Annotated in this window: 52 protein-coding genes and 1 riboswitch (2 of these 53 cut by a window edge); of the genes, 37 read left to right on the forward strand and 15 right to left on the reverse strand. The window is 71.9% G+C overall.

Translation table 11 applies throughout. From position 1 onward, the window contains the following. Positions 1-557, forward strand: partial view of a solute symporter family protein gene (locus N6H00_RS29355; RefSeq protein WP_268974836.1) — the 3' end only. Its footprint begins 1,042 nt before the window's first position; only the last 557 of its 1,599 coding nucleotides appear in the window; its start codon lies off the left edge, out of view; its stop codon occupies positions 555-557. A 26-nt stretch (positions 558-583) separates the two neighbouring features. Here the strand turns inward: N6H00_RS29355 and N6H00_RS29360 are convergent, their stop codons facing one another. The 3 genes from N6H00_RS29360 to N6H00_RS29370 all read right to left on the reverse strand — a co-directional run bounded on the left by N6H00_RS29360 (position 584) and on the right by N6H00_RS29370 (position 4,156). Then, positions 584-1,285, reverse strand: coding sequence for a response regulator (locus N6H00_RS29360; RefSeq protein WP_268974837.1), 702 nt, complete (start codon positions 1,283-1,285; stop codon positions 584-586). After that, a complete protein-coding gene (locus N6H00_RS29365; RefSeq protein ID WP_268974838.1) occupies positions 1,282-2,952 on the reverse strand; it encodes an ATP-binding protein in 1,671 nt (556 codons plus the stop codon). The genes N6H00_RS29360 and N6H00_RS29365 overlap by 4 nt, the downstream gene beginning before the upstream one ends. Before the next feature lie 226 nt (positions 2,953-3,178). Beyond that, positions 3,179-4,156: a sucrase ferredoxin gene (locus N6H00_RS29370; protein WP_268974839.1), complete on the reverse strand. Its 978-nt coding sequence runs from the start codon at positions 4,154-4,156 to the stop codon at positions 3,179-3,181. A 277-nt stretch (positions 4,157-4,433) separates the two neighbouring features. On the opposite strand from N6H00_RS29370, the gene N6H00_RS29375 reads away from it, so the two are divergent. Further along, positions 4,434-4,757: a tetratricopeptide repeat protein gene (locus N6H00_RS29375; protein ID WP_268974840.1), complete on the forward strand. Its 324-nt coding sequence runs from the start codon at positions 4,434-4,436 to the stop codon at positions 4,755-4,757. Positions 4,758-5,049: 292 nt separating this feature from the next. Here N6H00_RS29375 and N6H00_RS29380 read toward each other — a convergent pair whose 3' ends face one another. Beyond that, positions 5,050-7,503: a DNA gyrase/topoisomerase IV subunit A gene (locus N6H00_RS29380; RefSeq protein WP_268974841.1), complete on the reverse strand. Its 2,454-nt coding sequence runs from the start codon at positions 7,501-7,503 to the stop codon at positions 5,050-5,052. Positions 7,504-7,839: 336 nt separating this feature from the next. Here N6H00_RS29380 and N6H00_RS29385 point away from each other — a divergent pair, with 336 nt between their 5' ends. The 4 genes from N6H00_RS29385 to N6H00_RS29400 all read left to right on the forward strand — a co-directional run bounded on the left by N6H00_RS29385 (position 7,840) and on the right by N6H00_RS29400 (position 12,920). Continuing rightward, positions 7,840-9,216, forward strand: a complete 1,377-nt coding sequence (locus tag N6H00_RS29385) for a M16 family metallopeptidase (RefSeq protein WP_268974842.1) — start codon at positions 7,840-7,842, stop codon at positions 9,214-9,216. A 20-nt stretch (positions 9,217-9,236) separates the two neighbouring features. Then, the gene (locus tag N6H00_RS29390; protein ID WP_432280763.1) at positions 9,237-10,619 is read left to right on the forward strand and encodes a M16 family metallopeptidase; all 1,383 of its coding nucleotides are present in this window, start codon (positions 9,237-9,239) and stop codon (positions 10,617-10,619) included. Positions 10,620-10,928: 309 nt separating this feature from the next. Next, a riboswitch (cyclic di-AMP (ydaO/yuaA leader) is annotated at positions 10,929-11,092 on the forward strand. Positions 11,093-11,106: 14 nt separating this feature from the next. After that, complete coding sequence (locus tag N6H00_RS29395) at positions 11,107-11,901, forward strand: M23 family metallopeptidase (protein ID WP_268974844.1); 795 nt, start codon at positions 11,107-11,109, stop codon at positions 11,899-11,901. 263 nt (positions 11,902-12,164) lie between these two features. Beyond that, a complete protein-coding gene (locus N6H00_RS29400) occupies positions 12,165-12,920 on the forward strand; it encodes a GntR family transcriptional regulator (RefSeq protein WP_268974846.1) in 756 nt (251 codons plus the stop codon). A gap of 153 nt (positions 12,921-13,073) precedes the next feature. Here the strand turns inward: N6H00_RS29400 and N6H00_RS29405 are convergent, their stop codons facing one another. Then, positions 13,074-13,355, reverse strand: coding sequence for an HPr family phosphocarrier protein (locus N6H00_RS29405; RefSeq protein ID WP_030842668.1), 282 nt, complete (start codon positions 13,353-13,355; stop codon positions 13,074-13,076). A gap of 185 nt (positions 13,356-13,540) precedes the next feature. Between N6H00_RS29405 and N6H00_RS29410 the strand changes: the two genes are divergently transcribed. The 4 genes from N6H00_RS29410 to N6H00_RS29425 all read left to right on the forward strand — a co-directional run bounded on the left by N6H00_RS29410 (position 13,541) and on the right by N6H00_RS29425 (position 19,056). Beyond that, a complete protein-coding gene (locus N6H00_RS29410; RefSeq protein ID WP_268974847.1) occupies positions 13,541-16,420 on the forward strand; it encodes a bifunctional acetate--CoA ligase family protein/GNAT family N-acetyltransferase in 2,880 nt (959 codons plus the stop codon). An 83-nt stretch (positions 16,421-16,503) separates the two neighbouring features. Further along, the gene (locus N6H00_RS29415; protein ID WP_268974848.1) at positions 16,504-17,100 is read left to right on the forward strand and encodes a DUF5998 family protein; all 597 of its coding nucleotides are present in this window, start codon (positions 16,504-16,506) and stop codon (positions 17,098-17,100) included. Next, on the forward strand, positions 17,100-18,341 hold the full coding sequence (locus tag N6H00_RS29420) for an alkaline phosphatase family protein (protein ID WP_268974849.1): 1,242 nt from the start codon (positions 17,100-17,102) through the stop codon (positions 18,339-18,341). Before N6H00_RS29415 ends, N6H00_RS29420 begins: the two co-directional genes overlap by 1 nt. 46 nt (positions 18,342-18,387) lie before the next feature. Continuing rightward, on the forward strand, positions 18,388-19,056 hold the full coding sequence (locus N6H00_RS29425; protein WP_268974850.1) for a thymidine kinase: 669 nt from the start codon (positions 18,388-18,390) through the stop codon (positions 19,054-19,056). A 188-nt stretch (positions 19,057-19,244) separates the two neighbouring features. Here N6H00_RS29425 and N6H00_RS29430 read toward each other — a convergent pair whose 3' ends face one another. Then, positions 19,245-20,021, reverse strand: a complete 777-nt coding sequence (locus N6H00_RS29430; RefSeq protein ID WP_268974851.1) for a VOC family protein — start codon at positions 20,019-20,021, stop codon at positions 19,245-19,247. A gap of 289 nt (positions 20,022-20,310) precedes the next feature. Here N6H00_RS29430 and N6H00_RS29435 point away from each other — a divergent pair, with 289 nt between their 5' ends. After that, the gene (locus tag N6H00_RS29435; protein ID WP_268974852.1) at positions 20,311-21,147 is read left to right on the forward strand and encodes a sulfurtransferase; all 837 of its coding nucleotides are present in this window, start codon (positions 20,311-20,313) and stop codon (positions 21,145-21,147) included. Positions 21,148-21,238: 91 nt separating this feature from the next. Here the strand turns inward: N6H00_RS29435 and sepH are convergent, their stop codons facing one another. Next, on the reverse strand, positions 21,239-22,309 hold the full coding sequence (sepH, locus tag N6H00_RS29440) for a septation protein SepH (RefSeq protein WP_443073075.1): 1,071 nt from the start codon (positions 22,307-22,309) through the stop codon (positions 21,239-21,241). Positions 22,310-22,665: 356 nt separating this feature from the next. Between sepH and N6H00_RS29445 the strand changes: the two genes are divergently transcribed. After that, the gene (locus tag N6H00_RS29445) at positions 22,666-23,523 is read left to right on the forward strand and encodes a hypothetical protein (RefSeq protein ID WP_268974854.1); all 858 of its coding nucleotides are present in this window, start codon (positions 22,666-22,668) and stop codon (positions 23,521-23,523) included. Positions 23,524-23,527: 4 nt separating this feature from the next. Here the strand turns inward: N6H00_RS29445 and N6H00_RS29450 are convergent, their stop codons facing one another. Then, positions 23,528-24,844 (reverse strand): D-arabinono-1,4-lactone oxidase, encoded by a 1,317-nt coding sequence (locus tag N6H00_RS29450; protein ID WP_268974855.1) that lies wholly within the window; start codon positions 24,842-24,844, stop codon positions 23,528-23,530. Then, positions 24,807-26,054 carry an MFS transporter gene (locus N6H00_RS29455; protein WP_268974856.1) on the reverse strand — a complete coding sequence of 416 codons (1,248 nt, stop codon included), beginning with the start codon at positions 26,052-26,054 and terminating at the stop codon, positions 24,807-24,809. The genes N6H00_RS29450 and N6H00_RS29455 overlap by 38 nt, the downstream gene beginning before the upstream one ends. 119 nt (positions 26,055-26,173) lie before the next feature. On the opposite strand from N6H00_RS29455, the gene N6H00_RS29460 reads away from it, so the two are divergent. Beyond that, complete coding sequence (locus N6H00_RS29460) at positions 26,174-27,325, forward strand: ferrochelatase (RefSeq protein WP_268974857.1); 1,152 nt, start codon at positions 26,174-26,176, stop codon at positions 27,323-27,325. 68 nt (positions 27,326-27,393) lie between these two features. Next, a complete protein-coding gene (locus N6H00_RS29465) occupies positions 27,394-28,194 on the forward strand; it encodes an inositol monophosphatase family protein (protein ID WP_268974858.1) in 801 nt (266 codons plus the stop codon). Positions 28,195-28,356: 162 nt separating this feature from the next. On the opposite strand, the gene N6H00_RS29470 is transcribed toward N6H00_RS29465, so the two are convergent. Next, positions 28,357-28,530 (reverse strand): hypothetical protein, encoded by a 174-nt coding sequence (locus N6H00_RS29470; protein ID WP_020867951.1) that lies wholly within the window; start codon positions 28,528-28,530, stop codon positions 28,357-28,359. A gap of 381 nt (positions 28,531-28,911) precedes the next feature. On the opposite strand from N6H00_RS29470, the gene N6H00_RS29475 reads away from it, so the two are divergent. From N6H00_RS29475 to N6H00_RS29490, 4 genes are all read left to right on the forward strand, one after another. Continuing rightward, complete coding sequence (locus tag N6H00_RS29475) at positions 28,912-29,565, forward strand: response regulator transcription factor (RefSeq protein WP_268974859.1); 654 nt, start codon at positions 28,912-28,914, stop codon at positions 29,563-29,565. Between the two features lie 6 nt (positions 29,566-29,571). Then, positions 29,572-30,819: a sensor histidine kinase gene (locus tag N6H00_RS29480; protein ID WP_268974860.1), complete on the forward strand. Its 1,248-nt coding sequence runs from the start codon at positions 29,572-29,574 to the stop codon at positions 30,817-30,819. Positions 30,820-31,225: 406 nt separating this feature from the next. Further along, the gene (locus tag N6H00_RS29485; RefSeq protein WP_268974861.1) at positions 31,226-31,528 is read left to right on the forward strand and encodes a DUF4193 domain-containing protein; all 303 of its coding nucleotides are present in this window, start codon (positions 31,226-31,228) and stop codon (positions 31,526-31,528) included. Further along, entirely contained in the window at positions 31,447-32,250 is an 804-nt protein-coding gene (locus N6H00_RS29490; RefSeq protein WP_443073247.1) for a hypothetical protein, read from the forward strand. Before N6H00_RS29485 ends, N6H00_RS29490 begins: the two co-directional genes overlap by 82 nt. 18 nt (positions 32,251-32,268) lie before the next feature. Here the strand turns inward: N6H00_RS29490 and N6H00_RS29495 are convergent, their stop codons facing one another. Then, positions 32,269-32,715 carry a DUF3093 domain-containing protein gene (locus tag N6H00_RS29495; protein WP_268974862.1) on the reverse strand — a complete coding sequence of 149 codons (447 nt, stop codon included), beginning with the start codon at positions 32,713-32,715 and terminating at the stop codon, positions 32,269-32,271. Between the two features lie 59 nt (positions 32,716-32,774). Between N6H00_RS29495 and N6H00_RS29500 the strand changes: the two genes are divergently transcribed. The 8 genes from N6H00_RS29500 (at position 32,775) to N6H00_RS29535 (ending at position 40,710) form a co-directional block, all read left to right on the forward strand. Beyond that, positions 32,775-33,356: a PaaI family thioesterase gene (locus tag N6H00_RS29500; protein ID WP_268974863.1), complete on the forward strand. Its 582-nt coding sequence runs from the start codon at positions 32,775-32,777 to the stop codon at positions 33,354-33,356. Positions 33,357-33,450: 94 nt separating this feature from the next. Then, positions 33,451-33,978, forward strand: a complete 528-nt coding sequence (gene dut, locus N6H00_RS29505; RefSeq protein ID WP_268974864.1) for a dUTP diphosphatase — start codon at positions 33,451-33,453, stop codon at positions 33,976-33,978. A 1-nt stretch (position 33,979) separates the two neighbouring features. Continuing rightward, on the forward strand, positions 33,980-34,768 hold the full coding sequence (locus N6H00_RS29510) for a DUF3710 domain-containing protein (protein ID WP_268974865.1): 789 nt from the start codon (positions 33,980-33,982) through the stop codon (positions 34,766-34,768). Positions 34,769-35,011: 243 nt separating this feature from the next. Continuing rightward, positions 35,012-35,797 carry a hypothetical protein gene (locus tag N6H00_RS29515; RefSeq protein ID WP_268974866.1) on the forward strand — a complete coding sequence of 262 codons (786 nt, stop codon included), beginning with the start codon at positions 35,012-35,014 and terminating at the stop codon, positions 35,795-35,797. A 263-nt stretch (positions 35,798-36,060) separates the two neighbouring features. Next, positions 36,061-38,634, forward strand: coding sequence for a sensor histidine kinase (locus N6H00_RS29520; RefSeq protein WP_268974867.1), 2,574 nt, complete (start codon positions 36,061-36,063; stop codon positions 38,632-38,634). 86 nt (positions 38,635-38,720) lie between these two features. After that, entirely contained in the window at positions 38,721-39,404 is a 684-nt protein-coding gene (locus N6H00_RS29525; protein ID WP_268974868.1) for a response regulator, read from the forward strand. Positions 39,405-39,537: 133 nt separating this feature from the next. Further along, positions 39,538-39,888: an OB-fold nucleic acid binding domain-containing protein gene (locus N6H00_RS29530; protein ID WP_037962343.1), complete on the forward strand. Its 351-nt coding sequence runs from the start codon at positions 39,538-39,540 to the stop codon at positions 39,886-39,888. Positions 39,889-39,891: 3 nt separating this feature from the next. Then, positions 39,892-40,710 carry a DUF3159 domain-containing protein gene (locus N6H00_RS29535; RefSeq protein WP_268974869.1) on the forward strand — a complete coding sequence of 273 codons (819 nt, stop codon included), beginning with the start codon at positions 39,892-39,894 and terminating at the stop codon, positions 40,708-40,710. A gap of 63 nt (positions 40,711-40,773) precedes the next feature. Here N6H00_RS29535 and N6H00_RS29540 read toward each other — a convergent pair whose 3' ends face one another. Continuing rightward, a complete protein-coding gene (locus N6H00_RS29540; protein ID WP_030834322.1) occupies positions 40,774-41,451 on the reverse strand; it encodes a potassium channel family protein in 678 nt (225 codons plus the stop codon). Positions 41,452-41,563: 112 nt separating this feature from the next. Continuing rightward, positions 41,564-42,232 (reverse strand): potassium channel family protein, encoded by a 669-nt coding sequence (locus N6H00_RS29545; protein WP_268974870.1) that lies wholly within the window; start codon positions 42,230-42,232, stop codon positions 41,564-41,566. A gap of 639 nt (positions 42,233-42,871) precedes the next feature. Here N6H00_RS29545 and N6H00_RS29550 point away from each other — a divergent pair. The 6 genes from N6H00_RS29550 to N6H00_RS29575 all read left to right on the forward strand — a co-directional run bounded on the left by N6H00_RS29550 (position 42,872) and on the right by N6H00_RS29575 (position 50,545). Further along, positions 42,872-44,353 (forward strand): ATP-binding protein, encoded by a 1,482-nt coding sequence (locus tag N6H00_RS29550; RefSeq protein ID WP_268974871.1) that lies wholly within the window; start codon positions 42,872-42,874, stop codon positions 44,351-44,353. After that, positions 44,350-44,775 (forward strand): roadblock/LC7 domain-containing protein, encoded by a 426-nt coding sequence (locus tag N6H00_RS29555; protein ID WP_268974872.1) that lies wholly within the window; start codon positions 44,350-44,352, stop codon positions 44,773-44,775. Before N6H00_RS29550 ends, N6H00_RS29555 begins: the two co-directional genes overlap by 4 nt. Continuing rightward, the gene (locus N6H00_RS29560) at positions 44,772-45,128 is read left to right on the forward strand and encodes a DUF742 domain-containing protein (RefSeq protein ID WP_268974873.1); all 357 of its coding nucleotides are present in this window, start codon (positions 44,772-44,774) and stop codon (positions 45,126-45,128) included. Before N6H00_RS29555 ends, N6H00_RS29560 begins: the two co-directional genes overlap by 4 nt. Positions 45,129-45,308: 180 nt before the next feature. After that, on the forward strand, positions 45,309-46,769 hold the full coding sequence (locus tag N6H00_RS29565; protein ID WP_329618569.1) for a cytochrome P450: 1,461 nt from the start codon (positions 45,309-45,311) through the stop codon (positions 46,767-46,769). A 188-nt stretch (positions 46,770-46,957) separates the two neighbouring features. Beyond that, the gene (locus N6H00_RS29570) at positions 46,958-49,054 is read left to right on the forward strand and encodes an APC family permease (RefSeq protein ID WP_268974874.1); all 2,097 of its coding nucleotides are present in this window, start codon (positions 46,958-46,960) and stop codon (positions 49,052-49,054) included. A 147-nt stretch (positions 49,055-49,201) separates the two neighbouring features. Further along, complete coding sequence (locus N6H00_RS29575) at positions 49,202-50,545, forward strand: class I SAM-dependent RNA methyltransferase (RefSeq protein WP_268974875.1); 1,344 nt, start codon at positions 49,202-49,204, stop codon at positions 50,543-50,545. Between the two features lie 55 nt (positions 50,546-50,600). Here the strand turns inward: N6H00_RS29575 and N6H00_RS29580 are convergent, their stop codons facing one another. Then, complete coding sequence (locus N6H00_RS29580) at positions 50,601-50,786, reverse strand: DUF397 domain-containing protein (RefSeq protein ID WP_268974876.1); 186 nt, start codon at positions 50,784-50,786, stop codon at positions 50,601-50,603. Next, positions 50,783-51,661, reverse strand: coding sequence for a helix-turn-helix domain-containing protein (locus N6H00_RS29585; protein ID WP_268974877.1), 879 nt, complete (start codon positions 51,659-51,661; stop codon positions 50,783-50,785). The genes N6H00_RS29580 and N6H00_RS29585 overlap by 4 nt, the downstream gene beginning before the upstream one ends. 162 nt (positions 51,662-51,823) lie before the next feature. Between N6H00_RS29585 and N6H00_RS29590 the strand changes: the two genes are divergently transcribed. The 5 genes from N6H00_RS29590 to ectB all read left to right on the forward strand — a co-directional run. Continuing rightward, positions 51,824-52,270, forward strand: coding sequence for an ATP-binding protein (locus tag N6H00_RS29590; RefSeq protein ID WP_268974878.1), 447 nt, complete (start codon positions 51,824-51,826; stop codon positions 52,268-52,270). Positions 52,271-52,506: 236 nt separating this feature from the next. Beyond that, the gene (locus N6H00_RS29595) at positions 52,507-54,108 is read left to right on the forward strand and encodes a restriction endonuclease fold toxin-2 domain-containing protein (protein ID WP_268974879.1); all 1,602 of its coding nucleotides are present in this window, start codon (positions 52,507-52,509) and stop codon (positions 54,106-54,108) included. A 23-nt stretch (positions 54,109-54,131) separates the two neighbouring features. Further along, a complete protein-coding gene (locus N6H00_RS29600; protein WP_268974880.1) occupies positions 54,132-54,572 on the forward strand; it encodes a hypothetical protein in 441 nt (146 codons plus the stop codon). 159 nt (positions 54,573-54,731) lie between these two features. Then, positions 54,732-55,226 (forward strand): diaminobutyrate acetyltransferase, encoded by a 495-nt coding sequence (gene ectA / locus N6H00_RS29605; RefSeq protein ID WP_268974881.1) that lies wholly within the window; start codon positions 54,732-54,734, stop codon positions 55,224-55,226. An 80-nt stretch (positions 55,227-55,306) separates the two neighbouring features. After that, on the forward strand, positions 55,307-56,350 hold the 5' portion of the coding sequence (gene ectB / locus N6H00_RS29610; protein ID WP_268974882.1) for a diaminobutyrate--2-oxoglutarate transaminase. The gene runs 246 nt beyond the window's last position; only the first 1,044 of its 1,290 coding nucleotides appear in the window; it begins with the start codon at positions 55,307-55,309; its stop codon lies beyond the right edge, outside the window.

The following is a 56,350-nucleotide window of genomic DNA, read 5'->3' on the forward strand; positions in this document are numbered from 1 at the left end:
CCTTCGCCACCATCCTCGCCGTCGTCGCCGGGATCACCCTCGCCTCCTCCGCCTCGGTCGCCCATGACCTCTACGGCGCGCTGAGCCGGCGGGCGGACCGCACACCGCGCGGGGAGGTGGCGGTCGCGCGGATCGCCGCGGTGGGCATCGGGGCGGCCGCGATCGGGCTCGGGCTGCTCGCCGAGGACCTCAATGTGGCGTTCCTGGTGGGGCTCGCGTTCGCCGCCGCCGCCTCGGCGAACCTTCCGGTGCTGCTGTACTCGCTGTTCTGGCGGCGGTTCACCGCGCGCGGCGCGGTGTGGGCGGTGTACGGGGGGCTGCTCCCGGCGGTGGTGCTGGTGATGCTGTCCCCGGCGGTCTCCGGCAGCCCGGACGCGATCTGCTCCGGGGTGGACTTCCACCTCTTCCCGCTGCGGAACCCGGGCCTGGTCTCGGTGCCGCTCGGGTTCCTCGCCGGCTGGCTCGGGACGGTCACCTCACCCGCGCCCGCCCCCGGGCATGCCGCCAAGCACGCCGAGACGCAGGTGCGGGCCCTCACCGGGGCGGGCGCGGCCTGACGGGCGGACCGGGGGCAGGGCGGGGTTCAGACCCAGGCATAGCGGTGCTCAGGGCGGCCGGTCTCGCCGTATTTGAGGCTGAGCCGCACCCTGCCGGTGCGCTCCAGCAGCTTGAGATAGCGCTGTGCGGTCTGCCTGCTGAGCGAGGAACGCTCGGCCACCTCCTGTGCCGACAGCGGGCCCTCGGCGCCCCGCAGCACCTCCCGTACGAGGTCGGCGGTGAGCGCGGAGTGGCCCTTGGGCAGCTCGGTGGGACCGGCCGAGGCGCCGCCCAGGGCGCCGAAGATCCGGTCCACCTGGTCCTGCCCCGCCTCCCCGCCGTCCTCGAGCGCACGGCGCAGCGCCGCGTAACCCTCCAACTTGGCGCGCAGCCCCGCGAAGGTGAACGGTTTGACCAGGTATTGCAGCGCGCCATGGCGCATCGCCGCCTGGACGGTCGCGATATCGCGGGCCGCGGTCACCATGATCACGTCGGTGTGGTGGCCGAGCTGCCGCAGCCGCCGCACCAGCGCCAGCCCCGTCTCGTCCGGCAGATAGTGGTCGAGCAGCACCAGGTCGACGGGGGTGCCCGCCAGGAAGGCCAGCGCCTCGGCGGCGGTGTGCGCCTGCCCCGCGACGCGGAAACCGGTCACCTTCCCGACGTACGCCGCGTTGACCCGGGCCACCCGGACGTCGTCGTCCACGACCAGCACCTCCAGGGGCCCGTCCGGTCCGGTTCGATGGGTCATCGTGACTCTCCTGTCGCGGTCGGAGGCGTCCCGGCCGGCTGTTCGGCCAGCGCCTCGGGGAGGACGACGGTGAACTCCGCGCCCCCGCCCTCGCGGTCGGACACGCGTACGCTGCCACCTTGGCGTTCGGCGAGGCGGCGGACCAGCGCGAGCCCGATGCCGCGTTTCCCGTGCGCGGGCGGCTGCTTGGTCGACCAGCCCTCGGTGAAGACCACATCGCGCCGCTCGGCGGGGATCCCGGGGCCGGTGTCGGAGACCCGCAGCAGCACCGTGCGGTCGTCCGCGCCCAGTGCCACCTCGACCCGCGGCTCCGGCGAACCGGCCGCCGCGTCCACGGCGTTGTCGATGAGATTGCCGACGATCGTCACCAGCCCCGGTGGGTCCACCAGCCGGTTGGGCAGCAGGCTGTCCTCGGCGACGCACAGCGAGACCCCGCGCTCGGTGGCCACCGTGGCCTTGCCGACCAGCAGGGAGGCCAGCAGCGGATCCCGCACCCGCTCGGTGACCTGCTCGGCGGTGGCCCGGTGCACGCCGATCGCCTCGGTGATGAACTCCATCGCCTCGTCGTGCAGCTCGAGTTCGAGCAGGCCCAGGAGGGTGTGCATCCGGTTGGCGTGCTCATGGTCCTGCGCCCGCAGGGCGTCGATCAGCCCGCGGGTGCCGTCCAGTTCGCGGCCCAGCCGCTCCAGCTCGGTGCGGTCACGCAGGGTGGCCACCGCACCGCCGTCGTCCGTCGGCATCCGGTTGGCCACCAGCACCCGGCCGCCGCTGACGGTCAGCAGATCGGCGCCGGTGACCCGGCCGGCCAGCACATCGGTGGTGCGGCCCGGGGGCAGCACCGCCTCCAGCGGCTGCCCGGTGTCCTCGGCGCGCAGATCCAGCAGCCGCTGCGCCTCGTCGTTGAGCAGCCGGATACGGCCGTGGGCGTCGAGGGCGACGACGCCTTCCCGGATGCCGTGCAGCATCGCCTCGCGCTCGGCGAGCAGTGCGGAGATATCCGAGAAGGCCAGGTCATGGGTGCGTCGCTGGAGCCGGCGGGCGACCAGGAAGGCCGCCAGGGCGCCGACGGCGAGCGCGCCGCCCGCGTAGGCGAGCATCTCCGGGACGGCGGCGACGAGCCGGGCGCGCACGCTCTCGTAGGAGATGCCCACCGAGACGGCGCCCACGATGCGGCCGTTCCCGGTGCGCAGCGGGACCTTGCCGCGGGCCGACCGGCCGAGGGTGCCCTCGTCGATCTCCATGATCTCCCGGCCGCCGAGGGCGGCGGTGGGGTCGGTCGAGACGTGCTTCCCGATCTCGTCGGGGGAGGTGTGCGACCAGCGCACCCCGCGCCGGTCCATGATCACGACGTATTCGGCGCCGGTCGCGAGGCGGATGCGCTCCGCCTCGGTCTGCACCGGTCCGTCCGGGCTGGGCCGGGTGTGCTGGAGCGCCTCGGCCAGCCGGGGCTCGGCGGCCGTGGTCTGGGCGATGGCCAGGGCGCGGCGCATGGCCTGGTCGTCGAGGTGGTCGCTGAGCGGCGCGAGGAAGAGGCCGGTCGCGAGCACGGTGACCCCCGTGGCGATGGCCAGCTGCATCAGCAGGACCTGGGAGAAGACGCGTCGGGGCCAGCCGATGCGCCACCTGGTGGCCGTGGCTGCCGGCCCCGGCGGTATCGCGGCGCTCATGGCAACGAAGGGTAACCAAGGGCAGCCCGCGGGAGCCCCGGCAGGACCCCGGAGCGCGGGGCCGGGGAACGGTGGTCCGGGCCGAGGAGGTTGGTCCGGGGTGCTGTGGGTGTGGGGCCGGGAACGGCGGTCTGGGCGCCGCGCGCGGGCCTGGGGACGGCGGTTCGGGGCGCTACGGGCAGAGGCCGGTGAACGCGGGCCGGGCACTCCCGGGCGGGGCGCGGGCTCAGGGGTGGCCGGCGGCCATCGCCCGTACGCCGGAGGCGGGCCGCCGCCGGGCGGCCCGGATCCCGATGACCTCCATCCGGGCCGGGGATCCCAGCGGGAAGCCGCAGCTCTGCGGCCGCGGCGGCGTCTCGGCGACCTGTGCGACGCTCACCCGCCAGGCCCGGCCGTCGCGGTGCGCGACGGTCACGGACCAGACCGGGGCCCCGCCCTCGGTCCTCGCGACGGTCAGCGCGTCGGCCCCGTCCTCACCGGTCATCTCCCGGACGGCCAGCTCCGCCGCCTGACCGGGGCGCTCCCAGGTGGAGCGGCCACGGCAGTCGTCGGTGACGACCTTGCCGTGCCGCAGCGCCTCGATGACGTCCTTGACGCCCTGCGCGGTGGCGCGGCCGTAGGTGTAGCCGTGCGGCAGCGCGACGAGGGTGGGGGAGAAGCGATGGCCGCCGATATGGGTGATCTCCCAGGTGCCGTGAACCCCGGAGGCGGCCAGCTCACCGGCGAGCGGGCGGCCGAGGAGGGCGCAGCAGCGGTCGCGCTTGCCGTTGGTGCACACCAGCACGAGCGGGTCGCCGGTGTACTCCTCCCAGGCCGTGGGGTCGTGGGGGCGCAGGGTCAGCCCGGCGGGGTCGCCCGCGCCCAGCGCGGCGAAGTCCAGGCCGAGCAGCCGTGCGGGGTCGTCCAGGGCGGTGGTGCGGATCCAGGAGCGGCCGGGCCCGGTGTGTGCCACGAACACCCGGTGCCGGGCGCCGGTGTGCAGATCGGCGTGGCGGCCGGGGCGGCGGATCAGCGCGACCCGCACGCCGGTGGTCTCGGCGGCGCCCTCCAGGGCGCGTCCGACGGCCGCGTCCAGACGGCTGGCGGTGAGGGCCTCGGCGCCCCAGGGGCCGGGTTGTTCCACCAGCAGCCAGGTGGAGGCGGTGGCCGCCGTCCCGGCGAGCGGCTCGGACAGGTCGCGGGAGGCGGTCGTACACGTGCTCACGAAGGTTAGCCTAACCTCTCTTGATCGAGAACGCCCGCCGGAGCCGTGAGGGGGCGAGGCAACTGGCCGTATCCGCCCGCATGCGCCTGTATCACGTCCGTATCCGGCCCGTATCCGGCTGGGTATCCGCCGCGTACCGCCGTTCCATGGGATGGGAGCGGGCGGGACAATGACGCCCCGGGGGCGGAGGGGGCGGATATGGGCGGCTTATGGGCGCGGTGGCGCAGACGCCGGGACAGACGCGCGGCGCGTTCGCTGGATCCCGCGCTGGGCGAGGGTGAGGGCGGCCTACGACGAGGGGCGGCCGATTCCCGAACCGCTCGCCCGTCAGGCGGCCGAGGCCGGTGATCCGCGGGGGATGACCGTCTACGGCATCGTGCTGGGCAAGCGGGGCGCGTACGCCGAGGCGGTCCACTGGCTGGGCAAGGCCGCCGCGACGGGTGACATCCAGGCCATGGTGGTGCTCGGCACCCTCCACCTGGACCTCGGTGATGTGGGCGAGGCGGAGCGGCACTTCCGCCGGGCGGCGGACCGCGGACACGCCGGCGCGCGCCTCGGCCTCCAGCAGCTGCGCGCCCGGCGCAACGGCAGCGGCCACTGAGGGCCGTTTCCGCGGCCCTTACGCCGTCCGGGGGACGAGGCGGGCCGGGGCGGCGGACGGCGCGGTGGGGGGCGAGGCCGGGGGCGCGGACGCCGCCGGGCGGGGTGTGGGTGTGGATGGCGCGGTCCGGGGGCGAACTCCGGGCGCGGACACGGACGGCGCGGTGGGGGGGCGAGGCCGGGGGCGCGGACGCGGCAGGGTCGAGGGCGTGGACGGCACGGGGCCGGGAACGGCCAGGGGCGCGGCACTCTCGCGGTGCCGCGCCCCTGCGCGCTCGTCGTGCTCGTCCGGGCTATACCGGCCCGGCCACCACCGCCACCGGCTTGGTGAGCGGCACACCCGAGCCGTCCCGGCGCGGGTCGATCTCCGGCAGCGTGGCCGGGGTTCCGCTCGCCGTCGCCGCGCGGGCCGGTGCCGCGCCCGCCCAGGCCAGGACCAGGTGGTCCTCGCCCTTCAGGAACCGCTGGCAGCGCACCCCGCCCGTGGCCCGGCCCTTGCGCGGGTACTGGTCGAAGGGGGTGAGCTTGGCCGACTGCTGCACCGAGTCATCGAGCGTGCCGCTGGCCCCCGCGACCGTGAAGACCACCGCGTCGCCCGCCGGGTCGACGGCCGTGAACGAGATGACCTTGGCGCCGGAGCCGAGCTTGATGCCCGCCATACCGCCCGCGGCGCGGCCCTGGGGCCGTACCTGGCTCGCCGCGTAGCGCAGCAGCTGGGCGTCGTCGCTGATGAAGACGAGGTCCTCCTCGCCGGTGCGCAGCTCCACCGCGCCCACGATGCGGTCGCCCTCCTTGAGGGTGATGACCTCCAACTCGTCCTTGTTGGCGGGGTAGTCGGGGACCACGCGCTTGACGACGCCCTGCTCCGTGCCGATCGCGAGCCCTGGTGAGGACTCGTCCAGGGTGGTGAGGCAGATCAGCTCCTCGCCGTCCTCCAGCGAGAGGAATTCGGCGATGGGCGCCCCGCCCGCCAGATTGGGGGACGCGGCCGACTCCGGGAGGATCGGGAGGTCGATCACCGAGAGCCGCAGCAGCCGCCCGTCCGAGGTCACCGCCCCCACGGAACCCCGGGCCGTGGCCGGGACGGCCGAGACGATCACATCGTGCTTGGCGCGCTTGGCCTTCGTCTCGCCGGGGAACGGCTCGCCGTTGGCGGTGCGGGCCAGCAGCCCGGTGGAGGACAGCAGCACCCGGCAGGGGTCGTCCGCGACCTCCAGCGGCACCGCGGTCACCGGTGCGCTGGAGGACTCCAGCAGCACCGTGCGGCGCGGGGTGCCGAACTTCTTGGCCACCGCGGCCAGCTCGCCGGAGACCAGCTTGCGCAGCTCGGCGTCGGAGTCGAGGATCCGGGTCAGCTCCTCGATCTCGGCGTTGAGCCGGTCGCGCTCCGACTCCAGCTCCAGCCGGTCGAACTTGGTCAGCCGGCGCAGCGGAGTGTCCAGGATGTACTGCGTCTGGATGTCGGAGAGGCCGAAGCGCTCGATGAGCGACCGCTTGGCCTCCGCCGCGTTCTCGCTCTGCCGGATGATGCGGATGACCTCGTCGATGTCGAGGAGGGCCACCAGCAGACCCTCGACCAGGTGCAGCCGGTCGCGCCGCTTGGTGCGGCGGAACTCGCTGCGCCGCCGGACCACGTCGAAGCGGTGGTCGAGGTAGACCTCCAGCAGCTCCTTCAGTCCCAGCGTGAGCGGCTGGCCGTCCACCAGCGCCACGTTGTTGATGCCGAAGGACTCCTCCATCGGCGTGAGCTTGTAGAGCTGCTCCAGCACGGCCTCGGGGTTGAAGCCGTTCTTGATCTCGATCACCAGCCGCAGCCCGTGCTCACGGTCGGTGAGGTCCTTGACGTCCGCGATGCCCTGGAGCTTCTTCGCGCCGACCAGGTCCTTGATCTTGGAGATGACCTTCTCGGGGCCCACGGTGAAGGGCAGTTCGGTGACGACCAGACCCTTGCGGCGGGCCGTCACGTCCTCCACGGCCACGGTGGCGCGGATCTTGAACGTGCCGCGCCCCGTCTCGTAGGCGTCCCGGATGCCGCTCAGGCCCACGATCCGGCCGCCGGTCGGCAGGTCCGGCCCCGGTACGTACCGCATCAGGGTGTCGAGATCCGCGCCCGGGTGCTTGATCAGATGGCGGGCGGCGGCGATGACCTCGCCCAGGTTGTGCGGCGGCATATTGGTCGCCATGCCGACGGCGATTCCGGACGTGCCGTTGACCAGCAGGTTCGGATAGGCGGCGGGGAGGGTGACGGGCTCCTGCTCACTGCCGTCGTAGTTCGGTGCGAAGTCGACCGTGTCCTCGTCGATCGACTCGGTCATCAGCGAGGTCGCCGACGCCATCCGGCACTCGGTGTACCGCATCGCCGCCGGCGGGTCGTCGTTGCCCAGCGAGCCGAAGTTCCCGTGGCCGTCGACCATCGGCAGGCGCATGGAGAACGGCTGCGCCATGCGCACCAGCGCGTCGTAGATCGACGCGTCGCCGTGCGGGTGGAGCTTTCCCATCACCTCACCGACGACGCGGGCGCACTTCACGAACCCGCGCTCGGGGCGCAGCCCCATCTCGTTCATCTGGTAGAGGATGCGGCGGTGCACGGGCTTGAGCCCGTCACGGGCGTCGGGCAGCGCGCGCGAGTAGATGACCGAGTAGGCGTACTCGAGGTAGGAGCCCTGCATCTCGTCGACGACGTCGATGTCGAGGATGCGCTCCTCGAAGTCGTCCGGCGGCGGGGTTTTGGTGCGGCGGCGGGCCATCGCGCTTGCGGCTCCTTCAACTGCCGATGAGGGATCTGACGCCGACCATTGTGGCCCGGCCCGCCGACAAGTGTGGAACGGCCCGGGGCGGCCGGGGCCGGGACGGGCCCGCGCACCGCGCCCGGCACCCTCGTGTGACGGCCCTTCGCGGAGGGGCCGGTCCGGCGTCCGAGGGGCCGGTCCGGCGTCCGGGGGATCGCGGAAACGGTTCGCGGAAACGGTTCGGGGGATGGGAACGGACCGGAACTTCGCCAGATGTCCGTGCGCTTGCATACAGTGACAGAAGCGCTGCGCAAGCGGCTGGCACGCGCTCATCACGCGATGGAAGGGACGTACATGCCCATGGGTCACACGGCCACGCAGCAGGCCGGTTCCGGCGGCCTGAAAGCGACCGAGCACCGGCTGGCCAATGGCCTGCGCGTGGTGCTCTCCGAGGACCATCTGACCCCGGTCGCCGCGGTCTGTCTGTGGTACGACGTCGGCTCACGTCATGAGGTCAAGGGGCGCACGGGCCTGGCCCACCTCTTCGAGCACCTGATGTTCCAGGGCTCGGCGCAGGTCACCGGGAACGGCCACTTCGAGCTGGTGCAGGGAGCCGGCGGCTCGCTCAACGGCACGACCAGCTTCGAGCGCACCAACTACTTCGAGACCATGCCCGCCCACCAGGTCGAGCTCGCCCTGTGGCTGGAGGCCGACCGGATGGGGTCCCTCCTGACCGCGCTGGACGAGGAGAGCCTGGAGAACCAGCGCGACGTCGTCAAGAACGAGCGCCGCCAGCGGTACGACAACGTCCCGTACGGCACCGCCTTCGAGAAGCTCGTGGCCATGGCGTACCCCGAGGGCCACCCGTACCACCACACCCCGATCGGCTCGATGGCCGACCTGGACGCGGCCTCCCTGGAGGACGCGCGGGAGTTCTTCCGCACCTACTACGCGCCGAACAACGCCGTGCTGTCGGTCGTCGGCGACATCGACCCCGAGCAGACGCTCGCCTGGATCGAGAAGTACTTCGGCTCCATCCCCTCCCACGACGCCAAGCGGCCGCCCCGCGACGGCACGCTCCCGGACGTGATCGGCGGGCAGTTGCGCGAGGTCGTGGAGGAGGAGGTCCCGGCCCGCGCCCTGATGGCCGCCTACCGGCTGCCCCACGACGGCACCCGTGAGGCCGACGCCGCCGACCTGGCGCTGACCGTCCTCGGCGGCGGGGAGTCCTCCCGGCTCCACAACCGCCTGGTGCGCCGCGACCGCACCGCCGTGGCCGCCGGATTCGGCCTGCTGCGGCTGTCGGGCGCCCCCTCGCTCGGCTGGCTGGACGTGAAGGCCTCCGGCGGTGTCGAGGTGCCCGCCATCGAGGCCGCCGTCGACGAGGAGCTGGCCCGCTTCGCCGAGGAGGGGCCGACCCCGCAGGAGATGGAGCGCGCACAGGCGCAGATCGAGCGCGAGTGGCTGGACCGGCTGGCCACGGTCGGCGGCCGCGCCGACGAGCTCTGCCGGTACGCGGTGCTCTTCGGAGACCCGCAGCTGGCGCTGACCGCCGTGGAGCGGGTGCTCGCCATCACCCCCGAGGAGGTGCGGGCCGTGGCCGCCGCGCGGCTGCGCCCGGACAACCGCGCCGTGCTGGTCTACGAGCCCGTCCAGGGCGCCGACGACGCAGCCGACACCGACGCCGACGAAGCCGCCGAGACCGACGCAGAAGGGGAGGCGGCCCAGTGAGCGACGCCGTCACCGCGACCATGACCTTCCACCCGCAGCCGAAGGGCGGCGCCCCCAAGCCGTGGGCGTTCCCGGCGCCCGAGCGCGGTGAGCTGGCCAACGGCCTCACCGTGCTGCGCTGCCACCGCCCCGGCCAGCAGGTCGTCGCCGTCGAGATCAATCTGGACGCGCCGCTGGACGCCGAGCCGGCCGGGCTCGACGGCGTCGCCACGATCATGGCGCGCGCCCTGTCGGAGGGCACCGACAAGCATGACGCCGAGGAGTTCGCCGCCGAGCTCGAGCGCTGTGGCGCCACGCTGGACGCGCACGCCGACCACCCCGGCGTCCGCGTCTCCCTGGAGGTCCCGGCCTCCCGGCTGCCCAAGGCGCTCGGTCTGCTGGCCGACGCGCTGCGCGCCCCCGCCTTCCCGGACGGCGAGGTCGAGCGGCTGGTGCGCAACCGGCTGGACGAGATCCCCCATGAGCTGGCCAATCCGGCCCGCCGCGCCTCGATGGCCCTCTCCGCCGACCTCTTCCCGGCCGCGTCGCGGATGTCCCGGCCGCGCCAGGGCACCCAGGAGACCATCGAGGGCATCGACGCCGCGGCCGTGCGGGCCTTCTACGAGGCGCATGTCCGGCCCTCCACCTCCACCGCCGTCATCGTGGGCGACCTCGGCGGCGTCGACCTCGACCGGGCGCTCGCCGACACCCTCGGCGCCTGGACGGGCGGGGCGGCCGTGCCGCGCACGGTGCCTCCGATCGTCGCGGACGACACCGGCCGCGTGGTGATCGTCGACCGGCCGGGCGCGGTCCAGACCCAGCTGCTCATCGGGCGCGTGGGCGCGGACCGCCACGACCGCGTCTGGCCCGCGCAGGTGCTGGGCACCTACTGCCTGGGCGGCACCCTCACCTCCCGCCTCGACCGTGTGCTGCGCGAGGAGAAGGGCTACACCTACGGGGTGCGCGCCTTCGGGCAGGTGCTGCGCTCCGCACCCCCCGCGCCCTCCGGCGGTTCCTCGGGCGCCGCGATGCTGGCGATCAGCGGCTCGGTGGCCACCGAGGTCACCGGCCCCGCGCTGGAGGACCTCTGGAAGGTGCTGCGCACGCTGAAGGAGGAAGGGCTGACGGACGAGGAGCGCGATGTCGCGGTGCAGAACCTGGTGGGCGTCGCCCCGCTGAAGTACGAGACGGCGGCGGCCGTCGCGGGCACCCTCGCCGACCAGGTCGAACAGCACCTTCCGGACGACTTCCAGGCGCAGCTCTACGCCCGCCTCGCGGAGACCGGCACGGTGGAGGCCACGGCGGCGGTGGTGAGCGCCTTCCCGGCGGACCGGCTGGTCACGGTGCTGGTCGGCGACGCCTCGGCGATCGAGGAGCCGGTCAGGGCGCTGGGCATCGGCGAGGTGCGCGTCATCTCCGGCTGAGCCGGCCTGCCGACGGGGCGGTCCGCCGCCCTGACGCTTCGTCGGCTGACGGCCCGATGACTGACGGACCGTCCGGCCGACGATCCGGTCGATGAGCCGGTCCGCGATCCGGCGTGGGAAGGACCCCGGCCCCCAAGGGGGGCGCCGGGGTCCTTCCTTCATGCCCGATTTCATGCCCGATTTATGGGAGTGACTACGTGTTTGGTTTGTGGGGAGAGCAACAAAAAACCGGAACCGTTTGGTGATCGAAAGCGGGCCCGTTTAGCGTCAATCCGGCTGTTCGCCAGCGACCCGCCGCATCCGCGGCACGGACAGTCATCGCCGAGTCCCCGTACGGCGCGAGCCAGGGGAGCCGGGGACCCAACACGTCCCCTGGGGTGAATCGGGCGCCTTCCCCGGTGGGGGAGGGGCTCGTAGGAGACCTTCCTGCTCCGAACCCGTCAGCTAACCCGGTAGGCGAGAAGGAAGGAAAGGAGTGCGCCAGACCATGGCGTTCACCCGTACCGCCACCGGGAAGCACCGTCGTCCCCGCAAACCCGGCCTGCGCACCGGCGCGAACATCGCGGGCATCACCACGGTCGCCTCGGGAGTCGTCGCCGGGATAGCCGGACAGGCGTTCGCGGCCGACGAGAGCCCCTCCTCCCACGAGACCGGTCTGACCCAGACGATCGTGATCGGCGATGGGATCGCGGACCACATCGAGGCCCAGGCGCAGTCCCAGGAGACCGCCGCCGAGCAGGCCGCCGCCAAGGCCAAGGCGGAGGCCGTCGCCCGGCAGGAGGCCGCCAGGAAGGCGGAGGCGGCGGCGAAGAAGGCCAAGGCGGAGCGCGATGCCAAGCTGCGCGCGGCGCGCGAGGCCGAGCGCAAGCGCCTCAACACCTTCGTGGCGCCGATCAGCGGCTCCTACGTCTCCACGGCCTACCAGGCGTCCAGCGGTCTGTGGTCCTCCGGCACCCACACCGGTATCGACTTCCACGCCTCCACCGGCACCTCGGTGCACGCCGTGGGCTCCGGCGAGGTCGTCGAGGCGGGCTGGGGCGGTGCCTACGGCAACAACATCGTCATCAAGATGAACGACGGCACCTACACCCAGTACGGCCATCTGTCGTCGATCGGCGTCTCGGTGGGCCAGAAGGTGACCCCGGGCCAGCAGATCGGCCTGTCGGGCGCCACCGGCAACGTCACCGGACCGCATCTGCACTTCGAGGCCCGCACCAGCGCGGAGTACGGGTCGGACATCGACCCCCTGGCGTACCTGCGCTCGCACGGCGTCAACGTCTGACCGCCTGTTCCCGGAACACCGCGAGCATTCCGCGAAGGCCCCGTCCGCCGGACGGGGCCTTCGGCGTGCGCGCCGCCGCCCGCCGCCCCGAGCCGTCGCCGCGCCAGGCCACCGTCGCCCCGGCCGCCGCTGACCAAAAAATATCCATGAAATGCTCCCCGCCATCGGAAATGGCGTCCGCTTGGAATAGAGTCGTTCAACGCGTGTTCAATGGGTGCGTTTCGCGGGCGTTTAGGCGGAGGTTCGGCAATGTGGGACCGGAAATGAACGGGGATACGACCGCGGTCCAGGGTGGTCGCCGGATTTCGGCGCACGCACTGTGTACGGCGATTCGCGACGACATCGTCTCCGGTACGTACCAGCCCGGCAGTCGGCTCACCGAGGAACTCCTCGCCCGGCGCTACGGGGTCTCGCGGGTGCCCGTCCGGGAGGCGCTGCGCACCCTGGAGTCCGAGGGTTTCGTGACCACCCGGCGGCATGCGGGGGCCTGTGTCGCCCAGCCCTCCGAACGCGAGGCGGCCGATCTGCTGGACATCCGCGCGCTGCTGGAGCCGCTGGGTGCCGCGCGGGCCGCACAGCGCCGCACCGAGGCGCATCTGAAGGTGCTGCGCGGGCTGGTCAGGCTCGGCCGGGAGCGGGCCCAGCGCGGTCAGCTCGGTGAACTGCGGCCGTTGGCCGACTGGTTCCACGAGACGCTCGCCCAGGCGTCCGGCAGTCCGAGCCTGGCCGGGATGCTCGTCCAGCTGCGCCGCAAGACCGCGTGGGTGTTCGCGGCCGTTCCGGCGCCGCAGCCCGCGCCGGCCGAGGGCGCCCGGCGCCCCGACCCGGCCGTGCGGGCCGTGGAGTCCTGGGCGGAGCACGGCGCGCTGGTGGACGCGGTCGCGCGCGGCGACGCCGACCGGGCGCGGACGCTCGCCACCGCGCACACCGAGCGCTCGCTGTCGGAATACCGGCTGCACCGTCCCATTCCGGTGAGGACTTCGAAACATTCCGTCAACACGGCGAGCGGCCAGAATTAACAGTGATCGGAAATTATTGGCGCTGATTCACGGCTCGGTTCTCCGTCGCCGAGTCCGGGCGGAAACTGAAAAACAGCGGGGCCGCGGTGACCGGAATGGTCACCGCGGCCCCGCCGCGCCGTTTCCTCGAATCGCTGGGGATTCACACGGGAATCAGACGGTCTCCGGAAGCTCCTCGAGACCCTCCGCCACCAGCTTCGCCAGGCGGTCGAGCGCCACCTCGGCGTCGTCGGCGTCGGAGGCGAGGACGACCTCCTCGCCGCCCTGGGCGCCCAGGCCGAGCACGGCCAGCATGGAGGCGGCGTTGACCGGGGTGCCGTCCGCCTTGGCGATCGTGATGGGGACGCCGGCGGCGGTGGCCGCCCGGACGAAGATCGACGCAGGGCGGGCGTGCAGGCCCTCGGCCCAGCCGATGGTGACGCGGCGCTCAGCCATGGTGTTGCCCTTCAGGTGGGTGCGGTTGTCTAGACCAAAGCATACGGTGTCCGTATGCATCCGGGCGATGCCCGAGTGAGTCCGGTCGTGCCCGGACCGGCCCGATACGGACCTTCCCCCGACACCTGGCCGCGACGCAAGGGTGTCCACCATGCGGACCGCGCGCGGCCCGTACCCTGGGCCCCATGCGGAATCCGCCGGACCAGCACGCCTACCCGACCCACTGGGAAGCCGACGTGGTGCTCCGGGACGGTGGTACGGCACAGATCCGCCCCATCACCCCCGATGACGCCCAGCGGCTGATCAGCTTCTACGAGCGGGTCTCGGACGAGTCGAAGTACTACCGCTTCTTCGCGCCCTACCCCCGCCTCTCCGACCGCGACGTCCACCGCTTCACCCACCACGACTACGTCGACCGGGTGGGCCTCGCGGCGATCGTCGGGGACGAGTTCATCGCCACCGTCCGCTTCGACCGCATCGACAGCCGGGGAATGCCGGCCCACTCGACCCCCGCCACCGCCCCGGACGGCGGCCGCACGGCCCCTTCCGGAGCCGCCCTCGCCGACGAGGCCGAGGTCGCCTTCCTGGTCCAGGACGCCCACCAGGGCCGCGGGGTGGCCTCCGCGCTCCTCGAACACATCGCCGCCGTCGCGCGCGAGCGGGCCATCCGCCGGTTCGCCGCCGAGGTGCTGCCCGCCAACACCAAGATGATCAAGGTGTTCACGGACGCGGGCTACACCCAGAAGCGCAGCTTCGAGGACGGGGTCGTCCGCCTCGAGTTCGACCTCGAACCCACCGACCGCTCCCTGGCCGTCATGCGCGCCCGCGAGCAGCGTGCCGAGGCCCGCTCCGTCCAGCGGCTGCTCGCGCCCGGTTCCGTCGCCGTCATCGGCACCAGCCGCAGCTCCGGTGGCGTCGGCCGCACCGTGCTGCGCAATCTCCTCGACGGCGGCTTCACAGGGCGCGTGCACGCCGTCAACCACGCCTTCCCCGACGACCTGACCCGCCTGGAGCCGGAGGGCGTCCCGGCCCACCGCTCGCTGCGCGCCATAGCGGTCCCCGTCGACCTGGCCGTCGTCGCCGTCCCCGCCGAGCGGGTGCCCGACGTGGTGGCCGAATGCGGCGACCACGGTGTCCAGGGCCTCGTCGTGCTCTCCGCCGGATACGCGGAGAGCGGGCGCGAGGGCCGCGACCGCCAGCGCGACCTCGTCCGCCAGGCGCGGACCTACGGCATGCGCGTCATCGGCCCGAACGCCTTCGGCGTCATCAACACCGCCGAGGGCGTCCGGCTGAACGCCTCCCTGTCCCCACAGCTGCCCAACCCCGGCCGGCTGGGCCTGTTCACCCAGTCCGGGGCGATCGGCATCGCGCTGCTGTCCGGGCTGCACCGGCGCGGCGCCGGGCTGGCGAGCCTCGCCGGGATCGCGGGGATATCGACCTTCGTGTCCGCGGGGAACCGCGCCGACGTCTCGGGCAACGACCTCCTCCAGTACTGGTACGACGATCCGCGGACCGACGTCGTCCTGATGTACCTGGAATCCATCGGCAACCCCCGCAAGTTCACCCGGCTCGCCAGGCGCACCGCCGCCGTCAAACCGGTGGTCGTCGTCAAGGGCGCCCGCCACAGCGGCAGCGCCCCCACCGGCCATGCCGTGCCCACCACCCGGATCCCCGACGCCACCGTCTCCGACCTGCTGCGGCAGGCGGGCGTCATCCGGGTCGAGACCGTCACCGAGCTCGCCGACGCCGGGGTGCTGCTCGCCTCCCAGCCGCTGCCCGCCGGTCCGCGCGTCGCCATCCTCGGCAACTCCGAGTCGCTCGGCCTGCTCACCTACGACGCCTGCCTCACCGAGGGACTCAGCCCGCTGCCGCCCCGCGACCTCACCACGGCCGCCACCCCGGACGACTTCCGGCGCGCCCTGACCGAGGCGCTCGCCGACGACGCCTGTGACGCCGTCGTCGTCACCGCCATCCCCTGGGTCGGTGACGCCCGCGCGGACGCCCTCGCCGCCGCCGTACGGGAGGCGGCCCAGGCGTCCGGGCCCACCCCGGCCAAGCCGGTGGCGGTGGTCCACCTGGAGATCCAGGAGCTCGCGGCGGCCCTGGCCGGCACCGGCGGCGAGCCCGCGCCGGGCACCCGGCGGATCCCCGCCTACCCCGCCGCCGAGCGGGCCGTGCGCGCGCTCGCCGAGGCCGTGCGGTACGCGCGCTGGCGGCAGGAGGCCGCCGAGCCCGGACGGGTCCCGGAGTACGACGACATCGACGAGGCGGGCGCCGCCGCCGACATCCAGGTGCTGCTCACCCCGGCGGACGACACCGGCGGGACCGGCGACGGCACCGGCGGGACCGGCACCGGCACCGGCGACGACACGGACCCGGGCGTCGAGCTGTCGCCCGGCGACACCCAGCGCCTCCTGGCCCGCTACGGCGTGAGCGTGCTGCCCGCCCTCCCCGCGCCCGACCCCGACACCGCCGTACGGGCCGCCGGGCGGCTCGGCTTCCCGGTCGCCCTCAAGCCCACCGCCGCGCATCTGCGCCACCGCACCGACCTGGGCGGGGTGCGGCTGGAACTGGGCAGCGAGGCGGAACTGCGCCGGGCCTACGCCGAGTTGACCGACTACCTGGGCCGGCCCGAGGAGCTGGGGCTGGTCGTGCAGCGGATGGCGCCGCGCGGCGTGGACACCGTCGTACGGGCCGCCATCGACCCCGCCGCCGGGGCCGTGCTCTCCTTCGGACTCGCCGGCGCACCCTCCGAACTGCTCGGCGACACCGCCCACAGTCTCGTCCCCGTCACCGGCCGGGACGCCGCCGAGCTGATCCGGTCCATCCGGACCGCGCCACTCCTGTTCGGCTGGCGCGGCTCCAAGCCGGTGGACACCGCCGCCCTCGAGGAGCTGCTGCTGAGGGTGTCCCGCCTGGTGGACGACCATCCGGAAGTGGTCGCCGTGGACCTCGAGCCCGTTGTCGTCGCCCAGCAGGGCCTCTCCGTGCTCGGCGCCTCGGCGCGGCTCGCCCCGCCACCGCCGCGCACCGACCTCGGCCCCCGCCACATGCCCGCCTACTGACCTCCCCGGCCCCGGCGGCCCGACCGTCCGGCCCTTCGCGGCCATGGGCGCCCGTGTCGGTGCGGCCCCGTAGGATGGTGCACATGGCGAAGACCGGTACGACGACCCAGGGGCTGCGCGCGGCGATCGAGCGCAGCGGCTATTACCCGGCACTCGTGGCCGAAGCGGTGGAAGCCGCCGTGGGCGGCGAGCCCATCGTGTCGTACCTGGTCCACCAGGAGACCACCTTCGACGCCAACGAGGTCCGCCGCCATGTCACGGTCCTGGTCCTCACCGGCAACCGCTTCATCGTCAGCCATACCGACGAGCAGGCCGCGGACGGCACCTCCCCGTCGCCGTACGCCACCACCTCCACCGAGTCCGTGAAGCTCCAGCGGATCTCCTCGGTGGTGCTCAGCCGGGTCGTCGCCAACCCCGAGTCGTACACCCCGGGCACGCTGCCCCGCGAGGTCGTGCTGACCATCGGCTGGGGCGCCGTCAGCCGCCTCGACCTGGAGCCCGCCGCCTGCGGCGACCCCAACTGCGAGGCCGACCACGGTTACACCGGCTCCTCCACCGCCGACGACCTCAGCCTGCGCGTCAGCGAGGCGGGCGACGGTCCCGACAGCGTCCGTCAGACCCTCGCCTTCGCCCAGGCGCTCTCCGAGGCCACCGCGGCCACCCCGGACACCGGCCGCTGATGTCCGGCTCCGCCACCGGCCCGCTGCCCTCCGCCGACTCCCTCTGGCCCGAGCCCACCCCGCTCGACCCCCGGTCCGCCCCGGTGCCGAAGTACGGCACCGGCTCGCTCGCCGATCTGCTGCCCGCCGTCGCCGCGGGTCAGGAGGTCCCCGGGCTCTCCTCCGGTCTGGCGCTCGCGCCCGCCGACCGGGTCTGCGTCTTCCTGGTCGACGGCCTCGGCTGGGAGCTGCTGCGCGCCCACCCCGCCGAGGCGCCCTTCCTGACCTCGCTGCTGTCCGGCTCCAAGGGCGGCTCCGGGGAGCCGCTCACCGCGGGCTTCCCGTCCACCACCGCGACCTCGCTCGCCTCGGTGGGCACCGGACTGCCTCCCGGCGCCCACGGCCTGGCCGGCTACACGGTGCTGGACCCCGGCACCGGCCAGCTGATGAACCAGCTGCGCTGGCAGCCCTGGACGGATCCGCACGCCTGGCAGCCGTATCCCACCGTCTTCCAGCTCGCGGACGCCGCGGGCGTGCACACCTGCCAGGTCTCCGCGCCGACCTTCGCCGAGACCCCGCTCACCAAGGTCGCGCTGAGCGGCGGCACCTTCCACGGGCGGCTCTCCGGCGAGGAGCGGATGGACCTCGCGGCCGAGCAGCTCGGCGCCGCGGGCCGCTCGCTGGTCTACACGTACTACAGCGAAGTGGACGGCAAGGGGCATCGCTTCGGTGTGGACTCGCCCGAGTGGCGTGAGCAGCTCCGCTATGCCGACGGGCTCGCCCAGCGGCTCGCCGAGCGCCTCCCGCCCCGCTCGGCGCTCTATGTCACCGCCGACCACGGCATGATCGACATCCCTTTCGACCCGGAGTCGCGCATCGACTTCGACGAGGACTGGGAGCTGCGCGCGGGCGTCTCGCTGCTGGGCGGCGAGGGCCGCGCCCGGCATGTGTACGCCGTTCCCGGCGCCGCCGGCGATGTGCTGGCCGTCTGGCGTGAGGTGCTGGGCGAGCGGATGTGGGTGGCCAGTCGTGACGAGGCCATCGAGGCGGGCTGGTTCGGCGGGCCCGGCGGTGCCGACACCGGCGGCAGGGGTGTCGATCACCGGGTGTACCAGCGGATCGGCGATGTGGTGGCCGCCGCGCGCGAGGACGTCGCGATCGTCGCCTCGCACACCGAGCCGAAGGAGTCCGCCATGGTCGGGCTGCACGGTTCGATGACCCCCCTGGAGCAGCTGGTGCCGCTCCTCGAAGTACGCTCCTGAAGCCCTCACGCCCTCTCCCCGCCCGTACGAAAGGCCCTGCCTCCCCATGCCCGAGCTGGTGTTCTTTTCCGGAACGATGGACTGCGGGAAGAGCACCCTCGCTCTGCAGATCCAGCACAACCGCTCGGCGCGGGGGCTCCAGGGGATGATCTACACCCGGGACGACCGGGCCGGCGAGGGCAAGCTCTCCTCGCGGCTCGGACTGGCCACCGAGGCGGTGGAGGTCGCCGACCACCTCGACTTCTACGCCCATGTGGTCCAGGCGATGACCGCCGGGGGCCGGGTCGACTACGTCATCGCGGACGAGGCCCAGTTTCTGACCCCGCCGCAGATAGACCAGCTCGCCCGGGTGGTGGACGACCTGGATGTGGACGTCTTCGCCTTCGGCATCACCACCGACTTCCGCAGCAAGCTCTTCCCCGGCTCGCAGCGCCTGGTGGAGCTCGCCGACCGGGTGGAGGTGCTTCAGGTCGAGGCGTTGTGCTGGTGCGGTGCCAGGGCGACGCACAACGCCCGTACCGTCGGCGGCCAGATGGTCGTGGAGGGCGCCCAGGTCGTCGTGGGTGACGTCAACCGGCCGGAGAGCGAGGTCGGTTACGAGGTGCTGTGCCGGCGTCACCACCGGCGCCGGATGACGGCTGCCGGAGCCCGCGCCGCCGCCCTGTCACCGGATGTGCTCCCGCTCGACCAGCCCTCCGGCCCGTCGGCGCGCTAGGGTCCGTCGTCAATGGGGGGGGCGCCCCGCTCCCGACGCCTGGCACGGCCGCTCGCCGCCTTGTCGCAGCACCCGGGTACGTCCCGTGCGAGGGCGACGCTCGCATTGTGGTCGACCGCACCGGCCTCCCCGGCTACCGCTGGGAGGTGTCCCCGCTCGCGGCCGGGCGCCCCCTTTGACGACAGACCCTAGCCCCGGTCTGCCGATACGACGGTGAAGGCGGCCCCTTCCGGGTCCCGCACCGTGGCCCGGTGTCCGGTCGCTCCCCGCGACGGCGGCCGGACCACCTGACCGCCCAACGCGGTGACCCGGCGCACCGTCTCCGCCACGTCGGCCACCGCGAAGTGCGTCATCCAGTACGGTCCCCGGCCGCGCGGCAGGGCGTCGCCGACGCTCTGGATCGCGCAGACCGGCCGGTCGCCCAGGCGCAGGGTGCGGCAGCCCGGCTCCTCGGAGGCCGCCGGTTCCGCCCGGTAGCCGAAGACCATCTGGTAGAACTTCAGGACCCCGGTGCCCTCGCGGGTCAGCAGTTCGTGCCAGACCGGCGTCCCCGGCGCCCCGGGCTCCGCCGCCGCCGTGTACGTGCCCTCCTGCCATACGCCGAACACCGCGCCCTCGGGGTCGGCGGCGATCAGCATCCGGCCGGCCTCGTCGGCGTCCAGCGGGCCCACCGCCACGGTGCCGCCGCAGGCGCGGATCATCTCAGCGGTCTCATCGGCGTCGTCGGACGCCAGATAGGTCGACCAGGCCACCGGCAAGTGGCGTTCCGGAGGCAGCTCGCTCAACCCGGCGACCGGCCGGCCGTCCTGGACCGCGCGGACATACGCGCCCAGTTGCTGTGGGCCCGGTGTGAACTCCCAGCCGAACAAGGCGTGGTAGAAGTCCTGTGTCGCGGCAAGGCTGTGCACCATCAGACTCGTCCAGCAGGGCGTGCCCGGTGTGCGCCGAGTCGCTGCCTCGGTCATACGTCATTCTCTCCTCGGACCATCGAGTGGCGGCCGTGCGGCCCCGCGCCGGTCGGCGACACGGGGCGGTTGTGCGGAGGTGCTGATGCGGGGGGTCCGACAGATATTTGCACCACCTGTCGCCGATGGCGCCCTGGCGGAGCCGCAATTCATCGCGCCCCGCAACAGAATGCCCGACTTACTACCGCATGTCCGTTTCGGCTTCATTGCGCTCTGGTGGCGCCCAGCTGTCCGCAGGGTGACCAGGTGGTCCAATCGACGCAGAGATATCTACGCAAGGGTGGTTCCTATGCATGCCATCATCACCGCATTCGATCTCATGGGTGAGCTGGCGGAGGATCAGCCTCCGCTCCTGCTCGATGTGCGCTGGCAGCTGGGCGGCCCTCCCGGCCGCCCCGCATACGAGGCGGGACATCTGCCCGATGCCGTCTACGTCGATCTCGACACCGAGCTCGCGGGCCCGCCCGGAAAGGCCGGCCGCCATCCCCTGCCCGATCTTTCCGCGTTCGCGGCCGCGATGCGTCGCGCCGGAGTGCGCCGGGACCGGCGCGTGGTGGTGTACGACGGCGGGCAGGGGTGGGCCGCGGCGCGTGCGTGGTGGCTGCTGCGCTGGGCGGGGCATCCCTCCGTAAGGGTGCTCGACGGAGGTCTGCCCGCCTGGACGGCGGCCGGCGGCGTCCTGACCACCGACGCGCCCGAGGCGGGCGAGGGCGACTTCGTCCCGGAGCCCGGGGCCCTGCCGCTGCTGGAGGCGGACGACGCGGCGGCGCTCGCGCGGCGCGGGGTGCTCCTGGACGCGCGTGCGGCCGAGCGCTACCGGGGGGAGGTCGAGCCCATCGACCCCGTCGGCGGCCATATCCCGGGCGCGGTCTCCGCCCCCACGGTGGAGAACGTCACCGCCGACGGCCACTTCCTGCCCGCCGGCCAACTGGCCGAGCGGTTCGCGGCCCTGGGCGCCACCGAGGACGCCGAGGTCGGGGTGTACTGCGGCTCCGGGGTCTCGGCCGCGCACCAGGTCCTGGCGCTGGCGGTGGCGGGCATTCCGGCGGCTCTGTACGTCGGCTCCTGGAGCGAATGGTCCGCGGACGGCGCCCGTCCGGTGGCCACGGGGCCCGAGCGGGGCTGACCACGCCGAAGGACCCCGCCACCGGTGATGCGGTGGCGGGGCCCGAACCGGCCGTCGTGGGCCGCGGTGCGGTCCACTGCTTCTTCCGCCGCTACTCCTGCTTCTTGCGGCGGGTGCCGAAGACGATCTCGTCCCAGCTCGGCACCGCGGCCCGGCGTCCCGGACGGACGCCGTCCGCTTCCGCCTGGCGGTCCGTCGTACCGGTCAGCCGGTCGCGGTGGCCGGCCACCGAACGCGGCATCAGCACATCCGCGTACGCCGAACCCGCGCTCGCCGCGGGGGCGGGCGGCTCGACGGCCTCCGGCTCCTCGACGGGCTCGTCCGGCGGAGGGGGCGACGCGTCGGGCACGACCATGTCGCCCCGGAAGTTCGGCACCGCCTCCAGCAGGCTGGTGAGCGAGTCCCGTTCACCGAAACCGTCGTCCAGCGCGGCGGACGCGGACGTGGGCGCCGAGTCGTCGTCGAGGCGCTCGGACGACGACCGGTCGCGGTCCCGGTCCCGGTCGCGCGGCAGTCGGGCGATCCGCGGCACGAACGGGAAGCTCGGCTCGGGCGTGTCGTCGGCCTCGCCGATCAGCGCCCGTGCCTCGTCGTCCACCGCCTGGACCAGCCGCCGGGGCGGGTCGTAGGTCCAGCTCGCCGAATGCGGCTCACCGGCGACCCGGTAGACCAGCAGCACCTCCCAGGTGCCGTCGTCCCGCCGCCAGGAGTCCCACTGCGCGGTGTCCTTCTCCGCGCCGCGCAGCAGCAGCCGCTCCGCGACGGCCTCGCCGAGCTGCGGTCCGGTGTTCTCGCCGGGACGGCGCACGGGAGTCTTGCGGGCGCGCTCGGCCATGAAGGCGCGCTCCGCGAGCACCGGGCCCTCGAAGCGCCGCACGCGGTCGACGGGGATGCCCGCCATCTGCGCGACCTCTTCGGCGGTGGCGCCGGCACGTATCCGGGCCTGGATGTCACGGGGCCGCAGATGGCTCTCGACCTCGATCTCGATCTGGCCGAGCCGAGCGCGGTCGTTGCGCACCGCGGCGCGCAGTCGCTCGTCGATGGGAAGTGTGTACTCCGTGCTGTCCGCAGCCTTGAGCACCAGCCGTGTGCCGTCGTTGCTGACGGCCACGACACGCAGTTCGGGCATGGGGACCTCCCGGGTGGTGCCTGCCGACGTCACGGTTGCGTCGCTGCTCTCCCGCTAGACGAGTGTGGCCTGCCCGGGTGCAGCCTGCCACAACTTTGCCGAGTTGCCCGGGCCGGTTGGTTGCCGCCCTCTGACCCCTCCCGATGGGTCCGGGCGGCCGGACGGGAAAGCGGGGCCAGGAGTCGTCACAGTACTCCATTCGGGCCGCTCAGGTGGAGCGGCGCGCCAGCCGAGTTCATGGCCGGAGGGGGCTGCGGAGCCTGAATCCTTCGAAGTGAGGCGTGATTTGGGTGGCAAGTTTCACAGAAACGTCAGAATCGGAACGATCTGCTTCGCTTAGCGGTCACTTCTCCCTGCAGGGTGGAACGAATGTCCAAGCGAGGCGGGAAATGCAGGGCAAGGCCGACGTCGACGGACAACACAAGAGCAAACGGATGGAGCTGAGCGTGGCCCAGGTGGCCGGCAGTGCCCTGGCGGCCGTCGCCGCCGCGGTGCTCGCCTCCAAGCTCGGCGTCTACGGGACGATCCTCGGTGCCGGTGTGGTGAGCGTGGTGGCGACCGCGGGCGGCACCGTCTTCCAGCATCTGTTCCGCCGTACCGGGGAGCAGATCAAGGAGGTGCGGGTCCAGGTCCAGACGCGGCCGCCGGGGCGCCCGCGGTCCACCGAGCCGGGAGCGCCCCCGCAGGCGGCGCCCACCGGTGAGTACGGCGCGCCGACCACGCACGGCACCCGGCTGCGCGGCCGGCGGCGGCACGCCCTCGGGGCGCTCGCCGCCTTCGTCGTCGCCATGGGCGTCATCACGGGGATCGAGATGTTCTCCGGAGGCCCGGTGTCCAACGTCTGGGGGGAGGAGCGGAGCGGAACCACCGTCGGCGACAGTGTGACCGGCTCCTCGGGCGCGAAGTCCACCCCCGCGCCCTCGCGTCGGGACCCGGCCACCCCGTCCCAGAGCCCCGGCTCGTCCCAAGGCGGCGATCCGGCGCCGTCCGCGAGCACCTCCGGCGGGGGCGGCGCGGCCGACGCGTCGACCACGCCCACGCCCGGTCCGTCCGGATCGTCCGGCTCCGGAAAGGACTCCGGCGAGGGCTCCGGCTCGGGGAGCGGCACCGGCGGCGCGAGCGCGCCGGGCACCTCCGCGCCCGCCACCCCCGGCTCGTCCCGGAACCCGTCCGGCGGTGCCACGGACAGCGGAACGGACGATTCGGGGGACGCCACGCCCACGGCCGGTGCCACCGCCGGACGGTGACGGGTCAGTCGCCGAGTACCCGCCGCAGATAGTCGTTGGTGAACAGCCGGTCCGGGTCCAGCCGGTCGCGCAGGGCCGTGAACTCGCCGAACCGTGGATAGACCCCGGCCAGATAGGCGGCGTCGCGGCTGTGCAGTTTGCCCCAGTGCGGACGGCCGCCGTGCGCGATCATGATCTGTTCGGCCACCGTGAAGTACGCCCGGTGCGGGGTGCCCCGGTACAGATGGACGGCGATGTAGGCGGTCTCGCGTCCGGAGGCGGTGGACAGCGGGATGTCGTCGGCGGGCGCGGTGCGTACCTCCACCGGGAAGCTGACCCGCACACCGGACCGCTCGACGGCCGTCTTGAGCTCGCGCAGCACCGTGACCGCGGCCTCGCGCGGCACCGCGTACTCCATCTCCAGGAACCGCACCCGGCGCGGAGAGGTGAAGACTTTGTAAGGGATGTCCGTGTAGGTCCGGGCGGACAGGGCGCGGCTGGAGATCTTGGCGATTCCGGGGATGGTGGCGGGGACCGCCCGGCCCACCGAACAGGCCACCTGGAAGATGCCGTTGGAGAGCAGTTCGTCGTCCACCCAGCCGCTGAGCCGGCCCACCGGGGCGGCGGGGCCGGTGCTGCGGTTGTTCCGCTTGGTGTTGCAGTTTCCGGTGTGCGGGAACCAATAGAACTCGAAGTGCTCATTCTCGGCCACGAGTTGATCGAAATCGGCCATCACGCGGTCGAAGGGCATCGGTTCCTCACGCGCGGTGAGCAGGAACTCCGGTTCCACACCGAAGGTGATCTCGCTGACCACACCGAGCGCACCGAGCCCGATCCGGGCGGCCGCGAAGATCTCCGGGTGCTCCGCCGCGGAGCAGCGCAGCACCGAACCGTCCGCCGTCACCAGCTCCAGGCCCTTGATCTGGGCGGCGATCGAGGCGCTGGCCCGGCCGGTGCCATGGGTGCCCGTGGCGGTCGCCCCGGCCACCGTCTGCTCCATGATGTCGCCCATATTGACCAGCGACAGCCCATGGGCCGACAGCGTCTCGTTGAGCTGCCGCAGCGGTGTGCCGGCCGCGACGGTCACGGTCCCCGCCTCGCGGTCCAGCCCGCGCACGCCCGCCATACGGTCCGGGCGTATCAGCAGCCCGTCGGTGGCGGCCACGGTGGTGAAGGAGTGCCCGGTGCCCACCGCCTTCACCTTCAGCCCCTCCGTCGCGGCCCGGCGGATCAGCTCGGCCAGCTCCTGGGTGGACGACGGGGCCACGCTCCGCACCGGGCGGGCGGTCACATTCCCCGCCCAGTTACGCCACACGCTGCTCCGCACGGTCTTTACGGTCATCCGTACCCGACCCCTCCCGCTGTGGCGCCGGCCGGAGCCGGCGGTACCCGAGGAACGCCATCGCCGCCGCGAGCGCCCCGGCCACGGCCGGCACCGCGTACCCCGCACGGGCGCCGGCCGCGTCCACCACCCCTCCGGCGGCCGACGAGCCGAGCGCCACCCCGACCGCGAGCCCGGTGCTCACCCAGGTCATGCCCTCGGTCAGATGCGCGCGTGGTACGTGCCGTTCGACGAGGGCCATGGTGGTGACCATCGTGGGTGCGATGGCCAGGCCCGCGACGAAGAGCGCCACGGCCAGGAACGGCAGGTTCCCGACCAGTTGGAGCGGGATCATACTCACGGCGATCGCACAAATTCCCCACAACCAGCGACGGGCCGCCGATCCCTTCAGGCGCAGCAGCCCGAAGACCGCGCCCGCGAGGCAGGAGCCCAGCGCGTACACCGAGAGGGCCAGGCTCGCCGCGCCCTTGTGGCCCTCGTCCTCGGCGAAGGCCACCGTCACCACGTCGATCGCCCCGAAGATCACCCCGAGCGCCACGAAGGTGGCCACCAGCACCTGGAGCCCGCGCGAGCGCAGCGCCGAACCGCCGGTGTGGTGCCCGCGCGGATGCGGTACGGGCTCGGTGGCCCGCTGCGCGGTCAGCGAGAAGACCCCGGCCGCCAGGAAGCAGGCGGCCAGCAGCGGGCCCGCCTCCGGGAACCAGGAGGTGGACAGCCCGATCGAGACGACCGGCCCGACGATGAAGCAGACCTCGTCGACGATGGACTCCCAGGCGTACGCGGCGTGCAGCTCCCGCGGGGAGCCCCCGTAGATCGCCGCCCAGCGGGCCCGCACCATGGAACCGACACTGGGCACACAGCCGGCCCCGGCGGCGAAGACGAACAGCGTCCAGTCCGGCCAGCCCCAGTGCGCGCTCAGCAGCAGCCCGGCGACGGCGGTGAGCGCCACCAGGGTCGCCGGTCGCAGCACCCGGCGCTGGCCGTGCCGGTCGACCAGCCGGGAGATCTGCGGGCCGGCGACGGCGGCGGAGAGCGCCAGCGTGGCCGACAGGGCGCCCGCCAGCCCATACCGGCCGGTGAGTTCGGAGACCATGGTGACCACGCCGATGCCCGCCATGGACAGCGTCATCCGCCCCAGGAGACCGGCCGCGGAGAACTCCTTGGCACCGGGGGCGGCGAAGATCGCGCGGTAGGGGCTGGTACTGGACAAGGCAGGCTCCGCCGGTGAGCAGGGTAAGGATCGTAGAAGCTGATACAGATTACGGTCCCGGCACCGGCGCGCCCAGGGCCGTTTTCCGCCCGTCAGGGGCTGGTGGCAGGATCGGGAGCATGCCGGATCAGTCAGTACAGCCATCCCCCGACCCCTATGACGCACTGCTGCTGCTCTCCTTCGGCGGGCCGGAGGGCCCCGAGGACGTGGTGCCGTTCCTGGAGAACGTCACGCGCGGGCGGGGGATCCCCCGCGAGCGGCTGAAGGAGGTCGGCCGGCACTACTTCCTCTTCGGCGGGGTCAGCCCGATCAACGCGCAGAACCGCGAGCTGCTGGCGGCGCTGCGCGAGGACTTCGCCGAACACGGCCTGAACCTGCCGGTCTACTGGGGCAACCGCAACTGGGCGCCGTATCTGACCGACACCCTGCGCGAGATGGTCGCCGACGGCCACCGCCGCATCCTGGTGCTGGCCACCAGCGCCTACGCCTCGTACTCCGGCTGCCGCCAGTACCGGGAGAACCTCGCGGACTCCCTGGCCGCCCTGGAGGGCGAGGGCCTGCCGCTGCCGCGCGTCGACAAGCTGCGGCACTACTTCAACCACCCCGGCTTCGTCCGGCCCATGGTGGACGCCACGCTGACCGCGCTCGCCCAGCTGCCCGAAGAGCGGCGCGCCGGGGCCCATCTCGCCTTCACCACGCACTCCATCCCGACCGCCGCCGCCGACACCTCGGGCCCGGTGGAGGCGCACACCGAGCACGGCGAGGGGGGCGCCTATGTCGCCCAGCACCTCGATGTCGCCCGGCTGATCGCCGACGCGGTGCGTGCGGAGACCGGCATCGACCACCCCTGGCGGCTGGTCTACCAGTCGCGCAGCGGCGCGCCGCACATCCCCTGGCTGGAACCGGACATCTGCGATCACCTCGAGGAGCTGCACGGCGAGGGCGTGCCCGCCGTCGTCATGGTCCCGATCGGCTTCGTCTCGGACCACATGGAGGTCAAGTACGACCTCGACACCGAGGCCGCGGCCAAGGCCGCCGAGCTCGGTCTGCCGGTCGCCCGCGCCTCGACCGTCGGCGCCGATCCGCGGTTCGCGGCGGGCGTGCGCGATCTGGTGCTGGAGCGCGCGGCCGCCGAGCGCTTCGCCGAGGACCGGGCGGCGGCCGCCCCGGAGCGCTGCGCCCTGGGCGCCCTCGGCCCGAGCCACGACGTGTGCCCGGTGGGCTGCTGTCCGGCCCGGTCGCCGCGCCCCGCCGCCGCGGGGTCCGACTGAGCGCGCCCGCCCCACCGTTCCCGGCCCGCCACCGCTCGTCCCTGGCGGGTATTCCACCAAGGAGCACGATGACCGACCCGCTCATGACCGAACTCCTCGACACGGCGCTGGAGGCCGCCCGCGGCGCGGCTGACCTGCTGCGCGACGGCCGTCCGGCCGACCTCGGGGTGGCGGCCACCAAGACCAGCCCGATCGACGTCGTCACCGAGATGGACATCGCCGCCGAGAAGCTGATCACCGACCTCCTCGCGCGCCGCCGCCCGCAGGACGGGGTGCTGGGGGAGGAGGGCGCCAGCAGCGCGGGCAGCAGCGGTGTGCGCTGGGTGATCGACCCGCTCGACGGCACCGTGAACTACCTCTACGGCCTGCCGTCGTGGGCGGTCAGCATCGCCGCCGAGAAGGACGGCGAGACGGTCGTCGGGGTGGTGATCGCCCCGGTGCGCGGCGAGACCTTCCAGGCGGTCCTGGGCCAGGGCGCCCGGCTGAACGGGGAGCCGGTGCACTGCCGCCCCGCGCCCCCGCTCGAGGAGTCGCTGATCGGCACCGGCTTCGGGTACGTGCGCGAGCGCCGTATCGGGCAGGCCAGGGTCCTCCAGGAGGTGCTGCCGCGGGTGCGGGACATCCGGCGCGGCGGATCGGCCGCCATCGACCTGTGCGATGTGGCCTGCGGCCGGCTGAACGGCTACTACGAGCGCGGGCTCAACCCCTGGGACTTCGCGGCCGGGGCGCTGATCGCGCGTGAGGCGGGCGCGCTCACCGGAGGACGGCCGGGCACCCCGGCCGCCACGGAGCTGACCGTCGCCGCCCCTTCCGGCCTCTTCGAGCCGTTGCAGCGGCTTCTGGAGGACCTGGGCGCCTGGCACGACTGACCGCGCCCCCGGCCGCTGGGCACGTCAAAGCGCTCCGGTGCCATGAGGACACCGGAGCGCTTCGGCGTGCTGACCGGATGTTTTCTGGATCACATCCGGCGGTGAAAGGGAATCGGCTACGTGGATTCCGGATCTGGATCGGGTCCGGAATCCACCACGGGATCAGGCAAACGAGGCGCTTACTTCGACACCGTGCTCGGCGGCGAGGCGACGGAGGTCTTCCAGCTCCGACTGCTCCACGTCCACAAGGAAATCGTCGCCCGTCTCACGGGCGCGAATGAGATCGGACTTGGTGTTTTCTATGCGCTGCAGAATGCCTGCGGTGAACGCGTCCATGTTGCGCCCCCTCATCGTGGGTCGGTGGCACGGGGGTGTGCCGACGGTGGGACGATCACGTGCGTGGCCCCTGCCGACGGCAAGGACAACCAAGGGGATGCCGGAGACAGGGCGTGATCGCGGGTGTGCAGTCGTCCTCCCCACCCCGTCCTCGGCGGAAACCTCGGCCGCCAAAAGAATCTGAAATCGGTCTTCCCGGGTCCGCCCGCCCCGCGCGGCCGCCCCCCCCGCACCGGCCGCAAGATCCCGCGACGATCCCTCTTACCGCCGGTTTATGAGACTTCGAGGCAGGATGGAGGCGCCGGACGCTCATGGAGTTTGGCGAGATCACGCCCACTGCGGCAACACGCCCACTGCGGCAATGAAGGAAGGACTAACGACGTGCGTGTACTCGTCGTCGAGGACGAGCAGCTGCTCGCCGATGCGGTGGCCACCGGACTGCGCCGGGAGGCCATGGCCGTCGACGTCGTGTATGACGGAGCCGCCGCCCAGGAGCGGATCGCCGTCAACGACTACGACGTCGTCGTCCTCGACCGGGACCTGCCCCTCGTCCACGGCGACGACGTATGCCGCAAGATCGTCGAACTCGGCATCCCCACCCGTGTCCTGATGCTCACCGCCTCCGGTGACGTCAGCGACCGCGTGGAGGGCCTGGAGATCGGCGCGGACGACTATCTCCCCAAGCCCTTCGCGTTCAGCGAGCTGATCGCGCGGGTCCGCGCGCTCGGCCGCCGGACCACCGTCGCCCTGCCGCCCGTGCTGGAGCGCGCCGGGATCAAGCTGGACCCCAACCGCCGTGAGGTGTTCCGGGACGGCAAGGAGATCCAGCTCGCCCCGAAGGAGTTCGCGGTCCTCGAAGTGCTCATGCGCAGCGAGGGCGCCGTGGTCTCCGCGGAGCAGCTGCTGGAGAAGGCGTGGGACGAGAACACCGACCCGTTCACCAACGTGGTCCGGGTGACCGTGATGACCCTGCGCCGCAAGCTCGGCGAGCCCGCGGTGATCGTCACCGTGCCCGGCTCGGGCTACCGGATCTGATCCGGCATGGCGACGACTCCGACCCCACTGCCGCCGACGGTGCCGCCCAAGCCCAGCTGGGACCCGCAGCACGGCTCGCGCCCCAACCCCTGGCTGCGCCCCACGATCCGGATACGGCTCACCCTGCTGTACGGCGGGATGTTCCTGATCGCCGGGGTGGTGCTGCTGACGATCATCTACCTGCTGGCCGCCCAGGCCCTGCACGTGGGCAACGAGCTGCCGTTCAAGCTGGTCGGCGGCAGTGTCCAGCCGACCAACAACACCTGTCCCGAGATCATCGGCCAGAGCAGCCCCGACCAGTTCAACGCGGTGCTGAACACCTGCATGAAGGAGCAGCGCCAGCTGGCCCTGGACGGGCTGCTGCGCCGCTCCCTGATCGCCCTCCTGGGCCTGTCCGTGATCGCCTTCGCCTTCGGCTACGCGATGGCCGGGCGGGTGCTCTCGCCGCTCGGCCGGATCACCCGGACCGCGCGCCAGGTGGCGGGTTCGGACCTGTCCCGGCGGATCGAGCTGGACGGCCCGGACGACGAGCTCAAGGAGCTCGCCGACACCTTCGACGAGATGCTGGAGCGGCTGGACCGGGCGTTCACCGCCCAGCAGCGGTTCGTCGCCAACGCCTCGCATGAGCTGCGCACCCCGCTGGCGATCAACCGCACCCTGCTGGAGGTGCAGCTCTCGGACCCGCAGGCGTCGCCGGAGCTGACCCAGCTGGGCAAGACCCTGCTGGCCACCAACGAGCGCAGCGAACAACTGGTGGAGGGCCTGCTGCTGCTGGCCCGCAGCGACAACGAGATCGTCGACCGCAAGCCGGTGGATCTCGCCGAGGTCGCCTCCCAGGCGCTGGAGCAGGTCCGGGCGGAGGCCGAGGACAAGGGCGTGGAGCTGCGCGGAAACCGCGGTCCCGCGGTGGTCCAGGGCAACGGGGTGCTGCTGGAGCGGATCGCGCTGAACCTCGTGCAGAACGCGGTGCGCTACAACGTGGCCACGGACGGATGGGTGGAGGTCACCACCGAGAGCCGGCAGGGCCAGGCGGTGCTGGTGGTCGCGAACACCGGCCCGGTCGTCCCGGCCTATGAGATGGACAACATCTTCGAACCGTTCCGCAGGCTGCGTACCGAGCGCACCGGCAGCGACAAGGGCGTCGGTCTCGGGCTGTCGATCGCGCGCTCGGTGGCGCGCGCCCACGGCGGCAGGATCGCGGCGGAGCCGCGCGAGGGAGGCGGCCTGGTGATGCGGGTGGTACTCCCGGTCTGAGGCCGGAGAGACCGGGGTCGGGACGCGCCCGGGGTGTGTTCGCTTTGGGCGGAATTTTCGTGATCCGCCCACCATCTGTAAGGTGTGTGATCGATCACATGGGCGATTTTCCGGCCATATACACTGAGTGATCGTCGCGGTTGACGGAAAGCCGGGAAAATCCGGGTTTTCGGGGGCCGTGATCACGGGAAGTACACGTCATGGCGCATGCGAGTGCGACATTCGGACCGTGTACGGTCCCGATGGCCATCCAACCCGATCACCTCTTCAGGGGTGCGGTTGGGTGTCGATTGAGTAACAGACCTTGATGTGAGGCAAAATCTCCGCCTCGGGTCGGGCACAAGTCCGGCCTCTCACGCGTTACGTGCGCTGGAGACACCGCAGACACCCAGAGGGGGAGAGCGACATGGCAACGGATTACGACACCCCACGCAAGACCGACGATGACGTCAACGAGGACAGCATCGAGGAACTGAAGGCCCGGCGGAACGACAAGTCCGCGTCCACCGTCGACGTGGATGAGTTCGAGCAGGCGGAGGGCCTCGAGCTGCCCGGCGCGGATCTCTCGAACGAGGAGCTGTCCGTTCGGGTGCTGCCTCGCCAGGCGGACGAGTTCACCTGCATGAGCTGCTTCCTCGTGCACCACCGCAGTCAGCTGGCCAGCGAGACCAAGAACGGCCAGCCGATCTGCCGCGACTGCGCGGCCTGAGCCGCGGGGTCGGCGTGGAGGCGGAGCACGACGACGTGGACGAGGCGTATGTCGAGCGAGGCCGGACGGCCTCGCTCGCGACCGCCGTCCGCCACGGCGTGCGACGCGGCGGTGAGCGTGCGAGAGCGGGGGTTCACGCGGTCGCCGACCGGATCATCGCGAACGCTCCACGCGTCCCGGTCCGCGACCTCGCGACTCTGCGTCGGCAGTTCCCGGGGCTGGGCCCCGAAGAGCTCGCGGACAAGCTGGTGGCAGGTGCCGCCCATGGCACCTCCACCGTGGGTGCGGGCGTTGGCGCCGCGGCGATGCTGCCGGCCCCGCCCGCCATGCCCACCGAGCTGGCCGCCGAGATCGTCGGCGTGGCAGCCGTGGAGATCAAGCTGATCGCCGAGCTGCACGAGGTCTACGGAGTGCGTGCGCCCGGCACCGCGCGCCAGCGCGGCCTCGCCTATCTCGGGGCCTGGGCCGACGAGCGCGGTATCGACGTCACCGTGCCGGCGAGCGTCAACGCGGCCCTCGGCGTCCAGATGAAGCGGGAGCTGCGGCAGCAGATCCTCAGACGCAGCTTCCGGAACCTGCCGGTCCTGGCGCCCTTCATGGTCGGCGCGACCGTGGGAGCCGCGATGAACCGGCGCGACACCAAGAGGCTCGCGCGCAGGGTCCGCAAGGACCTGCGGATCAAGCAGACCCCCTGGGACCTTTCGCTGCCCCAGGTGAAGTGACCCTCGGCACGCGCCCGGTCACGCGGAGCGCACGGCCGTGAGCGCGGCGGCGAGCGCCTCCGGGTCCCGCGTGGACACATACACATACGGAGTTGGGTCCTCCGGATCAGTGACGGTCACCCGCAGCGCGGTCGGGATGTAGCTGCGCAGCAGCATGAACGCCCGCGGATCGGCCTTGTGCGTCCGCCAGGCGGTCGCCTCGGCGGCGTCCAGCACCTCCGGGGTCCCCAGGGCCGACACCGGAATCCTCGCATCGCCCGCCACCAGCGAGTCCGCCACCACACGCACCCGCGCCGAGCCGTAGGAACTCACCGCGACACAGGCCAGTGCCGCACCACCGATCAGCCCGCCGAGCATCGGCAGGGTGCCGAACGGCAGCATGATCAATCCCACCGAGACCCCGATCAGGAAGGCGATGAACCACCAGGAACGGGGCGCGCTGAGGCGTTCTTCGTAACGCTGCATACGTATCAGCTTGGCATGGCCGCCGATCCGGGGTGTTCTCGCGGGTAAGGTCAGCCGTTGTGACTGGACGAACGACAGGGCTGACGCCGCCGGAGGGCGCCACGGCGCCGGTGCGCCATCCCGACGCGCCCCCGCCCGGGGAGCCCCTCGGCGCGCACTACGACCAGTGCTTCGGCTGTGGCGACCAGGCGCGGGGCCTGGGGCTGAGCGCACGGGCGGGCGAGGGCGTGAGCGTCACCGCCGAGTTCACCGTGCGCTCCGGGCACCAGGGCGCACCGGGCCTGGCCCACGGCGGGGTGCTGGCCGCGGCGCTGGACGAGACGCTCGGTTCGCTCAACTGGCTACAGCGGGTGATCGCGGTGACCGGGCGGCTGGAGACGGACTTCGTGCGGCCCGTGCCCGTCGGCGCCCAGCTGTACCTGGAGGCACGGGTGACCGCCGTGCACGGCCGTAAGATCTACTGCTCGGCCACGGGCCGGATCGGCGGCCCGGACGGCAGCCTCGCGGTGCGGGCCCAGGCCCTCTTCATAGAGGTGCGGGTCGACCACTTCATCGAGAACGGCCGGGCGCAGGAGATCGACGCGGCGCTCGCCGATCCGGATCAGGTGAGGGTCGCGCGCGCCTTCGAGGTGAACCCGTGAGCGGCGCACGCGGGTCCGCCCGGCCGAGGACGATGACGCAGGCCGCGCCGTCGCGTCTCGCGGGCGGGGCGGCGGACGAAACAGTAAGGACCTCATGAGCCCGGTACCCGTCGACGTGTTGATCCGCAGGGTGGACCCCGAGGTCCCGCTCCCCGGGTACGCCCACCCCGGCGACGCGGGGGCCGACCTGGTCACCACCGAGGCGGCCGAGCTGGCCCCCGGGGAGCGCGCGGTTCTGCCCACCGGAGTGTCTATCGCGCTCCCGGAGGGGTATGCCGCCTTCGTGCATCCACGGTCCGGACTCGCCGCGCGCTGCGGCGTCGCCATGGTGAATGCCCCGGGGACCATCGATGCCGGGTACCGTGGAGAGATCAAGGTGATCGTGGTCAACCTGGACCCGCGCGAGAGCGTGCGGTTCGAGCGCTTCGACCGGATCGCCCAATTGGTCGTCCAGCAGGTCGAGAAGGTGCGCTTCCAGGAGGTGGCGGAGCTTCCCGGGTCGGCGCGGGCCGAAGGGGGCTTCGGGTCCACCGGCGGTCATGCCGCCGTGGACGGCACAACGGGTAGGGCAACGGGCGGGAATAGATACGCTTCGGTCGGTTCCGACCGGGAAGGACGATGACGTGTTCGGACGTCGCCGCAAGCGCAGCAGCAAGGAGGACGTCGAGTCGCTCGACGTGGCCTCCGAGGAGTTGGCCGAGGACGCGAAGGACGCGGACGGCGCTGAGGACACCGGCGCATCCGCGGAGACCGGCCGGGTGAGCCTGCCGCCGGCCCCGCGCCCCGAAGGCCCCTGGGACGTGTCCGAGGTGCGCGAGCCCGGCGAGGGCCGGGTGGACCTCGGCGGTCTGTTCGTGCCCGGCGTCGAGGGCATGGAGCTGCGGGTGGAGGTCGCCGGGGACGCGATCGTCGCCGCGACCGTGGTGCTGCGGGACAGCGCCGTGCAGCTCCAGGCGTTCGCCGCGCCCAAGAAGGAAGGCATCTGGGGCGAGGTGCGCGACGAGATCGCCACCGGCATCACCCAGCAGGGCGGGGTCGTGGACGAGGTCGAGGGCCCGCTCGGCTGGGAGCTGCGCGCCCAGGTGCCGGTGCAGCTCCCGGACGGCAAGAACGGTGTGCAGGTGGTCCGCTTCGTCGGCGTGGACGGGCCCCGCTGGTTCCTGCGCGGAGTGATCTCCGGGCAGGGCGCGGTGCAGCCCGAGACCGGCAGTCTCCTGGAAGCGATCTTCCGGGACACGGTCGTGGTGCGCGGCGAGGGCCCGATGGCCCCGCGCGATCCGATCGTCCTCAAGCTGCCGAACGACGCGCAGATGGTGCCCGACGGGGTGCAGCAGGACCAGGCGCAGGGCTCGCGGTTCGCGGGCGGTGCCGACCGGCTCCAGCGCGGCCCGGAGATCTCCGAGGTGCGCTGAGCCGCGCCGTCGCGCACGGCAGGGAAGCCAAGGTCCGCAGGGGCCCGGGGCAGGGCCCCGGGCCCCTGCGGCGTTTCCCGGAGCTTCTCTGAGCCTTCTTCCTGAGCCTCTTCCCGCGACGCGTTGAACACACCCGCCGCACCGGCCGTACTCATGGGCGCGAGACCTCGTGACGCTCTCAGGGGGAGAGGGGCGAGCCGCGAGTCACACCCGCTGTCCGACCCCGACGAGGTGAGTGATCAGATGTCGCGTGGCCTTCGGTTACCGCACCGCCGGAGAATCCTCCTCTCCGGCGCGATCGGTGGCATCACCTGTGCGGCCGTCGTGGTGGGAGCCGCCATGGCCGGTCAGGGCGGCGGCGCCGATGCGTCGGCCGGGGCGGCCCCGGCCATCAGCTGCCCCGCCGTCGCCGGCTCCCTCCCCGAGATCCCGGCGGCGTCCCGGGCCGAGGTGGACCGCAACCTCGCCCTCCTGGACACCCAGCTAGCGGAGGCCGGCAAGCGGCTGGCGTCCTCCGCGGGCGAGGGCGGCCCGGACTTCGTACGGAACGCCATCCTCGGGCCCCTGGCGGACAAGCGGAAGTCCACCCTGGACCGCATCGCGATCTCCATCGGACGGCATGCCGAGAAGCCGACGGGGCTCGACGCGCTCGCCGAGTGCACCCTGTCGGACGGCGCGGCGGCAACCGGCTCCGGGGCCGGGCAGGGCGGCGGGGCCGGGGCGGGCTCCGGCCAGACGATCAGCTGCCCGGACGTCGCCTCTCGGCTCAGCGGCGTGCCGACCGCCGCACAGGCCGAGGTGGACCGCGATATCGCGCTGCTCCGGACGCAGATCGACGAGGCCGGCAAGCGGCTGGCGTCCTCCGCGGGCGAGGGCGGCCCGGACTTCGTACGGAACGCCATCCTGGGTCCGCTGAAGGACAAGCGCGCCTCGACCATCGACCGCATCGAACTCGCGTTCTCCCGCCAGGGCTCGACCGCCCCCTCCGGTCTCGATGCCTTGGCGGGCTGCGCGCTCGCGTCCGGGTGAGCCGACGGCGTCAGGCCGGCCCGATGTGAGCGTCCGCCGGTGGGCCGTACTCTTCTCCGCGGAGTACGGCCCACCGGCTTGTCGCACGGGGTTTCACCAGGGACGGGGCGCCGGGCGTCAAGGGCGCGTCAAAAGGGCGCCGACGGCCGTAAGGGGGCCGTCAAGGGACGGCCGGTCCGGCCGCGGCGGGGGTTTGCTCCAGGGGGTCGCTCCGCAGGAGCTCACCCAGCGCTGAGGCGCCGGCCGACAGGGAAACTAGGCACATGGGACGCGGAAAGTTGCGGATCTACCTCGGTGCGGCACCGGGCGTCGGCAAGACGTACGCGATGCTGTCCGAGGGGCACCGGCGGGCCGAGCGGGGCACGGACCTCGTGGTCGGCTTCGTGGAGCACCACGGCCGCCGGCGCACCGAGGTGCTGATGCACAGGCTGGAGGAGGTGGACCGCCGGGAGCTGGAGTACCGGGGCAGCACCTTCACCGAGATGGACGTGGACGCGGTGCTGGCGCGCCGCCCCGCCGTCGCGCTCGTGGACGAACTCGCCCACACCAACGTCCCCGGCACCCGCAACGCCAAGCGCTGGCAGGACGTCGAGGAGCTGCTGCGGGCGGGCATCGACGTCGTCTCCACCGTCAACATCCAGCATCTGGAGTCGCTGGGGGACGTGGTGGAGTCGATCACGGGGGTACGCCAGCGGGAGACCGTTCCGGACGAGGTGGTGCGCCGGGCCGACCAGATCGAGCTGGTCGACATGTCGCCCCAGGCGCTGCGCCGCCGTATGGCGCACGGCAACATCTACGCACCCGACAAGGTCGACGCCGCGCTGTCGAACTACTTCCGGCCCGGGAACCTGACCGCGCTGCGCGAACTGGCCCTGCTGTGGACCGCGGACCGGGTCGACGAATACCTCCAGCAGTACCGCGACGAGCACTCCATCCGCTCCACCTGGCAGGCGCGGGAGCGCATCGTCGTCGGACTGACCGGCGGCCCGGAGGGGCGGACGCTGATCCGCCGGGCCGCCCGGATGGCCGCCAAGGGCTCCGGCAGCGAGATCCTCGCCGTCTACATCGCCCGCAGCGACGGCCTGACCTCGGCCTCGCCCAAGGAGCTGGCGGTCCAGCGCACCCTCGTCGAGGACCTCGGGGGCACCTTCCACCACGTCATAGGGGAGGACATCCCGGGGGCGCTGCTGGAGTTCGCCCGCGGGGTCAACGCGACCCAGATCGTGCTCGGCTCCAGCCGCCGCAAGACCTGGCAGTACGTCTTCGGTCCCGGTGTCGGCGCCACCGTCGCCCGTGACTCCGGGCCCGACCTGGACGTCCACATCGTCACCCATGAGGAGGTGGCCAAGGGCCGCGGGCTGCCGGTCGCGCGCGGCGCCCGGCTCGGCCGCTCCCGGCTGATCGCCGGCTGGGCGGTCGGGGTGGCCGGGCCGGTCCTGCTGACGCTGCTGCTCACCGGCACCGGGGCCACCCTCGCCTCCGAGGCCGGGCCCGGCTTCGCCAACGAGGTGCTGCTCTTCCTGTTCCTCAATGTGCTGGCGGCCCTGCTGGGCGGCATGGTGCCCGCGCTCGGCTCGGCGGCCGTCGGATCGCTGCTGCTCAACTACTACTTCACCCCGCCCACCCACACCCTGACCATCGCCGACCCGGACAACATCGTCGCCATAGCGATCTTCGTGGCGGTGGCCGTCTCCGTGGCCTCCGTGGTCGACCTGGCCGCGCGCCGCACCCACCAGGCCGCCCGGCTGCGCGCCGAGTCCGAGATACTGTCCTTCCTCGCGGGCAGCGTGCTGCGTGGCGAGACCAGCCTGGAGGCGCTGCTGGAGCGGGTCCGCGAGACGTTCGCGATGGACACGGTGGCGCTGCTGGAGCGGGAGAGCGATGTCGCCCCCTGGACCTGCGCGGGCAGCGTCGGCGGCCACGGCGGCACCCCGCCGCCGCAGCGGCCCGAGGACGCGGAGGTGGACATGCCGGTCGGTGACCATATGGCGCTCGCCCTCTCCGGCCGGGTCCTGCCCGCCGAGGACCGCCGGGTGCTCGCCGCCTTCGCCGCCCAGGCCGCCGTGGTCCTCGACCGGCAGCGGCTGGCCCAGGAGGCCGAGCAGGCCCGTGAGCTGGCCGAGGGGAACCGCATCCGCACCGCGCTGCTCGCCGCCGTCAGCCACGATCTGCGCACCCCGCTGGCGGCCATCAAGGCGGCCGTCAGCTCCCTGCGCTCCGATGACGTCGCCTGGTCGGCGGAGGACGAGGCCGAGCTGCTGGCGGGCATCGAGGACGGCGCCGACCGGCTGGACCACCTGGTGGGCAATCTGCTGGACATGTCCCGGCTCCAGACCGGCACCGTCACCCCGCTCATCCGGGAGATCGACCTGGACGAGGTGGTGCCGATGGCGCTCGTCGGCGTCCCGGAGGCCGATGTCACCCTCGACATCCCCGAGCAGCTGCCGATGGTCGCGGTCGACCCAGGGCTCCTGGAGCGCGGCGTCGCCAACATCGTCGAGAACGCGGTGAAGTACAGCCCGCCGGACCGCCCCGTCCTGGTGTCCGCCAGCGCCCTCGGCGACCGCGTGGAGCTGCGCGTCGCCGACGGCGGGCCGGGCGTGCCGGACAGCGAGAAGGACCGCATCTTCGAGCCGTTCCAGCGGTATGGGGACGCCCCGCGCGGTGCCGGGGTCGGCCTCGGGCTCGCCGTCGCCCGCGGCTTCGCCGAGGCCATGGGCGGCCGGCTGACCGCCGAGGACACCCCGGGCGGTGGGATGACGATGGTGCTCACGCTGCGTGCCGCGCCCGGCCGCCCGCCGGCCGCCCCCGGCCTTCCGGCCCAGGCCGTCTCGTGAGCGCGCTCGGGGCCGCCGGAACACCGGGCCCACCAGCACAACGGACAGGCACACCAGCACAACAGAACGGAAAGGCAGGCCGCCGGATGAACCGGGTGCTCGTGGTGGATGACGAGCCGCAGATCGTACGCGCCCTCGTGATCAACCTGAAGGCGCGCAAGTACGAGGTGGACGCCGCCGCCGACGGCGCCACCGCCCTGCGGCTCGCCGCCGCCCGCCATCCCGATGTGATCGTGCTCGACCTGGGCCTGCCCGATATGGACGGGGTGGAGGTGATCAAGGGGCTGCGGGGCTGGACCCGTGTGCCGATCCTGGTGCTCTCCGCCCGGCAGACCTCCGACGAGAAGGTCGAGGCCCTCGACGCCGGGGCGGACGACTACGTCACCAAGCCGTTCGGCATGGACGAGCTGCTCGCCCGGCTGCGGGCCGCCGTCCGCCGCGCCGAGCCCGCCGGGCGGCCGGACGACTCGGTGGTGGTGCGGACCGACGCGTTCACCGTCGACCTGGCGGCCAAGAAGGCCCATCGCGACGGCCGTGACGTACGGCTGACCCCCACCGAATGGCATCTGCTGGAGGTCCTGGTGCGCAACCCGGGCCGGCTGGTCAGCCAGAAGCAGCTGCTCCAGGAGGTCTGGGGCCCCTCGTACGGCACCGAGAGCAACTACCTGCGGGTGTACATGGCGCAGCTGCGCCGCAAGCTCGAGGCCGACCCCTCGCATCCGCGCCACTTCATCACCGAGCCGGGGATGGGCTACCGGTTCGAGCGATGAGTGCGGGGACGGCGTTTCGCCGGGGGCTCACCGGTACGCTGGCCGTATGAGTTCCGTACGCCACCCCTCCGACGGGGCTGACAAGGGAGACAGGGCCGACAAGGGTGACAAGCCGGCCGGCCGGTTCCGGCGGATGCTGGACCGGCTGTCGAGCTCCCAGGAGGAACTGCACTCGGCCGAGCTCCAGCAGGACGCGGAGGCCGCGGGCTGTACCAAGATCGGCGACTGCGGTGACCGCCAGATCGTCAAGGTGACGGGCACGCTGCGCACGGTGACGCTCAGGCCGCGGGCCGGAGTCCCCGCGCTGGAGGCGGAGCTCTTCGACGGCACCGCCGCGCTGGACGTGGTGTGGCTGGGCCGTCGCTCCATCATCGGCATAGAACCCGGGCGCAAGCTGATCGCCTCGGGCCGGATCTCCATGAGCCATGGGCGCCGGGTGCTGTTCAATCCGAAGTACGAACTCCGACCGCTCGGACAGGAGTAGCCGGTGACGTCAGACGACAAGACGACCCCGACCGGGCACCGCCGCACCGCCGCCGACAGCAGGGCGGCGGCGGACACCGCGCTCCTGGAGGCGTTCGGCGGGGTGCGGGGCATGGTGGACACCACCGTCCCCGGTCTGGTCTTCGTCCTGCTGTACACGATCAAGCGCGACATCCACCTCGCCGCCATCGCCGCGCTCGGGCTCACCGTGCTGCTCGGGCTCGTCCGGCTGGTGCGCAAGGAGACGCTGAAGCACGCCTTCAGCGGGGTCTTCGGGGTCGCGTTCGGCGCGATCTTCGCGATGATGTCCGGCGATGCGAAGAACTTCTATCTGCCGGGCATGCTCTACACCCTGGGCCTGGCGATCGCCTACATCCTCTCCGCGATTTTCCGCTACCCGCTGATCGGGGTGCTGCTCGGGCCGATGCTGAAGGAGAACCTCTCCTGGCGCACCCGCAACCCCGGCCGGTTCCGCGCCTACACCCGGTCCACCTGGGCGTGGGGGCTGATCCTGCTGGCCAAGTCGGCGGTGCTGTTCCCGCTCTACTGGTGGGGGGACGCCACCCAGCTCGGCTGGGTCAAGGTCGCTCTCGGCATCCCGCCGTTCCTGCTCTGCGTCTATCTGACCTGGATCTTCCTCGCCAAGGCCCCGCCGCCGATCGACGTCATCGCGGAGATGGAGGCGGCGGAGAAGGCCGAGCGGGAGCGGACGTCGTCCGACGCCGAGCAGGCCGCCGAGCCGCTCCTCTCGGAGTGGACCGACCAGATCGTGACCGAGGCCCGTACCGAATCGGCCGACCGGCAGCCGCCGCCCCGGCACTGAGGCCCGCCGCCCCGGGCTCCGGACTCCCGAACCGCGCCGGGAGCCCGGAAGCCCGGAAACCGGTCAGCCGGCGGCGTCCTGGCGCTGGACGGACAGGAGCTGCTCGAGCTGCTCCTCGCGCGCCTGGGCCGCGACGAACAGCAGCTCGTCACCGGCCTCCAGCACATCGTCCTTGTTCGGGGTCAGCACACGGGTGCCGCGGATGATGGTCACCAGCGTGGTGTCCTCCGGCCACTCCACATCGCCGACCCGCGTGCCCACCAGCGCCGCCTCCGGCGGCAGCGTCAGCTCCACCAGATTGGCGTCGCCGTGGCTGAAGCGGAGCAGCCGCACCAGATCGCCGACGCTCACCGCCTCCTCGACCAGCGCCGACATCAGACGTGGGGTGGAGACGGCGACATCGACGCCCCACGCCTCGTTGAACAGCCACTCGTTCTTGGGGTTGTTGACCCGGGCGACCACCCGGGGGACCCCGTACTCGGTCTTGGCGAGCAGCGAGACGACCAGGTTGACCTTGTCGTCGCCGGTGGCCGCGATGACCACGTTGCAGCGCTGCAGCGCCGCCTCGTCCAGCGAGGTGATCTCGCAGGCGTCGGCCAGCAGCCACTCGGCCTGCGGCACCCGCTCCACCGAGATGGCGGTCGGCGCCTTGTCGATCAGGAGCACCTCGTGCCCGTTCTCCAGCAGCTCACTCGCGATGGAGCGCCCCACGGCGCCCGCACCGGCAATGGCGACCCTCACGGTGCCTCCTTGTTCGCCCCGCCGCGCCGGCGGCTGATGTGACTGCCGCCCGCACGGCGCGGAGATGCGGCTTTCGTCGTCGGGTGCGGCCCGGTGGCCGGGTGTGCGTCGCTCACCGGGTCACCTCCTCGGGACCCTTCTCGAACGCCGCCTCGACCGTCTCCACCTCGTCGGTGCGCATCATCACATGCACCAGGTCGCCCTCCTGAAGCACCGTTTCGGAGGTCGGCAGCATCGCCTCGCCGAGCCGGGTGAGGAACGCGACCCGCACTCCGGTCTCCTCCTGGAGCCTGCTGACCTTGTGGCCCACCCAGGAGGGGGAGGTGTGCACCTCGGCCAGCTGCACCCCTCCGCTGGGGTCCCGCCACAGCGGCTCCGCGCCGGACGGCAGCAGCCGCCGCAGCATCTGGTCCGCGGTCCAGCGGACGGTGGCCACGGTCGGGATGCCCAGGCGCTGGTAGACCTCGGCGCGGCGGGGGTCGTAGATGCGGGCCGCCACGTTCTCCACACCGAACATCTCCCGGGCGACCCGGGCCGCGATGATGTTGGAGTTGTCGCCGCTGCTGACCGCGGCGAAGGCCCCGGCCTCCTCGATGCCCGCCTCGCGCAGGGTGTCCTGGTCGAAGCCGACGCCGGTCACCCGGCGCCCGCCGAAGCCCGCGCCCAGGCGGCGGAAGGCGGTGGGGTCCTGGTCGACGACCGCGACCGTGTGCCCCTGTTGTTCCAGGGTCTGGGCGAGCGCCGCGCCCACCCGGCCACAGCCCATGATCACGATATGCATGCGTCCTACCCCGCACTCCCGATGACAGTGCCGACCTGCACAAACACCCTGATCACATCTTCCTTCCAGGACTTACGGGGCGACAGCGGGGCGGGACCCCGGTGCCGGTGCCCGGGGCCGACGGGGGTCGGCCGCCGCGGCACCTGTTCCCACCGTATCCGCACCGGTGGCCCGCTCCTGAGCCCGCGCGGCCCGCGCGCGGGGTCCCGAACGAACGGGGTGACGTGCGACATAGCGGGAAAGTTCCCATAGTGATCAGGGGTGATCAGTCGTGAGCGGTGATGAGCGGGTGTGGTCGGAAGTGATCACAGAAGTACCGAGGCTGATCAAGTAACGATCATTTCCGCATGCGGACGCGCAGTGAAAACGCTGTCGGCGACCGGCTCGGACCACTACGGTGGGCCCGGACCGCGACGCTCCATTCGTGGTCGCGCCCCTTCATCTTCGCCTGGCATCCAGGGCCTTCACCGAAACGACACGACAAGTGCCGGGTCCGTACCGCAGGTTCGAACTGTGTGACGGATGTCGGACGCATGGTCACGACATGGTTAAGATGATCGCCGTATTCCGTTTTTGGACGGGACATCAGGGCACTGACTAGTTCCTTCCGCGCCCGCGTTCTTTTGCACGAGGTTCCTGATGACTGATCACATATCGGAGGCGGTGAGCTGGTGTCTTGCCGTCGCGTTCCTCGTCGTCCTGGTGCTCCTGATCCGCCAGCGGCAGATCACCGCCGGCGTTCGCAGACGCAACGTCACGCTCGAGGACAGCGTGCGGGCCCGTGACGAGGAGGTGCGGCACCTCGTCGACGTACGGCTGCCCGCGATCGGGGACGCGCTGAGCCAGCCCGGCCCGCTGCCGGGCCTGCGGGACGAGAAGCTGGCCGGTACGGCCTTCGCGCAGAGCCTGCACGCCGTCACGGAACAGTTCACCCGAGCGGTGGACAAGGCGCAGGCGCGGGCCGAGGCGTCCGCCAAGGCGGCGCTCAAGTCGTCCATGCGCGCCGTCCAGGGGCTCGCGAACGAACAGCAGGTCTTCATCTCCGAGATGCAGGAGCGGCACGACAACCCCGATGTGCTGCGGGACCTGCTGGAGATCGACCACGCCAACGCCCAGTTCGGCCGGCGCGCCCAGGCCATCGCAGTGCTCTGTGGGTCCTGGCCCGGCCGCCAGCGGGTGGCCTCCTCGCTCACCGACGTGGTCCGCGGCTCCAAGTCGCGTATCCGCGACTACCAGCGGGTGCAGGTGCACACCCTGACCGACCTCGCCGTGGTGAGCCGGGCCGTGGAGCCCGTCGTGCTCGCGGTCGCCGAGCTGCTGGACAACGCCGCCCGCCACTCGCAGCCCAACACCACCGTGGAGGTCAGCCTCCAGCCGGTGCACAACGGGGCCTGCATCGTGATCGACGACGCCGGTGTCGGCATGGACGGCCTGGAGGTCCAGCGGGCCGCCGCCCTCCTCTCCGGCAGCCACGCCGTGGACGTCTCCCGGCTCGGCGACCCGCCGCAGTTCGGCTTCCCCGTCGTGGGCCTGCTGGCCGCGCGGTACGGCTTCACCGTCTCGGTGGACACCCGGTCCCCGTACGGCGGTGTGCGCGCCGTGCTGTTCCTCCCGGCCGAGCTGCTCACCCGCCTCGACGCCGACGGGAGACAGCCGGGCGCCGCGGCCCACGCCTCCGAGGGCGCCGAGGGCGCCGAGCCGCTGCGCACCCTGCCGTCCCGCCGCACCTTCGCCCCCAGGACACCGGCGCCGGCCGCCCCGCCCCAGGCCCAGCCCCAGTTCCAGGGCCGGCCCCAGGGTCGGCCGCAGCCCCAGGCCCAGCCCCGGCCTCCGGCGCCCCGGGCGCCCTTGGACGACGAGGGCACGCGCGTGTACGGCTCCACGGCGGGCGGTCTGCCCAAGCGCCGCCGTCGGCAGGCCGCCGCCGCCCCGCCGGCCGCCGACTGGTCCACCGGAGCCGGGCGGACCGGCGCCGCCGAACCCGGCACGGGCGCGTACCGCGTGCGCTCGGCCGAGGAAACCGCGGCGCGGATGGGCGCGTTCGCCCGCGGTACCCGCTCCGGCCGTGCCGCCAACCAGGATTCCGCCCCTCACCACGAAGAAGGGAATCGCCAGGCATGAACGACCATCTCACCAACGAGCTCGGCTGGATGCTCGACGAGGTCGTCAAGATGCCGGAGGCACGGCACGCGATCCTGCTCTCCGCGGACGGGATGCTACGGGCGCACTCCGAGGGCATCGCCCGCGACGAGGCCGAGCGCCAGGCCGCAGCACTCTCCGGGCTCCAGTCGATCAGCCGCTCCACCTCCGAGTTCTGCGATCCGCAGGAGACGCCCTGGCAGCAGACGCTGGTCGAGTTCGTCGGCGGGTACGTCTTCCTGACCGCCGCCGGGCCCGGCGCGTATCTGGCGGTCTCGGCCACCGAGGCGGTGGACATGGAGGCGGTCAGCTACCGGATGCAGAAGCTGGTCGACCGGCTCGGCAAGGAGCTCACCAGCCCGCCGCGGCAGGGCATCGCGCGACACGGAATCGGCAGTTCATGAGTCCAGGGCGGCGCGAACGCGGACTGGTACGGCCGTATGTGGTGACCGACGGCCGTGCCTACCCGACCCGCAACACCTTCGACCTGGTGACCCTGGTCATGGCCCACCCCGACCGGCCGCTCACCGGACTCAGCCCCGAGAAACGGCGGGTCATGGAGCTGTGCCTGGGCGGCGCGCTCTCGGTCGCCGAGGTCGCCGGGCATCTGGAGCTGCCCGTCAGCGTCACCAAGGTGCTGCTCGGCGACCTCGTGGACAGCGGGCACGTCTCCACGCGGTCCCCGATCCCCGCCGCCGAACTCCCCGACACCCAGCTCCTCCAGGAGGTGCTCGATGGCCTCCGCGCTCGTCTCTGACGGCGCGGTCCATCCGCTTCCCACGGTGCGGGCGGCGGCGGGGACCCTGGCCGTCGGACACGTGGCCATCGGCACGTCCCGACCGGCCCGTACCTCGCTGGAGAGGCCGGCCCGTACCTCACCGGAGAAGCAGACCCGTACCTCACCGGAAAGACCGGCCCGTACCTCACAGGAGAGAGTGTGACCTACCGCCCGAACGCCGAGGCCGCCACCGGAGCCGTCCCGCCACCGGGCTGCCCGGCGCACACCGGCGGCCCGGCCGTCGGCTACCTCGGCGGCGGCGCCCGGGTGCCCATGTACGGCTCCGACTTCGCCGCCGACCCGCACGGGCACTACGCGCGGATGCGCGCGGCGGGGCCGATCATCCCGGTGGAACTCGCCCCGGGCGTGAACGCCTGGCTGGTCACCGGCTACTCCCTGGCGCTGGACGTCCTGCGGGACACCGAGCGGTTCACCAAGGACCCGCGCAGCTGGGCCGCCCTCAGCGAGGGCCGGATCCCCGAGGACAGCCCGGTGCTGGGCATCATGATGTACCGGCCCAACGCCCTGTTCTCCGACGGCGCGGCGCACGCCCGCTACCGCGGCGCGATCAACGACAGCCTCAGCCGTATAGATCCGCACGCGCTGAGCGAGTACGTGGAGCGCAGTGCCGAGACGGCCATCGACTCCTTCGCGGAGCGCGGCGAGGCCGATCTGCTGAGCGAGTACGCCGCGATCATCCCGCTGCTGGTGTTCAACCAGCTCTTCGGCTCCACGCCCGAGCAGGGCAGCGAACTGGTCCGGGTCACGGCGATCATGTTCGACGCCACCAGCGACGAGACCACCCAGGCCAACGCCGACATGCTGCGCTACCTGGCGGACCTCGTCGAGGCCAAGCGCCACCGGCCCGACGCGGATGTCACCTCCTGGATGATCGCGCACCCCTCCGAGCTGTCCGACGAGGAGCTGATGCAGCAGATCGCCCTGCTGCTGGCGGCCGGCACCGAGGCCCAGATGAACCTGATCGCCAACGCGCTGCGGCTGCTGCTGTCGGACGACCGGTTCGCCGGCGAGCTGTCCGGCGGCAGCCTGCCCGTCCAGGACGCCCTGGACGAGGTGCTGTGGACCGATCCGCCGCTGGCCAACTTCGGCGCCCGGTTCGCCCGGTACGACGTCGAGATCGGGGGCGCGTGGCTGCGCATGGGGGATCCGGTCCTCATCAGTTACGCGGCCGCCAACAACGACCCCGAGCTGGCCGGGGCGGACCGTATCGGCAACCGCGCCCACCTGGCCTGGAGCGCGGGCGAACACCGCTGCCCGGCCGACGGCACCGCTCGGGCCATCGCCTCGGTCGCCATCGAGAAGCTCCTCGACCGCATCCCCGATCTGGAACTCGCCGTGCCCGCCGAGCGGCTGACCTGGCGGCCGGGCCCCTTCCACCGGGCCTTGACATCCCTGCCGGTACGCTTCCCGGTCCTGGCCAAGCCTGCCCCTGGGCCTGCCTCCGGGCCCGCCTCCGGCCCCGTCCCCGCGTCCGCCCCCGTGCCCCCCTTGTCATCGGTCCCTCCGGCCGGGACCTCCACGGCGAGGCCGTCCGGCTCCAAGAGCGGGGACCGGCGACGCCCGTGGAGCCCCCTGGGGGATTGGTGGCGTGGGCGATGAGCGGCCGACGTCCGCTCGAACAGCTGCTCACCGACCTCCGCGTCTGCAAGGACCCCACCCAGCAGCGGCCTCTGGCTCGCGGCCGGACAGGGGGAGCTGAGTCGCTTCCAAGCCGTTCTCCCGCCCCTTGAGTTTTCCGAGGGTGGGCGGGTGGGCGGGGGCACGGGCTACCCCTTACGATCCTCAGCGTGTCCAAACTGACCGACCTCCCGAAACGGATCCTGATCGGGCGGGCCCTGCGTAGCGACAAGCTGGGGGAGACGCTCCTCCCCAAGCGCATCGCGCTCCCCGTCTTCGCGTCCGACCCCCTGTCCTCCGTCGCGTACGCGCCGGGGCAGGTGATGATCGTCCTGTCCGTGGCGGGTGCGTCGGCCTACCACTTCAGCCCGTGGATCACGGTCGCCATCGTCGTGCTGATGTTCACGGTGGTCGCCTCCTACCGCCAGAACGTGCACGCCTACCCCAGCGGCGGTGGTGACTACGAGGTCGCCACCACCAACCTGGGCCCCAAGGCGGGTCTGACCGTCGCCAGCGCCCTGCTCGTCGACTACGTCCTCACGGTCGCGGTGTCGATCTCCTCAGGGGTGGAGAACCTCGGCTCGGCCGTCCCGTTCTTCGTCGAGAACAAGACCCTGTGCGCGGTCGGGATCATCCTGCTGCTGACGCTGATGAACCTGCGGGGCGTACGGGAGTCGGGCAAGCTCTTCGCGATCCCCACCTATGTCTTCGTCGGCGGCGTCTTCGTGATGATCCTCTGGGGCGCCTACCGCGGGCTGGTCCTGGGCGACCACATGAAGGCCCCCACCGCGGGCTACGAGGTCCACGCCGAGCAGACCGGTCTGGCCGGCTTCGCGCTGATCTTCCTGCTGCTGCGCGCGTTCTCCGACGGCTGCGCCGCCCTGACCGGCGTCGAGGCGATCAGCAACGGTGTGCCCGCCTTCCGCAAGCCCAAGAGCCGGAACGCGGCGACGACGCTGGCGCTGATGGGCGGGCTCGCCGTGACCATGTTCGTCGGCATCATCACCCTCGCCCTGACCACCGACGTCAAGATGGCCGAGAACCCCGCCCACGACCTGCTGAAGAACGGGGCACCGCTCGGCGCCGACTACACCCAGAACCCGGTGATCTCGCAGGTCGCGGCCGCCGTCTTCGGCGACGGCTCGTTCCTCTTCGTGGTGCTGGCCGCGGCCACCGCGCTGGTGCTGTTCCTGGCCGCCAACACCGCGTACAACGGCTTCCCGCTGCTCGGCTCGATCCTCGCCCAGGACCGCTATCTGCCCCGGCAGCTGCACACCCGGGGGGACCGGCTCGCCTTCTCCAACGGCATCGTGCTGCTCGCCTCGGCCGCCGCCGTCCTGGTCTACCTCTACGGGGCCGACTCCACCCGGCTGATCCAGCTCTACATCGTCGGCGTCTTCGTCTCCTTCACCCTCAGCCAGACCGGCATGGTGCGGCACTGGAACCGCCACCTGGCGACCGAGCGGGACCCGAACGTCCGCCGCCGCATGGTCCGCTCCCGCGCGATCAACGCCTTCGGCGCCTTCTTCACCGGTCTGGTGCTGGTCGTGGTGCTGCTGACGAAGTTCACCCACGGCGCCTGGGTCGCCCTGCTCGGCATGGTCATCTTCTACGTCACCATGACGGCCATCCGGCGCCACTACGACGGCGTCTCCGAGGAGCTCGCGGCCGCCACCGAACAGCTCGACGAGGAGGAGGTGCGCCCCTCCCGGGTGCACTCCATCGTCCTGGTCTCCAAGGTCCACAAGCCGACGCTGCGCGCCCTGGCCTACGCCAAGCTGATGCGCTCCCACCGGCTGGAGGCGCTGAGCATCAACGTCGACCCCGCCGAGACCAAGGCGCTGCAGACGGTGTGGCACGAGCGCGGCATCGACGTGCCGCTGAAGATCCTCGACTCGCCCTACCGCGAGATCACCCGGCCGGTCATCGACTACGTCAAGAGCCTGCGCCGGGAGCGGCCGCGCGATGTGGTCTCCGTCTTCATCCCCGAGTACGTGGTCGGCCACTGGTACGAACACCTGCTGCACAACCAGAGCGCGCTGCGGCTCAAGGGCCGGCTGCTGTTCACCCCGGGCGTCATGGTGACCTCCGTGCCGTGGCAGCTGGACTCCTCCGAGCTGGCCCGGAAGCGGGCGCGCAAGCGGGCCGAGTGGAACGCGCCGGGCGCGGTGCGGCGCGGTCCGGTGATCCCGGCCAAGCGGGAGAAGGGCGAGAAGGGGCCGAAGGGCGAGCAGCCGGGCGTCACCTCGCGGGTTCCGGGACCGTAGCCTCTCCGGCCCCCTGCCCCTGCTCCCCGGCCGTCCGGCGTGCCGGGTGCGGGCCGGCGCGACGTAGACTGGTGGGCTGTTGTCCCACCGACCGGTGGACCGCTGTCCCGTCGCGCCCCCTCACCCCCTCTGGAGCCTGAACCCGCCATGCAGAGTGAACCCAAGGCATCGCTGGTCGGCGAGGAGTACGAGGTCGAGGTCGGCCCGGTGGCGCACGGCGGCCACTGCATCGCCCGGACCGCCGACGGCCAGGTGCTCTTCGTCCGGCACACACTGCCCGGTGAACGGGTCGTCGCCCGGGTCACCGAGGGCGAGGAGGGCGCGCGCTTCCTGCGCGCCGACGCGGTGCGGGTGCTGGATCCCGCCAAGGACCGGGTCGAGGCGCCCTGCCCGTTCGCCGGCCCCGGCAAATGCGGCGGCTGCGACTGGCAGCACGTGGCCCCCGGCGCCCAGCGCCGGCTGAAGGCCGAGGTGATCACCGAGCAGCTGAGCCGGCTGGCCGGACTGACCCCCGAGGAGGCCCGCTGGGACGGCACGGTCGAGCCCGCACCCGGTGACAAGGTGCCGCGCGGCGAGGTCCCGGCCTGGCGCACCCGGGTGAGTTACGCGGTGGACGAGCAGGGCCGGCCCGGACTGCGCCGGCACCGCTCGCACGAGGTCGAGCCGGTCGACCACTGTCTGATCGCGGCCCCCGGCGTCAGCGAGCTCGGCGTCGAGAAGCGCGAATGGCCGCAGATCGCCACCGTGGAGGCCATCGCCGCCACCGGCTCCTCCGACCGGCAGGTCGTCCTCACCCCGCGCCCCGGCGGCCGGCTGCCGCTGGTCGAGCTGGACCGGCCGGTCTCCGTGCTGCGGGTCGGCGAGACCCGCGGCCGTAACCGGACCCCTGTGGTGCACCGCGTCCACGGCCGCCCCTTCGTCCGCGAACGCGCGGCGGGCCGCACCTGGCGGGTCGGCGAGGGCGGCTTCTGGCAGGTCCACCCCAAGGCGGCGGACGTCCTCGTGGAGGCCGTCATGCAAGGGCTGATGCCCCGCAAGGGCGAGACGGCCCTCGACCTGTACTGCGGCGTCGGCCTCTTCGCGGGCGCGATCGCGGAGCGGGTGGGGGAGCGCGGCGCGGTCCTGGGCATCGAATCGGCCAAGCGCGCGGTCGAGGACGCCCGCCACAACCTCCAGGACCTGGAGCGCGTCCGCATCGAGCACGGCAAGGTCGAGCAGGTGCTGCCCCGCACCGGGATCACCGAGGCCGACCTTATCGTCCTGGACCCGCCCCGCGCGGGCGCGGGCAAGGAGACGGTCACCCGGCTCGCCGCCCTGGGCGCCCGCCGTATCGCCTACGTCGCCTGCGACCCGGCGGCGCTCGCCCGCGACCTGAAGTACTTCCGCGAGGCGGGCTACACCCCACGCCGGATGCGCGCCTTCGACCTCTTCCCGGTCACGCACCACGTGGAGTGCGTGGCGGTGCTGGAGCCGGCGCGCGAGAACGGCTGAGGCGCGGGGGCGGCCTGTCCCGTACCGGAGCGCTCTGGTACGAGACAGGCCCTTGTCAGCGCTTGGCCGTGTGGGTGACGAAGTCGGCCCACGCGGTGGGGGAGAAGGCGAGCTGTGGGCCCTCCTTGTCCTTGGAGTCGCGTACGTGGACCATGTCGGGGCAGGTGGCCACCTCGACGCAGTCGTTGGAAGCACTACTGCTGTAGCTGCTCTTGAACCAGGCCAGTCCCGACGTGTTCATAGCTCCCCTCGCATCCGCTGCAACAGGCTCAAAGAGTCTTTGAGAGTCAGAGCCTGCGAGCGCATCCTGGCATACCGCATATGGAGCACGCTGACCACTTTCGGATCCGCGATGAACTGACCGCTCTCCTGGCCTTCGCAGTAGGCGAACCAGCGGTTCTCCGGCGTCTCCAGGAGCTGCACGGGGCCAGCCATGCCCGCGTGTTCCCGTGCCAATGGCATGACCTGGATCTCCACGTTCCGCAACTCGGCGACTGCCAGTACGTGGTCGATCAGTTTCCGTGTGACCTCCGCCCCGCCGGTCCGCCGTAGAAACAGATGCTCCTCGATGATGAAGCTGAACGCCGTATTGTCCCGCTCCGACAACAGCCGTTGACGTTGGGCCCGTACTGCCCACTGGGACTCGATCTGGGCATCGTTCATGGGCGGCAGTTGGTTACCGTACAGCGCCCGCGCATACGCCTCGGTCTGCAATAACCCCGGAATCAACCGGCACTCGTACGTATACAGGGCGAGCGCCACCGCCTCCAGCCGTGCCCACTGCCGGAACCAGCTCGCCAGTCCCTGCTGCCGGGACAGATGCTCGGCCGCCTTCCGCAGCGCGCCGGTGTTTCCCAGTACCTCCTCCGCCCGCTCCACAAGGGACAGATCCGGCATGCGCCGTCCCTGTTCCACCGACGCGATCGTGTGCTTCGAGAACCGCACCAGGTCCGCGAGTTCCGCCCGGCTCAGTCCCGCATGTTCCCGTAGGGCCTGGACGAACGCCCCGAACGTCCGCAGACTGTCGGAGGATTGTGGCTCCCCGCCGCAGGACGGCCCCGGAACTCTGTCCGCCCCTTCGTCCGCACCTTCCACGCCGACACCGTCTTCGGCCATCGTCGGCCACCTCCTGTGCAACCCGCCCCGCCTCGCCCCTCCTGACCGCACACAGGCTTACGGTCGGTCACGAGTACCGTCCACCATCTGTGCGCGTACGCTGACTCAGCGTACGCAGTGTCTCCGTGGCGCGCAGGCGAAACCGCAGGCCACAGTGGCCGCATGACACCACCCCCCACCGGCCAGGGCGCCGTCACTGTACGTCTGTTCACGCAGCGGTTCAGCTCCACTCCGCTCGGGGCGCGCCTCGCCCGGCGGCTCACGCTCCATCAGCTCCAGGACTGGGGCATCCCGCACGGCACGCGGACCTCGGACGCGGCCGCCCTGGTCGTCGCCGAGCTGGCCACGAACGCCGCCACGCATGGCCGCGTCCCCGGCCGGGACTTCGAACTGCGCCTCACGCTCGCCGAGACCGTGCTCCGCATCGAGGTGTCGGACACCCGTGGCGAGAAACGGCCCCCGAGCCCCGGTGCGGTCGCCGCCCCGCCGGCCCTCTCCGAGACCCGGCGGGGACTCCTCCTGGTCGACAGCCTCGCCGACCGCTGGACGGTGCTGGATCGCACACCCGTCGGCAAGACCGTCCGCGCCGAACTGGACCTGCCGCAGTGACGGTCTGGCAGTGAGACGGGGGATGTCCCGCTGTATGGCGTGAAGACCAAGCCGCAGCTGTGCGCCGGCTGGGGAGGATGCCATGCAGCGGCGGTTGCGCCGCTTCCGAGGCGGGGCATTCTCCAATCCCGGTTGGCGAGACTTTTGGAATCGCCAAGTCGCTGTGCACACAACAGTGTTGCTGTCGATAGGCTGTTCGGTGCGGGGTGGGACCTCTGCCGGGGGAGGAGCGGCAAATGGCGGACGTGCGTGTCAAATCAGACCAGTTGGTGGGTATATCCGGTGGCTTCACTACGCACATGAACTTCCTGGTGGAGGTCGTCAACGCCCTGGTGGTCGCGTTGGAGACGTCCAAGGGCATGGCCGGAGACGATGAAGGTGGTCGCAACTTCGCGAAGATGTACCAGGGTGCCGCCCGTGAGGCCGTAGCCCAGATGGCCTTTTCCACGTACACCATGGGCAACCTCTCCGCCACGGTGATGGAGATGGCCTTCGACTTCCTTGCGACGGAGAGCAAGGTCGCGGCTTCGATGCTGAAGCAGTTCTCGCCGGACGAGGCCATCAACATGCTCAAAGGTACCGCTGCGGGTAGCGAGTGCAATCCGGTGGGCAGCGAGGACGACCTTCCGGAGGTCGTGGCCAAAGAGGACTGGCTCGACGATTTCGTCACCCAGGGGCCACGCGGAGACGCGGGAAAGGCCAAGGAGGCGGGCAAGGCTTGGCGTAAAGCTGGAGACCTGCTGGACGATACCCGTATCAGCGCGCAGACGGGTCAGCGGCTCCTGGTCAGAGATTGGGCCGGGCGAGCTGTTACGGCGTTTGTCGACTATTTCGACTTATTCATAGGCGCAGGCGACCGTCCGGCCGAGACCGCCGAGGGCGAGGCATTGTTGGCGAACCTGGCCACGGCTTGCCATGAGATCGCCGATGCCTGCTATGCCTATGCCGGGCACGTGGAGGACGCCAAGGCCGATTGGATGGCGGGCGGGATGTCCCTCGGTGACTCCTTGCTGGACAACGACAACGACCACGGTCTCAACGATGCTGTCTGCGGCGACACGCGCATCAACGGGCTCGGGCGCATTCCCGGTGTCCTCGACGGCTCGGGGCGCAAGGCGAAGCTGCCCGAGCCTTCGGGTCCCTGGGATCCGGACCTCCCGTCGATCTTCCCGGCGGTTCCCCTGCGTGTGCCGTTGCCCTCCATTCCCGTGGTGGCGAAGGCTCCGGCTTCATCGGGAACGAGCGGTATCTTCGCTGCCTTCTACGCTAATCGCAAACCTCCGAGCCCGGGACCGCCTCGCCCCGGCGTCAACCCCAAGGGGCCGATTCCCCCGGAGTCGGGTACGAAGCGGCTGAGTGCCAAAGAACAGGCTGACTTCCGCAAGTGGATGTCCGGTCTGCATCAACACGACTTCGCCAACCATCGGACCGAGCAGGACGCGGCCAATCGCTATCAGGCTGACACCGCCGGTTATCCCGAATATGATCTCCCTCTCCCGCCCATGGAAGGTGGGAAGGACGTGCAGCAGGCGGATGGGCTGCGTTCAGAGGACGGGTACGTCCTCGACGGAAAGTACGTCAAGGACCCGGACTCTTGCAAGACGGCGCGTACCTTGGAAAAGCTCCAGCTTCCAGAAGAGGACAAGAAGGCGTGGGAGAAGGGGCCACACAAGGCTGACGCAATTGAGATCCAGGACTACGGTCGCGCGATAAAGGCTGAGGGAAGCAAGATCAGGGGACTGGAGATCATTACGAACGGCCCAGAGACCATGGCGTACTGGCAATATCTGATGGCACAAAAAGGAGTACCGGGCAGCGTCCGGTACCACCCCGCCTAGAGCGACTGAGGAAAGAGTGAATAATGACCCCCGATGAAGCCGCGCTCGTCATCACAAACTACTACTTTGCCCCGGTCGAAGGTGAACGATGGCAGGTCACACCCGAGCGTTTCGCAGAGGCGGCGAGGGATCGGTGGCCAAATTGCACGACGCGGCTGATCGAGGGTGACGACGGCACCCCAGCGGAAGTCGAGTTCGCCATGACCTTCAGTAACGGCGCACAGAGGTCCGGGAGTTACGACCCCCGCAGTCTGGGGCTGCACGGTTACGCTGCCCTGGACGCGGCCGAATTCATGTCCTGGTTCGTCACCATGCTTGATCCCGATGTGCGTGTCCTGTTCAACAACGCAGAGTCCATCGAGGACGGCGACTACGACGACCACGTGCTCCCGCGTGCCATGGGGCTGCGTCCCATGGCCGAAGCGCTGGCCACGCACCTCGCCGGAGCGCTGCTCGGGGAGTGAGCACCATCCGCATCCGTCGGCCGCTGTGGCCGAGCGGAGACCGCGGACGTAAAATGGTGTAGTCACCTCCATCAGGAAACGGTCGCGACGAGCAGACAGCCGACTCGCCAGTACTCGATTTCCGGGTAAGCAGACATGGCAGAGGTGGGTGCTGGTTCTATGGCGACGCTGACGCAATCCATGGGCGAACCCGCGATCGAGGACGGCGCCGCGGTCTGGCGCATTGCCCGCGCATCCGGGGTGCTCGACGCGAACTCCGCCTACAGCTATCTCCTGTGGTTCCGGGATTTCGCCGGAACCTCCGTGGTCGCGCGGGCGCCGGACGGTGCGCCGGTCGGCTTCGCCACCGGCTACCGTCGGCCCGAGCGGCCCGGCACGCTCGTGATCTGGCAGATCGCGGTGGACGCGGAACAGCGCGGACGCGGCCTGGCCGGTGCCATGCTGGACCACCTCACCGCCCGTCCCGCTCCGCGGGGCGCCCCGCGGAGCGTGGAGACGAGCATCGGCCCGGAGAACACCGCATCGCACCGGTTGTTCCTCTCCTTCGCCGCGCGGCACCGGGCACCGGTGGCACGAGAGCTGCTGTTCCCGGCGGCGCTTTTCCCCGATTCCCATGAACCCGAGTACCTGTACCGCATCGGACCACTGCGTTAGCCAGGCGCATCGTCGGCAGGATCTCAGCGTGCGGATTCCTCCTGCACCGAGGAGTGTTCCTGCACCGAGGAGTGTGTGTCATGACGACCAAGCAGCCCGACATGAGCGTCTTCGAGACCCTGGAATCGGAAGTCCGCAGCTACTGCCGAGGATGGCCCACCGTCTTCGAAAGGGCGCAGGGCAGCCATCTCCACGACGAGGACGGCCGCAGTTATCTCGACTTCTTCTCGGGTGCCGGATCACTCAACTACGGCCACAACAATCCGGCGCTGAAACGCGCGCTCGTCGACTACATCGAAAGCGACGGCATTACGCACAGCCTGGACATGGCCACCACCGCCAAGCGGGCTTTCCTGGAGGCGTTCCAGAATCTGGTGCTGTTCCCGCGTGGCCTGCCGTACAAGGCGATGTTCCCCGGTCCCGCCGGTACCACCGCGGTCGAGGCCGCGCTGAAGCTGGTCCGCAAGGTGAAGGGGCGCGAGGCGATCGTCTCGTTCACCAACGCCTTCCACGGCATGACCCTCGGGGCGCTGGCCGTCACGGGCAACGCCCTCAAGCGGGCCGGGGCGGGCATTCCGCTGGTCCACGGCATTCCCATGCCGTTCGACCACTATCTCGACGATTGTCTCGACGACCAGGTCGACCGGGTCCCGGATTTCCGTTGGCTCGAGCGGCTGCTCGAGGACCGGGGGTCGGGTCTGAACAGACCCGCCGCCGTGATCGTCGAAACGGTGCAGGGCGAGGGTGGGGTCCATGTGGCCCGCTCCGAGTGGCTGCGGGCCCTCGCCGACCTGTGCCACCGGCACGACATGCTGCTGATCGTGGACGACATCCAGATGGGCTGCGGACGCACCGGCGCCTTCTTCTCCTTCGAGGAAGCGGGTATCACACCGGACGTCGTCACCCTGTCGAAGTCCATCAGCGGCTACGGCCTGCCCATGTCACTGTGTCTGTTCCGGCCCGAGCTGGACATCTGGGAGCCGGGCGAGCACAACGGAACCTTCCGCGGCAGCAACCCCGCCTTCGTCACGGCGACCGCCGCCCTGCACACCTACTGGACCGACGACGGGATGGAGAAACAGACCAGCGTCCGCGGCGAACAGGTGGAACAGGCGCTGCACGCG

Origin of the sequence: Streptomyces sp. S465 (assembly GCF_026898115.1) — a bacterium.
GTDB classification, from domain to species: domain Bacteria; phylum Actinomycetota; class Actinomycetes; order Streptomycetales; family Streptomycetaceae; genus Streptomyces; species Streptomyces luomodiensis.

Coding starts and splice junctions, on each gene's coding strand:
- N6H00_RS29585 (WP_268974877.1), bottom strand. CDS start 51,661: ATGGCCGAAGACGGTGTCGGCGTGGAAGGTGCGGACGAAGGGGCGGAC.
- N6H00_RS29380 (WP_268974841.1), bottom strand. CDS start 7,503: ATGGCCCGCCGCCGCACCAAAACCCCGCCGCCGGACGACTTCGAGGAG.
- N6H00_RS29530 (WP_037962343.1), top strand. CDS start 39,538: ATGCTGGACCGGCTGTCGAGCTCCCAGGAGGAACTGCACTCGGCCGAG.
- N6H00_RS29465 (WP_268974858.1), top strand. CDS start 27,394: ATGACCGACCCGCTCATGACCGAACTCCTCGACACGGCGCTGGAGGCC.
- N6H00_RS29425 (WP_268974850.1), top strand. CDS start 18,388: ATGCCCGAGCTGGTGTTCTTTTCCGGAACGATGGACTGCGGGAAGAGC.
- N6H00_RS29445 (WP_268974854.1), top strand. CDS start 22,666: ATGCAGGGCAAGGCCGACGTCGACGGACAACACAAGAGCAAACGGATG.
- N6H00_RS29470 (WP_020867951.1), bottom strand. CDS start 28,530: ATGGACGCGTTCACCGCAGGCATTCTGCAGCGCATAGAAAACACCAAG.
- N6H00_RS29365 (WP_268974838.1), bottom strand. CDS start 2,952: ATGAGCGCCGCGATACCGCCGGGGCCGGCAGCCACGGCCACCAGGTGG.
- N6H00_RS29485 (WP_268974861.1), top strand. CDS start 31,226: ATGGCAACGGATTACGACACCCCACGCAAGACCGACGATGACGTCAAC.
- N6H00_RS29495 (WP_268974862.1), bottom strand. CDS start 32,715: ATGCAGCGTTACGAAGAACGCCTCAGCGCGCCCCGTTCCTGGTGGTTC.
- N6H00_RS29520 (WP_268974867.1), top strand. CDS start 36,061: ATGGGACGCGGAAAGTTGCGGATCTACCTCGGTGCGGCACCGGGCGTC.
- N6H00_RS29515 (WP_268974866.1), top strand. CDS start 35,012: ATGTCGCGTGGCCTTCGGTTACCGCACCGCCGGAGAATCCTCCTCTCC.
- N6H00_RS29525 (WP_268974868.1), top strand. CDS start 38,721: ATGAACCGGGTGCTCGTGGTGGATGACGAGCCGCAGATCGTACGCGCC.
- N6H00_RS29550 (WP_268974871.1), top strand. CDS start 42,872: ATGACTGATCACATATCGGAGGCGGTGAGCTGGTGTCTTGCCGTCGCG.
- N6H00_RS29460 (WP_268974857.1), top strand. CDS start 26,174: ATGCCGGATCAGTCAGTACAGCCATCCCCCGACCCCTATGACGCACTG.
- N6H00_RS29480 (WP_268974860.1), top strand. CDS start 29,572: ATGGCGACGACTCCGACCCCACTGCCGCCGACGGTGCCGCCCAAGCCC.
- N6H00_RS29450 (WP_268974855.1), bottom strand. CDS start 24,844: ATGACCGTAAAGACCGTGCGGAGCAGCGTGTGGCGTAACTGGGCGGGG.
- N6H00_RS29410 (WP_268974847.1), top strand. CDS start 13,541: ATGCGGAATCCGCCGGACCAGCACGCCTACCCGACCCACTGGGAAGCC.
- N6H00_RS29395 (WP_268974844.1), top strand. CDS start 11,107: ATGGCGTTCACCCGTACCGCCACCGGGAAGCACCGTCGTCCCCGCAAA.
- N6H00_RS29430 (WP_268974851.1), bottom strand. CDS start 20,021: ATGACCGAGGCAGCGACTCGGCGCACACCGGGCACGCCCTGCTGGACG.
- N6H00_RS29545 (WP_268974870.1), bottom strand. CDS start 42,232: ATGCATATCGTGATCATGGGCTGTGGCCGGGTGGGCGCGGCGCTCGCC.
- N6H00_RS29415 (WP_268974848.1), top strand. CDS start 16,504: ATGGCGAAGACCGGTACGACGACCCAGGGGCTGCGCGCGGCGATCGAG.
- N6H00_RS29560 (WP_268974873.1), top strand. CDS start 44,772: ATGAGTCCAGGGCGGCGCGAACGCGGACTGGTACGGCCGTATGTGGTG.
- N6H00_RS29435 (WP_268974852.1), top strand. CDS start 20,311: ATGCATGCCATCATCACCGCATTCGATCTCATGGGTGAGCTGGCGGAG.
- N6H00_RS29575 (WP_268974875.1), top strand. CDS start 49,202: ATGCAGAGTGAACCCAAGGCATCGCTGGTCGGCGAGGAGTACGAGGTC.
- N6H00_RS29420 (WP_268974849.1), top strand. CDS start 17,100: ATGTCCGGCTCCGCCACCGGCCCGCTGCCCTCCGCCGACTCCCTCTGG.
- N6H00_RS29600 (WP_268974880.1), top strand. CDS start 54,132: ATGACCCCCGATGAAGCCGCGCTCGTCATCACAAACTACTACTTTGCC.
- N6H00_RS29555 (WP_268974872.1), top strand. CDS start 44,350: ATGAACGACCATCTCACCAACGAGCTCGGCTGGATGCTCGACGAGGTC.
- N6H00_RS29400 (WP_268974846.1), top strand. CDS start 12,165: ATGAACGGGGATACGACCGCGGTCCAGGGTGGTCGCCGGATTTCGGCG.
- N6H00_RS29580 (WP_268974876.1), bottom strand. CDS start 50,786: ATGAACACGTCGGGACTGGCCTGGTTCAAGAGCAGCTACAGCAGTAGT.
- N6H00_RS29390 (WP_432280763.1), top strand. CDS start 9,237: ATGACCTTCCACCCGCAGCCGAAGGGCGGCGCCCCCAAGCCGTGGGCG.
- N6H00_RS29405 (WP_030842668.1), bottom strand. CDS start 13,355: ATGGCTGAGCGCCGCGTCACCATCGGCTGGGCCGAGGGCCTGCACGCC.
- N6H00_RS29385 (WP_268974842.1), top strand. CDS start 7,840: ATGCCCATGGGTCACACGGCCACGCAGCAGGCCGGTTCCGGCGGCCTG.
- ectA (WP_268974881.1), top strand. CDS start 54,732: ATGGCGACGCTGACGCAATCCATGGGCGAACCCGCGATCGAGGACGGC.
- dut (WP_268974864.1), top strand. CDS start 33,451: ATGAGCCCGGTACCCGTCGACGTGTTGATCCGCAGGGTGGACCCCGAG.
- N6H00_RS29595 (WP_268974879.1), top strand. CDS start 52,507: ATGGCGGACGTGCGTGTCAAATCAGACCAGTTGGTGGGTATATCCGGT.
- N6H00_RS29360 (WP_268974837.1), bottom strand. CDS start 1,285: ATGACCCATCGAACCGGACCGGACGGGCCCCTGGAGGTGCTGGTCGTG.
- N6H00_RS29590 (WP_268974878.1), top strand. CDS start 51,824: ATGACACCACCCCCCACCGGCCAGGGCGCCGTCACTGTACGTCTGTTC.